The 56,802-nt window shown below is 63.7% G+C and carries 54 protein-coding genes and 1 tRNA gene (1 of these 55 only partly in view); 12 read left to right on the top strand and 43 right to left on the bottom strand.

The annotated features are described in order from the left end of the window. The 27 genes from ABQJ48_RS31435 to ABQJ48_RS31305 all read right to left on the bottom strand — a co-directional run. Positions 1-636 carry the 5' portion of an acyl-CoA dehydrogenase family protein gene (locus tag ABQJ48_RS31435; RefSeq protein WP_367841836.1) on the bottom strand. Its footprint begins 495 nt before the window's first position, so 636 of the gene's 1,131 nt are visible here — the first part of the coding sequence; it begins with the start codon at positions 634-636; its stop codon lies off the left edge, out of view. A 10-nt stretch (positions 637-646) separates the two neighbouring features. Then, positions 647-1,843, bottom strand: a complete 1,197-nt coding sequence (locus tag ABQJ48_RS31430; protein ID WP_367841835.1) for an acyl-CoA dehydrogenase family protein — start codon at positions 1,841-1,843, stop codon at positions 647-649. A 48-nt stretch (positions 1,844-1,891) separates the two neighbouring features. Continuing rightward, a complete protein-coding gene (locus tag ABQJ48_RS31425) occupies positions 1,892-2,317 on the bottom strand; it encodes a DUF1178 family protein (protein ID WP_367841834.1) in 426 nt (141 codons plus the stop codon). Positions 2,318-2,342: 25 nt separating this feature from the next. After that, complete coding sequence (locus tag ABQJ48_RS37920) at positions 2,343-2,735, bottom strand: hypothetical protein (RefSeq protein WP_473094216.1); 393 nt, start codon at positions 2,733-2,735, stop codon at positions 2,343-2,345. A 197-nt stretch (positions 2,736-2,932) separates the two neighbouring features. Continuing rightward, positions 2,933-3,526: an NUDIX domain-containing protein gene (locus tag ABQJ48_RS31415; RefSeq protein WP_367841833.1), complete on the bottom strand. Its 594-nt coding sequence runs from the start codon at positions 3,524-3,526 to the stop codon at positions 2,933-2,935. A 43-nt stretch (positions 3,527-3,569) separates the two neighbouring features. After that, a complete protein-coding gene (locus tag ABQJ48_RS31410; RefSeq protein ID WP_007175603.1) occupies positions 3,570-3,866 on the bottom strand; it encodes a DUF2818 family protein in 297 nt (98 codons plus the stop codon). Next, positions 3,866-5,338 (bottom strand): NADH-quinone oxidoreductase subunit NuoN, encoded by a 1,473-nt coding sequence (gene nuoN / locus ABQJ48_RS31405; RefSeq protein ID WP_367841832.1) that lies wholly within the window; start codon positions 5,336-5,338, stop codon positions 3,866-3,868. The genes ABQJ48_RS31410 and nuoN overlap by 1 nt, the downstream gene beginning before the upstream one ends. Positions 5,339-5,363: 25 nt before the next feature. Further along, the gene (locus ABQJ48_RS31400; RefSeq protein ID WP_367841831.1) at positions 5,364-6,854 is read right to left on the bottom strand and encodes an NADH-quinone oxidoreductase subunit M; all 1,491 of its coding nucleotides are present in this window, start codon (positions 6,852-6,854) and stop codon (positions 5,364-5,366) included. Between the two features lie 14 nt (positions 6,855-6,868). After that, on the bottom strand, positions 6,869-8,941 hold the full coding sequence (gene nuoL, locus ABQJ48_RS31395; RefSeq protein WP_367841829.1) for an NADH-quinone oxidoreductase subunit L: 2,073 nt from the start codon (positions 8,939-8,941) through the stop codon (positions 6,869-6,871). Positions 8,942-8,958: 17 nt separating this feature from the next. Next, positions 8,959-9,264 carry an NADH-quinone oxidoreductase subunit NuoK gene (gene nuoK, locus ABQJ48_RS31390; protein WP_149673722.1) on the bottom strand — a complete coding sequence of 102 codons (306 nt, stop codon included), beginning with the start codon at positions 9,262-9,264 and terminating at the stop codon, positions 8,959-8,961. 20 nt (positions 9,265-9,284) lie between these two features. Then, complete coding sequence (locus ABQJ48_RS31385) at positions 9,285-9,971, bottom strand: NADH-quinone oxidoreductase subunit J (protein ID WP_367841828.1); 687 nt, start codon at positions 9,969-9,971, stop codon at positions 9,285-9,287. Positions 9,972-10,176: 205 nt separating this feature from the next. Beyond that, entirely contained in the window at positions 10,177-10,665 is a 489-nt protein-coding gene (gene nuoI / locus ABQJ48_RS31380) for an NADH-quinone oxidoreductase subunit NuoI (RefSeq protein ID WP_102634482.1), read from the bottom strand. Positions 10,666-10,680: 15 nt separating this feature from the next. Further along, a complete protein-coding gene (nuoH, locus tag ABQJ48_RS31375) occupies positions 10,681-11,745 on the bottom strand; it encodes an NADH-quinone oxidoreductase subunit NuoH (protein ID WP_367841827.1) in 1,065 nt (354 codons plus the stop codon). Then, complete coding sequence (gene nuoG, locus ABQJ48_RS31370; protein ID WP_367841826.1) at positions 11,746-14,079, bottom strand: NADH-quinone oxidoreductase subunit NuoG; 2,334 nt, start codon at positions 14,077-14,079, stop codon at positions 11,746-11,748. It lies immediately after the preceding gene. A 124-nt stretch (positions 14,080-14,203) separates the two neighbouring features. Next, positions 14,204-15,532, bottom strand: a complete 1,329-nt coding sequence (gene nuoF / locus ABQJ48_RS31365; protein ID WP_367841825.1) for an NADH-quinone oxidoreductase subunit NuoF — start codon at positions 15,530-15,532, stop codon at positions 14,204-14,206. Continuing rightward, on the bottom strand, positions 15,529-16,014 hold the full coding sequence (gene nuoE, locus ABQJ48_RS31360; protein WP_367841824.1) for an NADH-quinone oxidoreductase subunit NuoE: 486 nt from the start codon (positions 16,012-16,014) through the stop codon (positions 15,529-15,531). Before nuoE ends, nuoF begins: the two co-directional genes overlap by 4 nt. Positions 16,015-16,145: 131 nt before the next feature. Beyond that, entirely contained in the window at positions 16,146-17,399 is a 1,254-nt protein-coding gene (locus tag ABQJ48_RS31355; RefSeq protein ID WP_367841823.1) for an NADH-quinone oxidoreductase subunit D, read from the bottom strand. Positions 17,400-17,408: 9 nt separating this feature from the next. Then, the gene (locus tag ABQJ48_RS31350) at positions 17,409-18,011 is read right to left on the bottom strand and encodes an NADH-quinone oxidoreductase subunit C (RefSeq protein ID WP_367841822.1); all 603 of its coding nucleotides are present in this window, start codon (positions 18,009-18,011) and stop codon (positions 17,409-17,411) included. A 23-nt stretch (positions 18,012-18,034) separates the two neighbouring features. Beyond that, positions 18,035-18,514, bottom strand: a complete 480-nt coding sequence (locus ABQJ48_RS31345) for a NuoB/complex I 20 kDa subunit family protein (RefSeq protein WP_006052903.1) — start codon at positions 18,512-18,514, stop codon at positions 18,035-18,037. Between the two features lie 63 nt (positions 18,515-18,577). Then, positions 18,578-18,937, bottom strand: coding sequence for an NADH-quinone oxidoreductase subunit A (locus ABQJ48_RS31340; RefSeq protein ID WP_013339872.1), 360 nt, complete (start codon positions 18,935-18,937; stop codon positions 18,578-18,580). 162 nt (positions 18,938-19,099) lie between these two features. Further along, a tRNA-Leu gene (locus ABQJ48_RS31335) sits at positions 19,100-19,184 on the bottom strand. Positions 19,185-19,296: 112 nt separating this feature from the next. After that, complete coding sequence (gene secG, locus ABQJ48_RS31330; protein ID WP_367841821.1) at positions 19,297-19,683, bottom strand: preprotein translocase subunit SecG; 387 nt, start codon at positions 19,681-19,683, stop codon at positions 19,297-19,299. Positions 19,684-19,765: 82 nt separating this feature from the next. Further along, positions 19,766-20,548, bottom strand: a complete 783-nt coding sequence (gene tpiA, locus ABQJ48_RS31325) for a triose-phosphate isomerase (protein ID WP_367841820.1) — start codon at positions 20,546-20,548, stop codon at positions 19,766-19,768. Between the two features lie 149 nt (positions 20,549-20,697). Next, positions 20,698-21,726, bottom strand: coding sequence for an NAD(P)H-quinone oxidoreductase (locus ABQJ48_RS31320; protein ID WP_367841818.1), 1,029 nt, complete (start codon positions 21,724-21,726; stop codon positions 20,698-20,700). A gap of 205 nt (positions 21,727-21,931) precedes the next feature. Further along, entirely contained in the window at positions 21,932-24,073 is a 2,142-nt protein-coding gene (gene pnp / locus ABQJ48_RS31315; protein ID WP_367841856.1) for a polyribonucleotide nucleotidyltransferase, read from the bottom strand. A gap of 395 nt (positions 24,074-24,468) precedes the next feature. Continuing rightward, on the bottom strand, positions 24,469-24,741 hold the full coding sequence (rpsO, locus tag ABQJ48_RS31310) for a 30S ribosomal protein S15 (protein WP_149673734.1): 273 nt from the start codon (positions 24,739-24,741) through the stop codon (positions 24,469-24,471). A gap of 228 nt (positions 24,742-24,969) precedes the next feature. Then, entirely contained in the window at positions 24,970-26,373 is a 1,404-nt protein-coding gene (locus tag ABQJ48_RS31305) for a branched-chain amino acid ABC transporter substrate-binding protein (RefSeq protein WP_473094217.1), read from the bottom strand. A gap of 188 nt (positions 26,374-26,561) precedes the next feature. Between ABQJ48_RS31305 and ABQJ48_RS31300 the strand changes: the two genes are divergently transcribed. Next, entirely contained in the window at positions 26,562-27,113 is a 552-nt protein-coding gene (locus tag ABQJ48_RS31300; RefSeq protein ID WP_367841816.1) for a hypothetical protein, read from the top strand. 161 nt (positions 27,114-27,274) lie between these two features. Here ABQJ48_RS31300 and ABQJ48_RS31295 read toward each other — a convergent pair whose 3' ends face one another. From ABQJ48_RS31295 to ABQJ48_RS31270, 6 genes are all read right to left on the bottom strand, one after another. After that, positions 27,275-28,822 carry a 2-isopropylmalate synthase gene (locus tag ABQJ48_RS31295; RefSeq protein ID WP_367841815.1) on the bottom strand — a complete coding sequence of 516 codons (1,548 nt, stop codon included), beginning with the start codon at positions 28,820-28,822 and terminating at the stop codon, positions 27,275-27,277. 369 nt (positions 28,823-29,191) lie between these two features. After that, the gene (gene pssA / locus ABQJ48_RS31290; protein WP_367841814.1) at positions 29,192-30,061 is read right to left on the bottom strand and encodes a CDP-diacylglycerol--serine O-phosphatidyltransferase; all 870 of its coding nucleotides are present in this window, start codon (positions 30,059-30,061) and stop codon (positions 29,192-29,194) included. Positions 30,062-30,084: 23 nt separating this feature from the next. Then, a complete protein-coding gene (locus ABQJ48_RS31285) occupies positions 30,085-30,723 on the bottom strand; it encodes a phosphatidylserine decarboxylase (RefSeq protein ID WP_367841813.1) in 639 nt (212 codons plus the stop codon). A 153-nt stretch (positions 30,724-30,876) separates the two neighbouring features. Beyond that, entirely contained in the window at positions 30,877-31,893 is a 1,017-nt protein-coding gene (gene ilvC, locus ABQJ48_RS31280; protein WP_149673740.1) for a ketol-acid reductoisomerase, read from the bottom strand. 141 nt (positions 31,894-32,034) lie between these two features. Next, positions 32,035-32,526, bottom strand: a complete 492-nt coding sequence (gene ilvN, locus ABQJ48_RS31275; protein ID WP_367841812.1) for an acetolactate synthase small subunit — start codon at positions 32,524-32,526, stop codon at positions 32,035-32,037. A 134-nt stretch (positions 32,527-32,660) separates the two neighbouring features. Continuing rightward, positions 32,661-34,424, bottom strand: coding sequence for an acetolactate synthase 3 catalytic subunit (locus ABQJ48_RS31270; RefSeq protein ID WP_367841811.1), 1,764 nt, complete (start codon positions 34,422-34,424; stop codon positions 32,661-32,663). Between the two features lie 360 nt (positions 34,425-34,784). Here ABQJ48_RS31270 and ABQJ48_RS31265 point away from each other — a divergent pair, with 360 nt between their 5' ends. The 11 genes from ABQJ48_RS31265 (at position 34,785) to ABQJ48_RS31215 (ending at position 44,945) form a co-directional block, all read left to right on the top strand. After that, entirely contained in the window at positions 34,785-35,348 is a 564-nt protein-coding gene (locus ABQJ48_RS31265; protein ID WP_367841810.1) for an RNA polymerase sigma factor, read from the top strand. After that, positions 35,345-35,767: a DUF3619 family protein gene (locus ABQJ48_RS31260; RefSeq protein WP_367841809.1), complete on the top strand. Its 423-nt coding sequence runs from the start codon at positions 35,345-35,347 to the stop codon at positions 35,765-35,767. Before ABQJ48_RS31265 ends, ABQJ48_RS31260 begins: the two co-directional genes overlap by 4 nt. A 16-nt stretch (positions 35,768-35,783) precedes the next feature. Then, positions 35,784-36,551: a DUF3106 domain-containing protein gene (locus ABQJ48_RS31255; RefSeq protein ID WP_367841808.1), complete on the top strand. Its 768-nt coding sequence runs from the start codon at positions 35,784-35,786 to the stop codon at positions 36,549-36,551. A gap of 12 nt (positions 36,552-36,563) precedes the next feature. After that, on the top strand, positions 36,564-37,085 hold the full coding sequence (locus ABQJ48_RS31250; RefSeq protein WP_367841807.1) for an RDD family protein: 522 nt from the start codon (positions 36,564-36,566) through the stop codon (positions 37,083-37,085). A 382-nt stretch (positions 37,086-37,467) separates the two neighbouring features. Beyond that, a complete protein-coding gene (locus ABQJ48_RS31245; RefSeq protein ID WP_367841806.1) occupies positions 37,468-38,409 on the top strand; it encodes a UDP-2,3-diacylglucosamine diphosphatase in 942 nt (313 codons plus the stop codon). A gap of 41 nt (positions 38,410-38,450) precedes the next feature. Continuing rightward, positions 38,451-39,482, top strand: coding sequence for a glycosyltransferase family 4 protein (locus ABQJ48_RS31240; RefSeq protein WP_367841805.1), 1,032 nt, complete (start codon positions 38,451-38,453; stop codon positions 39,480-39,482). Between the two features lie 21 nt (positions 39,483-39,503). After that, on the top strand, positions 39,504-40,136 hold the full coding sequence (locus tag ABQJ48_RS31235) for a diacylglycerol kinase (protein WP_367841804.1): 633 nt from the start codon (positions 39,504-39,506) through the stop codon (positions 40,134-40,136). A 288-nt stretch (positions 40,137-40,424) separates the two neighbouring features. Next, the gene (locus tag ABQJ48_RS31230; RefSeq protein ID WP_367841803.1) at positions 40,425-41,150 is read left to right on the top strand and encodes a TetR/AcrR family transcriptional regulator; all 726 of its coding nucleotides are present in this window, start codon (positions 40,425-40,427) and stop codon (positions 41,148-41,150) included. A gap of 2 nt (positions 41,151-41,152) precedes the next feature. Beyond that, positions 41,153-41,737 (top strand): LOG family protein, encoded by a 585-nt coding sequence (locus ABQJ48_RS31225; protein WP_367841802.1) that lies wholly within the window; start codon positions 41,153-41,155, stop codon positions 41,735-41,737. 148 nt (positions 41,738-41,885) lie between these two features. Next, positions 41,886-42,632, top strand: coding sequence for an SDR family oxidoreductase (locus ABQJ48_RS31220; RefSeq protein ID WP_367841801.1), 747 nt, complete (start codon positions 41,886-41,888; stop codon positions 42,630-42,632). A gap of 249 nt (positions 42,633-42,881) precedes the next feature. Continuing rightward, positions 42,882-44,945: an ArnT family glycosyltransferase gene (locus ABQJ48_RS31215; protein ID WP_367841800.1), complete on the top strand. Its 2,064-nt coding sequence runs from the start codon at positions 42,882-42,884 to the stop codon at positions 44,943-44,945. A gap of 39 nt (positions 44,946-44,984) precedes the next feature. Here ABQJ48_RS31215 and ABQJ48_RS31210 read toward each other — a convergent pair whose 3' ends face one another. The 10 genes from ABQJ48_RS31210 to ABQJ48_RS31165 form a co-directional block, all read right to left on the bottom strand. Beyond that, entirely contained in the window at positions 44,985-45,668 is a 684-nt protein-coding gene (locus ABQJ48_RS31210) for a DUF924 family protein (RefSeq protein ID WP_367841799.1), read from the bottom strand. Beyond that, positions 45,661-46,077 carry a group II truncated hemoglobin gene (locus ABQJ48_RS31205; RefSeq protein WP_367841798.1) on the bottom strand — a complete coding sequence of 139 codons (417 nt, stop codon included), beginning with the start codon at positions 46,075-46,077 and terminating at the stop codon, positions 45,661-45,663. Before ABQJ48_RS31205 ends, ABQJ48_RS31210 begins: the two co-directional genes overlap by 8 nt. Before the next feature lie 27 nt (positions 46,078-46,104). After that, the gene (locus tag ABQJ48_RS31200; RefSeq protein ID WP_473094215.1) at positions 46,105-48,687 is read right to left on the bottom strand and encodes an ABC transporter permease; all 2,583 of its coding nucleotides are present in this window, start codon (positions 48,685-48,687) and stop codon (positions 46,105-46,107) included. Continuing rightward, complete coding sequence (locus ABQJ48_RS31195) at positions 48,684-49,295, bottom strand: DUF4126 domain-containing protein (protein ID WP_367841797.1); 612 nt, start codon at positions 49,293-49,295, stop codon at positions 48,684-48,686. Before ABQJ48_RS31195 ends, ABQJ48_RS31200 begins: the two co-directional genes overlap by 4 nt. Before the next feature lie 295 nt (positions 49,296-49,590). After that, positions 49,591-49,911: a quaternary ammonium compound efflux SMR transporter SugE gene (sugE, locus tag ABQJ48_RS31190; RefSeq protein ID WP_367841796.1), complete on the bottom strand. Its 321-nt coding sequence runs from the start codon at positions 49,909-49,911 to the stop codon at positions 49,591-49,593. A 102-nt stretch (positions 49,912-50,013) separates the two neighbouring features. Beyond that, positions 50,014-50,712 carry a two-component system response regulator KdpE gene (gene kdpE / locus ABQJ48_RS31185; RefSeq protein WP_367841795.1) on the bottom strand — a complete coding sequence of 233 codons (699 nt, stop codon included), beginning with the start codon at positions 50,710-50,712 and terminating at the stop codon, positions 50,014-50,016. Further along, on the bottom strand, positions 50,705-53,677 hold the full coding sequence (locus ABQJ48_RS31180; RefSeq protein ID WP_367841794.1) for a DUF4118 domain-containing protein: 2,973 nt from the start codon (positions 53,675-53,677) through the stop codon (positions 50,705-50,707). Before ABQJ48_RS31180 ends, kdpE begins: the two co-directional genes overlap by 8 nt. 216 nt (positions 53,678-53,893) lie before the next feature. Next, positions 53,894-54,472, bottom strand: coding sequence for a potassium-transporting ATPase subunit KdpC (gene kdpC / locus ABQJ48_RS31175; RefSeq protein WP_367841793.1), 579 nt, complete (start codon positions 54,470-54,472; stop codon positions 53,894-53,896). Between the two features lie 40 nt (positions 54,473-54,512). Further along, positions 54,513-56,624: a potassium-transporting ATPase subunit KdpB gene (kdpB, locus tag ABQJ48_RS31170; RefSeq protein WP_367841792.1), complete on the bottom strand. Its 2,112-nt coding sequence runs from the start codon at positions 56,622-56,624 to the stop codon at positions 54,513-54,515. A 55-nt stretch (positions 56,625-56,679) separates the two neighbouring features. Next, positions 56,680-56,802, bottom strand: a 123-nt coding sequence (locus tag ABQJ48_RS31165; protein ID WP_367841853.1) for a potassium-transporting ATPase subunit KdpA, incomplete at its 5' end; no start/stop codon positions are given.

Genomic DNA, 56,802 nt, shown 5'->3' with positions numbered 1-56,802 from the left:
CGCAGGCGTGCCGTCGAATTCAAGGGTGGCGGCCCGTTGACCGTCGATCGTGCGATAGTCGGTGACCTTGACGCCGGCCGCGTCGCGCGCGACGACAAACAGTGCGATGTCGCCGTTCAACCGCGCCGGCACGATCCACGCGTGCGCTTGTGCGCCGTGCAGCACGACCGATTTCACGCCGTGCAAAGTCTGCTGCTCGCCGCCGTCGTCGCGCGCGGTCGTGGCGATGTCGAACAGGTCGTAGCGCGCGTGCGGCTCATGAAATGCGACGGCCAACTTGAGCTCGCCCTGCGCGGCGCGTTCAAGCAGTGACGCGTCCTGGCCTTCGCCGCTGCCCGCGAGACGCAGTGCCTCGATGCCGACCGCGGTCGCCCAATACGGCTCCACGACCAGTGCGCGGCCCAGCTCCTGCATGACCACCAGCATATCGATCGGACCGCCGCTGAAACCGCCTTGCGCGTGCGGTACGGGCAACGCAGTCAAGCCCAACTCCGTAAAAGCCGCCCAATGCGTGTCCGACACACCGGCCTGCGAGCGCACGATCGCCTGACGGGCTTCGAAGCCGTAGTTCTTGTTCAGATAGCGGCGCAGCGCGTCGGCGAATTGCTGCTGTTCGTCGTTGAAAGTGAAGTCCATGCGCCGCTCCTCAAAGTCCAAGCATCATCTGAGCGATGATGTTTTTCTGAATTTCGTTCGAGCCGCCGTAAATCGAGGTCTTGCGGTAGTTGAAGTAGTACGCGGCGAGCGGCGCGGCATCGTCGTCGCCGGCCACGCTATGCTCGCTTTCGCCTGCCAGGAACCCGGGATCGAACGGCGCGGCGAGCGGGCCGATCGCTTCGACCATCAGTTCGGTGAGCGCCTGCTGCACTTCGGTGCCTTTGATTTTCAGCATCGACGCTTCCGATCCCGGCCCTCGGCCGCCCGCCTCATTGGCGACCACCCGTTGCACGGTGACTTCAAGTGCCATCAACTCGATTTCGAGGTTCGCGACTTTGGCGGCGAATACCGGATCCTGAAGCAACGGTTTGCCGTTCTTCTTTTGATCGAGCGCGACGCGCTTCAGGAATACGAGTTCGCGCTTGGACTGCCCGACGCGGGCAATGCCGGTTCGCTCGTGGCCGAGCAGGTACTTTGCATAAGTCCAGCCGCGATTTTCTTCACCCACCAGGTTTTCGACCGGCACCTTCACGTCTTCGAAGAACACCTCATTGACTTCGTGGTCTTCGTCGAGCGTGATGATGGGTCGTACGGTGATGCCCGGCGTTTTCATGTCGATCAGCAGGAACGAGATGCCCTCCTGCTTCTTGGCACTGCTGTCGGTGCGCACGAGGCAGAACATCATGTCTGCATATTGGCCCAGCGTCGTCCAGGTTTTCTGACCGTTGACCACGTAATGGTCACCGACGCGCTCCGCGCGCGTGCGCAGCGACGCCAGATCGGAACCGGAGCCCGGCTCGGAATAGCCTTGGCACCACCAGTGCGTGCCGTCGAGAATGCGCGGCAAATAGTGGCGCTTCTGTGCGTCATTGCCGTATTTCATCAGCACCGGCGCCACCATCGAAACGCCGAAAGGCAGCACGGATGGCGCGCCGATACGCGCGCACTCTTCGTCCCAGATATGCCGTTGGGTTGCGTCCCAGCCGGGGCCGCCGTATTCTCGCGGCCAGGCAATCGCTGACCAGCCGCGCGTGCCGAGCAGCCTGTGCCAGCTTGCGAAGTCTTCGCGCGAAAGACGCTTGTGATTGAGTACCTTGTCGCTCAGCTCGCGAGGCAGACTCGCTTCGAGCCAGGCACGGATGTCCGCGCGGAACGCGTTTTCAGCGGGCGAATAGTCCAGATTCATGCGTAGTGTCTCCTGGCCGCGACCAACCGCCGCCGCAGAGCCACTGCGCTATTGCAGCGGTTCCTTCAAAGCAGCCGGGACCGGTAGCGGCATCACTTCGATGCCTTCTTCGACCAAGGCACGCGCATCTTCGGGTGTCGTAACACCGCGAATATTGCGTGCGGGCGCTTCGTTGTAGTGCATGCGCCGCGCTTCCTCGGCAAAGCGCTCGCCCACGTTCTCGGTCTTCTCCAGCACCTCGCGCAACGCGCGCATGACGCGCGCCTGCATTTCACCTGCGCCCGCCGGCTGTTTTGTGTCGGCCGCACCCGATAGATTCAGACGCGGTGCCGACGGCAAACGGCTCACCTCGTTCGCACCGCAGATCGGACAGTCGACCAGCTTGCGGGACTGCTGCGATTCGAAGTCATCAGCCGAAGCGAACCAGCCTTCGAACCGATGGCCATGCGCACACTGTAAATCGAGGACCTTCATGTGGAATCAGGGCTTGCGTGCCAGTTTAGCGCAAAATCAAATTTTGTGAACGGTCGTTCGCAAAAACGCTGCGGACGTCGGGCCAACGCCGGACATGGTTATCGAAGCGAACGTGGTGGGCGATTTTAACGCTTTGCGCCGGCAGCTGCCGATCGCGCAGAGCTTGCTGCCGTCGCATCTGCCGCCATCGGCTCGCGACGCGACCAGGCTTGCCAGTTGACGGCCTAACCGCAGTTCGCGTCCGCGCACTTTTGGCAACGTTGATCTGCTTCGTCGCTTTAGCGATATCCGCAACGTGTGTGTGGATATCATACCCGCCGCGCTCGCCCAGCCATTCAAGAACGTTCGACAGATGCAAAACCGATGCACTGCCCTCGAGTGCCTGGCATGATTGCCCGGATTGTTCGGCTAATTCCACACGCTGGATAGCAGCAGACCTGACGTTATGATGGCCGCCCGGCGAGATTGCCGGATGGCATCGGAAGCCGACCCGGTTCTTCAGACGTCGCGCAGGCACTCGCTCGAAACCGCTTCCCCCATGACAAAGCCCCTGCCGGTCATGGACCGACAGGGGCTTTCATTCGTACGTTGGAAGCGGCTGCGCGCCGCCGCGGGCTATTGCGGCGCAGCCATCGGCCACGTGCCCGACAACACCTTCTCCAGCCAGAACGTGCCGATGATGGTCTTCACGTCGGTGATCTTGCCGGTTCTTACCCACTCGGACACTTGCGGCACTGTCGCCGTGAAGAGTTCGAGAAACTCGCCGTCGTCGAGCTTGCGCTCTCCTGCCGTCAGACCGCGCGCAATGTAGATATCGATGAATTCGGTGGAGTAGGAAATGATCGGGTGAACGCGCGTCAGGTACACGTATTCACGCGCCGTATAGCCGGTTTCCTCGCGCAGCTCGCGGATCGCACAGGTCAGCGCGCTCTCGTTCGGGTCGAGCTTGCCGGCCGGATACTCGACCATGACCTTGCCCATCGGATAACGGTACTGGCTTTCTAGTAGCACGCGGCCGTCGTCGAACAACGGAATCACCATCACGGCGCCCGGATGCTGCACGTATTCGCGAGTTGCGTGCTTGCCGTCCGGCAAGCGCACGGTATCGCACTTGAGCGTCAAAAACGGGCCTTGATGAACCGTCTTGCTGTCGACACAGGTCTCGGTAAGCGCAGCGTCATGATTGGGGAGCTCGGGAAAAGCAGCCATATGCGGACCTCAGGACAGCCTGGCGCGCGACGGCGAGACGCCGTCAGCGTCGTTTGACGAGATATTGGAAGGTAAAGCCGGGAAACGCGAACACGACGAACAGTGCAAACGTGATCGCATAGAACTGCCAGCCCTGTTCAAAGCGGTTGCCCGCGCGTGCTTCGAGCAGAAAACCGAGTGCGCCGACCACGAAATACAGCACGATCAATTCGGCAATCCGGATCCACGCGCTCTTCTTCGCGGCTTTCAACGGCACGGCGGCAAAGAGGCGCTGGTTCAGGAAAGGGAGGTTGGCGCCGACCAGCGCCAACAACACGATAAACCAGCCCGCTGCCGACATCAGAGCAGCAGCGTGTGCTGGATAGCTTGCAGGCAAGCCTTCAGCAGCGGATCGGGCACGATACCGAGCACCAGCACGGCGACACCGTTGAGCGCAAGCAAAGCACGGGTGCTGCTGTCGGCCACGATGGGCGACTTGTCTTGCGGCTCGTCGAAATACATCAGCTTGACGATACGCAGGTAGTAGAACGCGCCGAACAGCGACGTGATCACGGCCAGCACGGTAAGCCAGGTCAGACCGGCGTTCATGGTCGCCTCCAGCACGGCGAGCTTCGCGTAGAAGCCGACCGCGGGCGGAATGCCGGCGAGCGAGAACATCATGATCATCATCACGAACGCGAACACAGGGCTGCGCTGATTCAGGCCCTTGAAGTCTTCCAGCGTATCCGCTTCGAAATCGCGGCGCGCCAGCAGCATGACGATGCCGAACGTGCCGAGCGTCGTGATCAGATAGACGATGCTGTAGAACATTGCCGAGCCGTACGCGTTGGCGGCACCCGCCGTCTTCTGGTCCACCACGCCGGCCAGCAGCCCGAGCAACACGAAGCCCATGTTCGAGATGGCCGAATACGCAAGCATCCGCTTGACGTTACGCTGCACGATACCGGTGATGTTGCCGACGATCAGCGACAGCGCCGCCAGAATCACCAGCATTTGCTGCCATTCGACCGCGAGCGGCAGCAAGCCCATCACGAGGAAACGCAGGCCCCACGCGAACGCCGCGACCTTCGGGCCACCGCCGACGATCAGCGTCATCGCCGTCGGAGCGCCCTGATACACATCGGGCACCCACATGTGGAACGGCACCGCGCCCATCTTGAACGCCACGCCGGCAACGATGAAGATCACACCGAACAGCAGCACGCTTGGATCGTAGTGACTGGTGCCGATAGCCTTGAACACTTCGTTCAGGTCCAGCGAGCCGGTCGCGCCGTACAGCATCGAGATGCCGTACAGCAGGAACCCGGAAGCCAGCGCGCCGAGCACGTAGTACTTCATCGCAGCTTCGTTCGACTGCGCCACTTCGCGGCGCAGCGCGATGACCGCATACAGCGACAACGACATCAGTTCGAGACCGAGATACAGCGTCAGGAAGTTGTTGCCCGAGATCATCACGAGCTGCCCAAGCAGCGAGAACATTCCCAACAGGAAGAAATCGCCGCGGAACAGACCACGATCTTCGAGGTAGCGGCGCGAATACACGATCGACACCGCGTAGCCGAGCGACACCACCGCCTTCATACCGCTGGCGAACGAGTCCACTACGTACATGTGGCCGAAAAAGTAGCGCACCTGGGGGTCGAACGCGTTCACCGCAAACCAGATCCCGGCGACCAGCGTCGAGAAGACTGCGATGAAATACGTGGTACGGCGACCGTCCTGGCCGACGAACGTGTCGTTGAGCCACGCGACGACAACGGCAAGCATCACCAGTGCGTCGGGCAACAGAGCAGTCATAGGGGCGTTTTGCATGGTCTTTTAATTCCTCCGCTCGGCGTTACTGAGGCAACGGCAGCTTCGACTGCGCAACGTGGGAGAGGAGATTTTCCACGGATACGTGCATCACATCGGTAAAGGGCTTCGGATACAGGCCCATGAACAGCGTCAGTGCAGCGAGCACTGCCAGCATGAAAAACTCGCGGCGGCCGATGTCCAGCATGCTCTTCACGTGATCGTTGGCGACCGCGCCAAAGTACACGCGCTTGTACATCCACAGCGTGTAGGCCGCGCCGAGAATCAGCGTCACCGCCGCACCGCCCGCGATCCAGAAGTTGTACTGGACGGCAGCCAGAATCACCATGAATTCGCCGACGAAACCGGAGGTGCCCGGCAAGCCGCAATTGGCCATCGCGAACAGCATCACGAACGCAGCGAACTTCGGCATGACGTTGACGACGCCGCCGTAATCGGCGATTTGACGCGAGTGCATGCGGTCGTACAGCACGCCGATGCTCAGGAACATCGCGCCCGACACGAAACCGTGCGAGATCATCTGCACGATCGCGCCTTCCGCACCGAGCTGGTTGAAGATGAAGAAACCGAGCGTGACGAAGCCCATGTGCGCGATCGACGAATACGCGACCAGCTTCTTCATGTCGGCTTGCACCATCGCGACGAGGCCGATGTAGATCACCGCGATCAGCGACAGCGTGATGACCACCGGCGCGAGAAAGTGGCTTGCGTCCGGCGTGACCGGCAGCGAGAAGCGCAGGAAACCGTATGCGCCGAGCTTCAGCATGATCGCGGCCAGCACGACCGAGCCGCCGGTCGGTGCTTCCACGTGGGCGTCCGGCAACCACGTGTGCACCGGCCACATCGGCACCTTCACCGCGAACGCCAGGAAAAACGCTATGAATAGCAGCACCTGTGGCGTCATCGCGATCTGCGCATGCTGCCAGGTGGCGAGATCGAACGTGCCGGTCTCGATGTACAGGTACAGCAACGCGACCAGCATCAGCAGCGAGCCCATCAGCGTGTACAGGAAGAACTTGAACGCAGCATACACGCGGTTCGCCCCGCCCCAGACGCCGATGATGATGTACATCGGAATCAGCGTCGCTTCGAAGAACACGTAGAACAGCATGCCGTCGGCTGCGCTGAACACGCCGACCATGATGCCCGACAGGATCAGGAACGCGGCCAGGTACTGCGCGACGTTCTTCGTGATGACTTCCCACGCGGAGATGACGACGATCACCGTGATCAATGCGGTCAGCACCACGAACCACATCGAGATGCCGTCGACACCCAGGTGGTACGCGATGTGAAAGCGTTCGATCCAGGGGACCTGTTCGACGAACTGCAGATCGGCCGTGCTCGGGTCGAAACTGGTGATCAGCGGGATGGTCACGAGGAAGCTGGCGACCGAGCCGATTAGCGCAAGCCAGCGCGCGGGCGCCGGGTTCGCGTCGGAACCGATGGCAAGGACCAGCAGACCGACCAGGATCGGCAACCAGATCGCAATGCTGAGAATCGGATAAGCGTGCATGAGTGTCCCTCGCCTTATTTGCCGCCGAGCGTTACAAACAGGGTCAGGAGCCCCAGCATGCCGATAATCATGGCGAACGCGTAGTGGTAGATGTAACCGGATTGGAGGAAGCGGATCACGCCGGCAAACCAGCCGATAAAGCGCGCGCTGCCGTTGACGATGCCGTCGATCACGACGACGTCGCCTTCCTTCCAGAGACCACGGCCGATTGCCACTGCCCCCCGCGCAAACACGACTTCATTGATCTTGTCCATGTAGTACTTATTGTCGAGCAACGTGTAGATCGGGCCGAATGTGCGCTTGATGACAGCGGGAAGGTCCGGACGAACCAGGTACAGGAACCACGCGACCACCACGCCCGCGAGCGCGAGCCAAACCGGCAGACCCGCAACCGAGTGCAAGCCCATCGACGCCCAGCCCTGGAATTCTTCGGCCATCTCATGCAGCGCAGGATGATTTGCGCCGATGTAGATCACCTTGTCGAACGCCACGCCATGCTGGAAGAAGTCGCCGAACAGCATGGGGCCGACAGCAATCGCGCCGATCACCACGGACGGGATCGCCAGCAGCACGAGCGGCAGCCACACCACCCACGGCGTCTCGTGCGGCTCGTGAGCGTGGTCGTCGTGACCGTGACCGTGGCCGTGTGCGTCATGGCCGTGCGCTGCATGTGCATGCGCCGCGGCTTCCGCGCCCATCGGCGATTCCAGATGCTTCGGATCGCGGAAGCGCTCCTTGCCGTGGAACACCATGAAGTACATACGGAACGAATACAGCGCCGTGACGAACACGCTCGCCACCACCGCGAAGTACGCGAACCCCGAGCCGGGCAGATGCGACAGCTTCACCGCGTCGATGATCGAGTCTTTCGAATAGAAGCCGGAGAAGAACGGCGTGCCGATCAGCGCGAGCGAACCGATCAGCGAAGTGATCCACGTGATCGGCATGTACTTGCGCAGACCGCCCATGTTGCGCATGTCCTGATCGTGGTGCATGCCGATGATCACGGAGCCCGCACCGAGGAACAGCAGCGCCTTGAAGAACGCATGCGTCATCAGATGGAACACGGCGACCGGGTAAGCCGACACGCCGAGCGCGACCGTCATGTAACCGAGTTGCGACAGCGTGGAATAAGCCACCACACGCTTGATGTCGTTCTGGACGATCCCGAGGAAGCCCATGAACAGCGCGGTAATCGCGCCGATGACCGTGACGAACGACAGCGCCGTATCCGACAGTTCGAACAGCGGCGACATGCGCGTGACCATGAAGATACCGGCCGTCACCATGGTTGCGGCGTGAATCAGCGCGGAAATCGGCGTCGGGCCTTCCATTGAGTCCGGCAGCCAGACGTGCAGCGGGAACTGCGCCGACTTACCCATGGCGCCGATGAAGAGGCAAATGCACGCCACCGTCAGCAGACCCCAATCCGTGCCCGGGAAGCTCAACGCGGCGAGCTCGGTGCGCTTCGCGAAGACGTCGCCGTAGTTCATCGAGCCGGCGAACGCGAACAGCAGGCCGATGCCCAGCAGAAAGCCGAAGTCGCCGACGCGGTTCACGATGAACGCCTTCATGTTCGCGTAGATCGCGCTCGGACGCGTGAAGTAGAAACCGATCAGCAGGTACGACACCAGGCCCACCGCTTCCCAGCCGAAGAACAGCTGCAGGAAGTTGTTGCTCATGACGAGCATCAACATGGAGAACGTGAACAGCGAGATGTACGAAAAGAAGCGCTGGTAGCCGTCCTCGTCAGCCATGTAGCCGATCGTGTAGATGTGCACCATCAGCGACACGAAGGTCACCACGCACATCATCATCGCTGTCAGCGAGTCGACCAGGAAGCCGATTTCGAATTGCGTCTTGCCGATCGTCATCCATTGATAAACGGTCGCGTTAAAGCTTGCGCCATCCATCACCTGGAAGAACACGATGGCCGACAGGATGAACGAGATCGCGACGCCGAGGATCGTCACCGAATGCGCGCCCGCTCGCCCTACCGCCTTGCCGAACAGCCCCGCGACCAGGCAACCGGCGAGCGGTGCCAGCGGGATTGCCAACAGCAGGTTTTCATTGAGTATCGTGGACATAACCGCTTTCCCTGAAATTAACCTTTGAGCTGATCGAGATCCTCGACATTGATCGTGTCGAGACTACGGAACAGGGTCACCAGAATTGCGAGGCCGATCGCCGCTTCCGCCGCTGCAACCGTCAGCACGAAGAAGACGAAGATCTGGCCATGCACGTCGCCGAGGTAATGCGAGAAAGCGACGAAATTGGTGTTCACCGCGAGCAGCATCAGTTCGATCGCCATCAGGATGATGATGACGTTGCGGCGGTTCAGGAAAATGCCGACGACGCTGATAGCAAACATGATTGCGCCGAGGACGAGGTAATGAGCAAGGGTCAACATGATTTCTTTCTCCTGTCCGCTCAGCCGTTCTTGGCAGGGGTCGACTCGGCCGCTGCCGCCGCTGCTGCGGCTTCTTCTGCCGCGACGGTTGCCGCGGTTTTCTCCGACGCCATCTTGACGATGCGTACGCGGTCCTGCGCACGCACCTTGACCTGCGCGCTCACGTTCTGACGCTTGCTGTCCTTCTTGTGGCTCGTGGTCAGCGCGATTGCCGCGATGATCGCTACCAGCAGCACGAGCCCGGCGATTTCGAACGCGAAGATGTAGTCGGTGTAGATCACCTTGCCGATCAGGCGCGTGTTCGACCAGTCGCCCATGCCGTTCGCGGCCGCGGTGGTGTCGCGCAGCGCCGTGCCGGTCGCCCCGTAGCCGTGCCACAAAATGAGCGCGGTTTCCAGCACGATGATCGCGCCGACCACCGTGGCCATCGGCACGAAACGTCTGAAGTCCTTGCGCAGCACGTCGAGATTGATGTCCAGCATCATCACGACGAACAGGAACAGCACCATCACCGCGCCGACGTAGACCAGCACCAGCAGGATCGCAAGGAACTCGGCCTCGAGCAGCATCCAGATCGCAGCTGCGTTGAAGAACGCCAGCACCAGAAACAGTGCGGACGACACCGGGTTGCGCGAGGTGATCACCTTCAGCCCCGAGACAACCAGGAGCAGCGCGAAGATGTAGAACAGTACGGTCGTGAATTCCATGATTACCGGTTCATCGTTAGGCCATCGTCAGGCATTGTTCTGTGGCACGCGTACTTGGCAAAAGCGGCTGAAACCGCCAGAACTGCCGCACAGGTGCGCCGTGCCGCGGCGTTCAGGCCGCGGCGCTCGGCCCGACAACAGGCCGTGTTAACTGCTTTTACTGCTGCGCTTATCGCGGCCTCTGCCGCGTTCACGGAGAAGCGCTTCAACGATACGGTGCGTCGGCTGCCTTGTTCGCAGCGATTTCCGCTTCGTAGCGATCGCCGACGGCCAGCAGCATGTCTTTCGTGAAGTACAGGTCGCCGCGCTTCTCGCCGTGATACTCGAGAATGTGTGTCTCGACGATCGAATCGACCGGGCAGCTTTCTTCGCAGAAGCCGCAGAAAATGCACTTGGTCAGGTCGATGTCGTAGCGCGTGGTGCGGCGCGTGTTGTCTTCGCGCGTTTCCGACTCGATCGTGATGGCGAGCGCCGGGCACACCGCTTCGCACAGCTTGCAGGCGATGCAACGCTCTTCGCCGTTTTCATAGCGGCGCAGCGCATGCAGGCCGCGAAAACGCGGCGAGATCGGCGTCTTCTCTTCGGGGAACTGCACCGTCACCTTGCGCTGGAACGTATAACGTCCGGTCAGCGCGAGTCCCTTGAGCAGTTCCGTCAGGAAGAAGGTCTTGAAAAAGTTTTGGATTGCGGTCATGGGTTCATCCGCCCTTTATTTCCAGATGTTCAACGGCGACATGATCCAGAAGCCGACTACCACCAGCCACACCACGCAGACCGGAATGAAAATCTTCCAACCCAGACGCATGATCTGGTCGTAGCGGTAGCGCGGAAACGTGGCGCGCGCCCAGATGAACACCGACAACAGCAAGAAGACCTTGACGACGAGCCATACGATGCCCGGAACAAACGACAGGAAGCCGAACGGTGCGCTCCAGCCGCCGAGGAACATGGTTGCAGCCAACGCCGAGATCACGATCATGTTGATGTACTCGGCGAGGAAGAACAGCGCGAACGCCATCCCCGAGTAGTCGATCATGTGGCCCGCGACGATCTCCGACTCGCCTTCCACCACGTCGAACGGGTGACGGTTCGTTTCGGCGATACCCGAGATGAAGTACACGACGAACATCGGCAGCAGAGGCAGCCAGTTCCACGACAGGAAGTTCAGGCCGTGCGACGCGAAGAAGCCGTGCTCCTGCGAACCGACGATGCCCGACAGGTTCAGCGTGCCGGCCGTCATCAACACCACGACGAGCGCGAAGCCCATCGAGATTTCATACGAGACCATTTGCGCGGCGGCGCGCATGGCGCCGAGGAACGCGTACTTCGAGTTCGACGCCCAGCCGGCCAGAATCACGCCGTACACGCCGATCGACGAAATCGCCATCGCGTACAGCAGACCCGCATTGATGTCGCCGAGCACAGCGCCGGCCTGGAACGGAATCACCGCCCACACAGCGAAGGCCGGCACGACCACCATGATCGGCGAGATCAGGTAAATCCAGCGGCTCGCCTGCGCGGGCTGAATGACTTCCTTGAGCAGCAGCTTGAGCACGTCGGCGATAGGCTGCAGCAGACCCGCGGGGCCGACGCGGTTGGGACCGAGACGCACGTGCATCCAGCCGATCAGCTTGCGCTCCCAAAGAATCAGGTAAGCCACGCACAGCAGGATCACGACGGCCACCACCAGGATGCGCACCAGTGCCCATACCGTAGGCCATGCCACACCGAGAAGCTGGGTGCCGCCCGAGTTGATCGTATCGAACAAGCTCATTTACGCCTTCTCCACCAGCAGTTCACCGAACAGGCTGCCCAGCGCTGCACCGGCAGGCGTGGCCGCCGATACGCGGACGACCGTCTGCGCAAGATTCGCGTCGCGCACGGCCGGCAACTGCACCGATTGCTCGCCTTGGCGCACGCGCACGGCGTCGCCTTCCTTCAAACCGAGTTTGTCGAACAGCGCGGCCGGCAATCCGACCGTGTGCGCCGCACGTGCCGCCGCCGTCAGATGCAGCGATTCTGCGCGGCGCACGAGCGGGTCGGCATGATAGATCGGCACGTCGGCGATCCGCTCGAACTTGCCGTCTACCGCCTTCGCCGACTTGCCGCGTGCAACCGCGACGCCGGTCCTGTTCGACAGGCGCGGGCTCAGATCGCCGTCGCCCAGCGCGGCATCGCGCACTTCTTCCGCTGTGTCGAATTCGAAACCCGGCGCGCCCAGCAGGCTGCCCAGCACGCGCAGCACCTTCCATGCCGGACGCGTGTCGCCGAGCCCACGCACGACGCCGTTGAAGGTCTGCACCGTACCTTCCGCGTTGACGAACGTGCCGGCCGTTTCGGTGAACGGCGCGACCGGCAGCAGCACGTCGGCGTATTCAGCGCCGGTCTGGAACGGCGACATCACCACGACCATTTCGGCCTGCTTCAGCGCGGCCAAAGCCTGCGCCGGATTGGCCGTGTCGAATTCCGGCTCGACGTTGAGCAGCACATAACCCTTGCGCGGCTGCTCGAACGCTTCGCGAGCGTTCAGGCCACCGTTGCCCGGCAGCGCGTTCACGAGATGCGCACCGACCGTGTTGGCCGCTTCCGTCAGGAAGCCCAGCGTTGCGCCGGTCGCGTCGGCAATCCACTGCGCGGCCGCCTGAATCACCGCGAAATCCGGGTGACGGACCGCGCCGTTGCCCAGCAGCACGAGGCGGCGCTCACCCGTGGCGAGCGATTTCGCGACCTGCTTGTCGGCCTCGGTGGGCTGCGTGCCGGCGAAGGCTTCGGGCAGCGCCGCGCCGTTGGCTTCCGACAGTGCGCTGGCAATGCCAGCCAGCGCGTCGAGCCATGCCGACGGCGCTGCGACCACGCGTTGTGCTTGCGGAATCAGTGCGTCGTCGTTAGTGGACTGTACGAGTACCAGCTTTGCGCCGCCCTTTGCCGCCTGGCGCAGACGCGCTGCGAACAGCGGATGGTCGCGGCGCAGGTCTGAGCCGATCACCAGCGCCGCGTCGACGCTCGAGAGTTCGGCGATGCTGGTGCCAAGCCACGGCGCAGCACCGACGGGCGCGGAGAAGTCGGACTGACGCAGACGGAAGTCGATGTTCGGCGTGCCGACCGCTTGCGCGAGCTGCTTGAGCAGGAACAGTTCTTCGACCGTGCTGTGCGGACTGCCGAGTGCGGCAAGCGCGTTCGCGCCGTGGTCCGCCTTGATGCCTTTCAGGCCCTTGACCACATACTCGAGCGCAGTTTGCCAGTCGGTTTCGACCCACTGACCACCTTGCTTGAGCATCGGATGCGTCAGACGCTCCGGGCTGTTCAGGCCTTCGTACGAGAAACGGTCCTTGTCCGAGATCCAGCATTCGTTGATGGATTCGTTTTCGAACGGCAGAACACGCATCACACGATTGTTCTTGACTTGCACCACGAGGTTCGCGCCGACGGAATCGTGCGGGCTGACCGACTTGCGGCGCGACAGCTCCCACGTGCGGGCGCTGTAACGGAACGGCTTGCTGGTCAGCGCGCCGACCGGGCACAGGTCGATCATGTTGCCCGACAGTTCCGAGTCGACCGTCTTGCCGACGAAGGACGTGATTTCCGAATGCTCGCCGCGGCCCAGCATGCCGAGTTCCATCACACCGGCGATTTCCTGGCCGAAGCGCACACAGCGCGTGCAGTGGATGCAACGCGACATTTCTTCCATGGAGATCAGCGGGCCGACGTTCTTGTGGAACACCACGCGCTTCTCTTCGCTGTAGCGCGATGCCGACTTGCCGTAACCCACGGCCAGATCCTGCAGCTGGCATTCGCCGCCCTGGTCGCAGATCGGGCAATCGAGCGGGTGGTTGATCAGCAGGAATTCCATCACGGCTTGCTGGCCCTTCACCGCCTTGTCCGACTGGGTGCGCACGACCATGCCCGCCGACACCGGCGTCGCGCATGCAGGCACGGCCTTCGGCATCTTCTCGACATCGACCAGACACATCCGGCAGTTGGCCGCGATCGACAGCTTCTTGTGATAGCAGAAGTGCGGAATGTACGTGTCGACCTTATGCGCAGCCTGGATCACCATGCTGCCTTCGGGCACTTCTACCTTCTTGCCGTCTATTTCAAGTTCAACCATGATGGTCAATCTTCCTTAACCTGTTACCGCTCAATCGTTCCTGTTCATCGCCCGTTTCGGACGATGAATCCCGCGGTTGACGTGTTCGTCTGTAGGTAACTAGTGAACCATTCAGCTAGTCAACTCAGGCCGCTACTGTTTCCGACGCCGCCGCCGCGCCGGCATGACCGCCGACGAGGCAATGTTTGTGGGCGACGTGGTATTCGAATTCGTCCCAGTAGTGCTTGAGCATGCCGCGAACCGGCATGGCCGCCGCATCGCCGAGCGCGCAAATCGTGCGGCCCATGATGTTTTCCGCGACCGAGTTCAGCAAATCCAGATCTTCCGGACGGCCGAGCCCATGCTCGATACGATGCACGACGCGGTACAGCCAGCCTGTGCCTTCGCGGCAAGGCGTGCATTGACCACACGACTCTTCGTAATAAAAGTACGACAGCCGCAACAGCGAGCGCACCATGCAGCGCGTCTCGTCCATCACGATGACCGCGCCCGAACCGAGCATCGAGCCAGCCTTGGCGATCGAGTCGTAGTCCATGTCGGTCTGCATCATCATCTCGCCCGGAACCACCGGCGCCGACGATCCGCCAGGAATCACGGCCTTGATCTTCTTGCCGCCGCGCATGCCGCCGGCGAGTTCCATCAGCGTCGCGAACGGCGTGCCGAGCGGAACTTCGTAATTGCCCGGACGCTCGACGTCGCCAGCGACCGAGAAAATCTTCGTGCCGCCGTTGTTCGGCTTGCCGATTTCGAGGTAATTCTGCGGACCGATTGCAAGCAGAAACGGCACTGCGGCGAACGTTTCCGTGTTGTTGATCGTGGTCGGCTTGCCGTACACGCCGAAGCTCGCCGGGAACGGTGGCTTGAAGCGCGGCTGGCCTTTCTTGCCTTCCAGCGATTCGAGCAGCGCGGTCTCTTCGCCGCAGATATAGGCGCCGTAACCGTGATGCGCATGCAGTTCGAACGAGAAGTTCGAACCCATGATGTTGTTGCCGAGGAACCCAGCACGGCGCGCTTCGTCCAATGCCTGTTCAAAGAGCTTGTAGACTTCCCAGATTTCGCCGTGAATGTAGTTGTAGCCGACCGTGATGCCCATCGCGTACGCGCCGATGGCCATGCCTTCGATCAGCGAATGCGGATTGAAGCGCAAGATGTCGCGGTCTTTGAACGTACCCGGTTCGCCTTCGTCCGAATTGCAGACGAGATACTTCTGGCCCGGGAACTGACGCGGCATGAAGCTCCACTTCAGACCGGTCGGAAAGCCGGCGCCGCCACGTCCGCGCAGACCCGACGCCTTGACGTCGGCGATCACCTGCTCGGGCGGAATCTTTTCTTCCAGAATACGGCGCAGCTGGGCGTAACCGCCGCGCGCCACATAGTCTTCGAGATGCCAGTTGTCGCCGTTCAGGCCGGCGAGAATCAGCGGTTTGATGTGACGATCGTGTAAAGACGTCATTTGGAAAGTTCCTCGAGCAGCTGGTCGATCTTCGCTCGGCTCATGAAGCTGCACATGCGATGGTTGTTCACCAGCATCACCGGCGCGTCGCCGCACGAACCCATGCACTCACCTTCTTTCAGGGTGAATTTGCCGTCGGATGTCGTCTCGCCGAAGTCGATGCCGAGCTTCTGCTTCAGATATTCCGCGGCGCTGTCGGAACCGCCGTCCGGACCGAGCTGGCAAGGCAGGTTGGTGCAGAGCGTGATCTTGTATTTGCCGACCGGCGAGGTCTCGTACATCGTGTAGAAAGTAGCCACTTCCTGCACGGCGACTGCCGGCATGCCAAGGTAGTCCGCGACGAACTGCATGAGCTCGGGCGACAGCCAGCCATGCTCTTCCTGAGCAGTGGTCAGCGCCGACATCACGGCGGACTGTTTCTGATCGGCGGGATACTTCGCGATCGCACGATCGATTTCTTTCAGGCCTTCAGCTGAGATCATTTTCAGACACGACTCTTTCAATTCCTACCGAACGAAAACCCGTCGCTCACGTCATGCTGCGACAGACCCGGCGTTCCTTTGCTTGACGCGCGCTTCGGTACTGCCTGAAGCCGCGCGCCGATGAATATGTCCTAGCGATCCACTTCGCCGAACACGATGTCCTGCGTGCCGATGATCGTCACGGCGTCGGCGATCATGTGACCGCGCGCCATTTCGTCCAGCGTGGACAGGTGCGCATAGCCCGGTGCGCGGATTTTCAGGCGATACGGCTTGTTCGCGCCGTCGGAGATCAGGTAGATGCCGAACTCGCCCTTCGGATGTTCGACAGCGGCGTACGCCTCGCCTTCCGGAACGTGGAAGCCCTCCGTGAACAGCTTGAAGTGGTGGATCAGTTCTTCCATGTTCGACTTCATGCCCACGCGCGACGGCGGCGCAATTTTGTGATTGTCGATCATCACAGGGCCCGGATTCTTGCGCAGCCATTCAATGCACTGTTTCGCGATCCGCGTCGACTGCCGCATTTCTTCGACCCGAACCAGATAGCGGTCATAGCAGTCGCCGTTCACGCCGACCGGAATGTCGAAATCGAGCTTGTCGTAGACTTCATACGGCTGCTTCTTGCGCAGATCCCACTCGATGCCCGAGCCGCGCAGCATTGCACCGGTCATGCCGAGTTGCAGCGCGCGTTCCGGGCTGACCACGCCGATGCCGACGAGGCGCTGCTTCCAGATCCGGTTGTCGGTGAGCAGCGTTTCATACTCGTCGACGCACTTCGGAAAGCGCGTGAAGAAGTCGTCGATGAAGTCGAGCAGCGAGCCCTGGCGGTTCTCGTTCATCTTCGACAATGCCTTCGCATTGCGGATTTTCGAAGCCTTGTACTGCGGCATGGCGTCCGGCAGATCGCGATACACACCGCCCGGACGATAGTACGCCGCGTGCATCCGTGCGCCGGACACCGCTTCGTACACGTCCATCAGGTCTTCGCGTTCACGGAACGCATACAGGAACACCGCCATCGCGCCGACGTCGAGCGCGTGGGCGCCGATCCACATCAGGTGATTCAGCACGCGCGTGACTTCGTCGAACAACACGCGGATGTATTTGGCGCGCACCGGCACGTCGATGCCGAGCAGCTTTTCGATCGCCATCACGTAGCCGTGTTCGTTGACCATCATCGACACGTAGTCGAGACGGTCCATGTACGGCACGGACTGGATGAACGTTTTGGTTTCTGCGAGCTTTTCAGTGGCGCGATGCAGCAGACCGATGTGCGGATCGGCGCGCTGGATGACCTCGCCGTCGAGTTCCAGCACGAGGCGCAACACACCGTGTGCCGCCGGATGCTGGGGACCGAAATTGAGCGTGTAGTTCTTGATCTCTGCCATGGCGTTCTCTTAGTGTTTCAGACCGCCATAGCGATCCTCGCGGATCACGCGCGGCGTGATTTCCCGCGGCTCGATCGTCACAGGCTGATAGACGACGCGCTTCTCTTCCGGGTCGTAACGCATTTCGACGTAGCCGGACACAGGGAAATCTTTACGGAACGGGTGACCGATGAATCCGTAGTCGGTGAGGATGCGGCGCAGGTCCGGGTGGCCTTCGAAGACGATGCCGTACAGGTCGAATGCTTCGCGCTCGTACCAGTTCACCGAATTCCAGACGTCGACGACTGACGGCAGGATCGGCACTTCGTCGTCCGGTGCGAACACGCGCAAACGCAAACGCCAGTTGTTCTGCACCGACAACAAATGCAGAACGGCCGCGAAACGCGGACCGTCGTACGCGCCGTCGCCATAGGTTTGATAGTCGACGCCGCACAGATCCATGCACTGCTCAAAACCGAGCGAGCGGTCGTCGCGCAGACGCGTTGCCACGCTGACGTAGTCGCTTGCCTTCACGACGATCGTCAACTCACCGATTGCCTCGGTGGTGCTCAACAGGAGGCCGCCAAAGGCCGCCTCGAGGTTCGCTTTCAAGGTCTGGAGTTTGCTTGCCATATTGTGGGGAAGAGGCGTTGGCCTTATTGACGGGCGATGGTGTTGGTACGGCGAATCTTGGCCTGCAACTGGATCACGCCGTACACCAGCGCTTCTGCGGTGGGCGGGCAACCCGGCACGTAGACGTCGACCGGCACGATCCGGTCACAGCCGCGCACCACCGAATAGGAGTAGTGGTAATAGCCGCCGCCGTTCGCGCACGAGCCCATCGAAATCACCCAGCGGGGCTCGGCCATCTGGTCGTAGACCTTGCGCAGAGCGGGCGCCATCTTGTTGCACAGCGTGCCGGCCACGATCATCACGTCCGATTGACGCGGACTCGGGCGAAACACCACGCCGAAGCGGTCGAGGTCATAACGGGCAGCGCCCGCATGCATCATCTCGACAGCGCAACAAGCAAGACCGAACGTCATCGGCCACAACGAGCCGGTGCGCGTCCAGTTGATCAGTTTGTCTGCCGTAGTGGTGACAAACCCTTCCTTCAAGACCCCTTCGATACTCATTTGCTTTCCACTCCATACGGGGCGGCAAGCGTTGGCCACCCACGCAAACCGGCGATTAATCCATCATTCCCAGTCGAGACCGCCTTTCTTCCAGATATAGGCGAAGCCCAGCAGGAATTCGAGCAGGAAAATCATCATTGCCATGAAGCCGGGCCAGCCGATATCGCGCAGGGCCACGCCCCACGGAAACAGGAACGCGGTTTCAAGGTCAAAAATGATGAAGAGAATGGCGACGAGGTAATAGCGCACGTCGAACTTCATGCGCGCATCTTCGAATGCTTCGAAGCCGCACTCGTACGGTGCGTTTTTCTCGGTATCGGGCTTGTTGGGACCAAGAATCTTGCCGATACTGACCAGCGCTACGCCTAAACCGGTGCCTACAACGAGGAACAACAAGACGGGGAAATAGGCTGCGAGGTTCAAGACTATCCTCAATCGGTTGGTTCTGAGTGCCGTCAGGAGCATAGCACTCCTGACGCGGAATCACTTCCGAAACGCACGCGCCGCAAGCCCACCGCAAGCCGTGCGCTGAAAGTGAAAATGCCAGCCGAAGCGAAGCAAGCGGCTGGCATTTAGATAACATTTTGGTGCCGACGGCGAGACTCGAACTCGCACAGCTTTCGCCACTACCCCCTCAAGATAGCGTGTCTACCAATTTCACCACGTCGGCACTGCATGCAATCCGGGAAAACAACTTATAAAACCCGCGAATCGCTTCAAGACTCAAATTATAACGTGCCTAAACAGTTTGTTCAACGCATGAAACGCACTCTGAACGAAAATTATTTCGGCACGTCAGTTGCCGGAACGGACGCGGCCGATGCCGGCGATGCCGCCAAAGCGGCGGAGCCAGCGGCCGGTGCCGAAGCAGCGGATGTAGCAGCCGGCGCGGTCACGGCCGCGCCGAGGACGCCTGCAGAAGGCTTCGCCCGATACGCGCCGAGATAAGTGAGCGCCAGCGTCGTAACGAAGAACACCGCCGCGAGCACTGCCGTGGTACGCGACAAAAAGTTCGCCGAGCCGGTGGCGCCGAACAGGCTACCCGATGCGCCACTGCCGAAAGCGGCACCCATATCGGCGCCTTTGCCGTGCTGTAGCAACACGAGACCGATGACCCCGAGTGCGGACAACAGCTGAACGACGATAATCAATGTTTTCAAATACAGCATCACACTCACCTGGGTCTTTATTTAACCGCGCCACACAGAGCGTGTTTCGCGGGATGGGTCGTCCTCGCCGAGACGCCCTGCCTTAACCGGCGACGCTGGTTGCGGCCGCCGCCTTGCAGATCGCCAGGAAATCCTGGTCCTTCAACGACGCGCCGCCGATCAGGCCGCCGTCGATATCCGGTTGACGGAACAATTCTTCCGCATTTTCCGGCTTCACGCTGCCGCCGTACAGCAGCGGCACCTCCGCCACCGCGTCGCCCTTTGCCGCCAGGCGCGAACGCAAATACGCATGAACTGCCTGCGCCTGATCGGCGCTCGCGCTCTTGCCGGTGCCGATCGCCCAGACCGGCTCGTAGGCGACGACCAGACGGGTCGCTTCCTGTACAGACAGTTTCGCCAGCACTTCGTCGAGTTGCGTGCCGACCACCTGCTCGGTCGAGCCGGCTTCACGCTCTTCGAGCGTTTCGCCCACGCAAACGATAGGCACCAGACCTGCTTCCAGCGCGCGCTGCGTCTTCACCGCAACCAGTTCGGCGCTTTCCCGGTGATAGGCTCGGCGCTCCGAGTGTCCGACGATCGCCAACGTGGCGCCGAAATCCGTCACCATTGGCGCAGCCACTTCGCCCGTATAGGCGCCGTGCGTGAACGCGGACACGTCTTGCACGCCCCACGCGACGGGACTGCCTTGCAGCAACGACTGAGCCTGCGCGAGATAGAGGCTCGGCACGCACACGCCAACGCGCACGTCGGCCGGCAGTTCGCCCGCGCCTCGTGCCACGGCCTGGAGGAGCGTGACATTCGCGGCGAGACGCCCATGCATCTTCCAGTTACCGACTACCAGTTTGGCTCGTTGTCGTTTCGACATCGTCTCGTCATGTTCCGTCTTTTGCTTCACTTCGCTTCACTTCATTCGCGCTGACAGTCCGCCTTTCGGAATCATTCTGCGTGCGCAAAACGTGCAATTTTACTGCGTGGGGTGGACCGGGTCAAACACACCCTGTCAAACAGACCGCGTCAACCCGCCATGTCAGCGTCCTGATCCCAGGCCAGCACGATCTTGCCGACATGCGTGCTGCTTTCCATCAACGCGTGTGCATCGGCCGCCTGCGCGGCCGGGAACACGCGATGCACCACCGGCTTGATGCGCCCCGCTTCCAGATGCGGCCACACCTGCTCTTTCAGTTGCGCGGCAATCCTCGCTTTGAATTCGACCGGACGCGGACGCAACGTCGAGCCAGTCACGGTCAAGCGCCGGCGCAACACCTCGTTCAGATTGAGCTCCGCTTTGGCGCCGCCCAGCAAGGCGATCACGACGATGCGGCCGCCCTCGGCCAAAGCCGTGAGTTCGCGCGGCACGTAGCTGCCCGCCACCATGTCGAGGACCACGTCGACGCCGCGGTCGTTGGTGAGCGACTTGATCACCTCGACGAAATCTTCCGTCTTGTAGTTGATTGCACGCTCAGCGCCCAACGCCTCGCACGCACGGCACTTTTCATCCGAACCGGCCGTTGCGAACACGCGAAAACCGAGCGCGTGCGCAATCTGGATCGCTGTCACGCCGATGCCGCTCGAGCCGCCCTGCACGAGCAGCGTTTCGTTCGGCGCGCCTTCGCCCTTGCCGAGCTGCGCTCGGTCGAACACGTTGCTCCATACGGTGAAGAACGTCTCGGGCAACGAAGCCGCTTCCACATCCGACAACCCCGCCGGCACCGGCAGACACTGCAGCAGCGGCGCGGCCGCATACTCGGCGTAGCCGCCGCCGGCCAGCAATGCGCACACGCGATCGCCGATTTTCAGCCCGAACGGGTTGTTCTTTTCGTCGATCGTTCCGCCGACGATCTCGCCCGCCACTTCCAGCCCCGGCAGGTCGGATGCGCCCGGCGGCGGCGCGTAGCCGCCCTTGCGCTGGAACACATCCGGACGATTGATGCCCGATGCCGCCACCTTGATCAGCACCTCGCCCGCTTTGGGCTGCGGCGTGGGGCGCTCGGCCAGCTTGAGGACGTCCGGCGCACCGAACTCGGTGATTTCGATCGCTTTCATCTGTGTCAACTCCAGGATTGGATTGCGTTGCATACCCTTGCTCGCCGCCAGAGCCGCGAATCGTCTGACCTGCGGCGCAGCGCCCATCCGAATAGAGTACCCGCTTGTGCGCGTACGCATATGTGCGCAATGCAATCCACCCTGCACCCTGCATGAAAAACGGCCGGCGCGCATTCACGCTGCCGGCCGTCGCCCTGCTACCGCATTACTGCGGCGTCGGTTCTCCGTGCGGCGCGCCGTTCGCGGTCTCGTTCAGCAACGCCTTGGCCGACAAACGCACGCGGCCCTTCTCGTCCGTCTGGATGACCTTGACCTTCACCTGCTGGCCGTCCTTCAGATAGTCGTTGATGTCCTTGATACGCTCGTTGGCAATTTCGGAGATGTGCAGCAGACCGTCCTTGCCCGGCAGGATGTTCACGATCGCGCCGAAATCGAGCAGTTTGAGCACGGTGCCTTCGTACACCTGGCCCACTTCGACCTCGAGCGTGATGTTCTCGATACGCTTCTTCGCTTCGGCCATCCCTTCGCTGCTCGTGCTCGCGATGGTGACCACGCCGTCGTCCGAAATGTCGATCGTCGTGCCGGTTTCCTCAGTCAGCGCGCGGATCACCGAACCGCCCTTGCCGATCACGTCGCGGATCTTTTCCGGGTTGATCTTGATGGTGATCATGCGCGGTGCGAACTCCGACAACTGCGTGTTCGCGCCCGACACCGCCGAGGTCATCTTGCCGAGGATGTGCATACGGCCTTCCTTCGCTTGCGCGAGAGCGACCTGCATGATTTCCTTGGTGATGCCCTGAATCTTGATGTCCATCTGCAGCGCGGTCACGCCTTGCTCGGTACCCGCCACCTTGAAGTCCATGTCGCCGAGGTGGTCTTCGTCGCCGAGGATGTCGGTCAGCACCGCGAAACGATTGCCTTCGAGGATCAGGCCCATCGCGATGCCAGCAACGTGCGCCTTCATCGGGACACCGGCGTCCATCAGCGCGAGGCAGCCGCCGCACACCGAAGCCATCGACGACGAACCGTTCGATTCGGTGATTTCCGAGACGACGCGGATCGAGTAGCCGAATTCATCCGCGCTCGGCAGACACGCGGCCAGCGCACGCTTGGCGAGGCGGCCGTGACCAATTTCACGGCGCTTGGGCGAACCGACGCGGCCGGTTTCCCCAGTCGCGAACGGCGGCATGTTGTAGTGAAGCATGAAGCGTTCACGGTACTCGCCTTCGAGCGCGTCGATGTTCTGCTCGTCGCCCTTCGTGCCCAGCGTGGCAATAACCAGCGCTTGTGTTTCGCCGCGGGTGAAAAGCGCCGAACCGTGGGTACGGGGCAACACGCCGGTACGGATTTCGATCGGGCGCACGGTGCGCGTGTCGCGGCCGTCGATACGCGGCTCGCCGTTCAGGATCTGGGTACGGACGATCTTCGCTTCGATGTCAAACAGCACGTTGCCGACCGTGGCCTTGTCGGCCGCCACGGTGCCCGCTGCCGCGGCTTCTTCCTCGAGCTTGGCCGAGGTGGCGGCGTAGACTTCCTTGAGCCTGGCCGAGCGCGCCTGTTTGTCGCGCAGCTGGTAAGCGGCGAGCAGATTGGCTTGCGCCAGTTCGGTCACGCGCGCAATCAGCTGCTCGTTCTTCGCCGCCGGTTGCCAGTCCCATTCCGGCTTGCCGCCTTCGCGGACCAGATCGTGGATCGCGTCGATCGCGATCTGCATCTGCTCATGGCCGAACACCACGCCACCGAGCATCACTTCTTCGCTCAGTTGCTGCGCTTCCGATTCCACCATCAGCACCGCGCGTTCCGTACCGGCGACGATCAGGTCGAGCGCCGATTCCTTCATTTGCGCACGCGTCGGGTTCAACACATATTCGTTGTTGATGTAGGCCACGCGCGCTGCGCCGACCGGGCCGTTGAACGGCAGACCGGACACCGCGAGTGCTGCCGACGCGCCGATCAGCGCGGGAATGTCGGCGGGAATGTCCGGGTTCAGCGACAGCACGTGGATCACGACCTGGACTTCGTTGTAGAAGCCTTCCGGGAAGAGCGGGCGCAGCGGACGGTCGATCAGGCGCGACACCAGCGTCTCGCCCTCCGACGGACGGCCTTCGCGACGGAAAAAGCCACCCGGAATCTTGCCGGCGGCATAGGTCTTTTCGAGGTAGTCGACGGTCAGCGGGAAGAAATCCTGACCCGGCTTGGCCGTCTTGGCGCCGACCACGGTGGCCAGCACGACGGTGTCCTCGACGTCCACGATCACCGCGCCGCCCGCCTGGCGAGCGACTTCACCGGTTTCGAGGCGAACGTTATGTTGTCCCCACTTGAACTCTTTGACGACCTTATTGAACATAGTCATTGCTTTTCCTCATCGTAATGCCGCGCGGACCAGAAGCGGCGCGGCAACGCCAGACCGGCGCCGCATGAGAGGAGTAGTGTTATGCCATTCCAGAGAACCGCGCCCAAACGAAAGTACGCGCGCGAACCGCTGGAATGACACAAAGCTCCGCCCTGAGGCCCGGCCGTGTTTCTTTTTTTGCTGCCTGCTCTACTGCCTGATTGACTACCTGTTACTGCCTGGGCCACTGCCCTGGTTACTGCAAGTCCTGCGCTTTCCGGCAACCGCCGAATGAACCGGCGCGCCACTGCAGAGCACAAGCGATGCGCACCACATGGAGCACACCGTGAAAAAACAAAATGCCTGCATCAGTGGAACTGACACAGGCATCTTGCTGAACGACTGGCCGATTACTTACGCAGACCCAGCTTCTCGATCAGGCTGCGGTAACGATCCGCGTCCTTGCCCTTCAGATAGTCGAGCAGCTTACGACGGCGGCTCACCATGCGCAGCAGACCGCGGCGGCTGTGGTGATCTTTCGCGTGCGCCTTGAAGTGAACGGTCAGTTCGTTGATGCGGGTCGTGAGCAGCGCGACCTGAACTTCGGGGGAGCCGGTGTCGTTGGCTGCGCGTGCGAATTGCGCAACGACTTCGGACTTCTTGCTTGTTTCAACTGCGGACATGTCGATTTCCTTGAGAACTAGACAGGCGGTCACGGAAGAAAGGCCGTGCCGTGAAATACCCCGCGTGGCGAACAACCAAGACAGGTTGCTTCCCAACGGGACGCGTATTGTAGCACAGCAGAGCTTAGCCGCGAACGGGGCGGCCCCGGCCCAGATCGCGCGAGGCGCGGCCCGCGCCGCGCCCTGCCGGGCCCTGTACTGCGGCCGCGTGCACCGCCTGGCCGCCCATCAGGGCCGCTGCATCTTGCAGACGGTCGGCAGCACGGTGCGTTCGGGCGGCAAGGCCAGCACCGTGCGGAAGCCGTAGCCCGAGCCTTCGTTGTCGAAGCGCACGCCCGGCTGGCCGGCTTTGTCCATCTGCATCACGTACAGCGGCTGGATCAGTTGATGGTCGTCGGCGCGCATGTACGATGCATGGAAGCCGTTGTCGAACCGGATGCCTTCCAGCGCGCGGGCGACCACCGCCGGGTCCGCGCTGCGGGCGCGGTTCATCGCCGCGGCCAGGGTTTCGACCATCAACGGCATGCGCAGCACCGGGTAATCGTCCTGCGCCGCGGGGAAACGGGTCCGGAATGCGGCGTACCACGCGTCGGAAGCGGCGCCGCCCGCGTTCGGATGCCAGTCGGCGACCGCGATGACGCGGCCGACACCGGCGTCGCCCAGCGCGGCGGGGGCGCCCAGGCTGTTGCCGTAGAACGTGTAGAACCTGGTGTCGAGCCCCTGCTCGCGCGCGGCCTTGACGAGCAGCGTCAGGTCGTTGCCCCAGTTGCCCGTGATGACCGCGTCCGCGCCGCTCGCACGGATCTTCGCGATGTAGGGTGCAAAGTCTTTCACGCGGCCGATAGGATGAAACTCGTCGCCGACCACCGCGATATCGGGGCGCTTCACCGCAAGCGCCGAACGCGCCAGGCTGCTCACATCGTGGCCGAAGCTGTAGTCCTGGTTGAGCAGATACACTTTCTTCACGGCACGGTCGCGCTGTATGACGTCGGCCAGCGCATCCATGCGCATGCCCGCGTGAGCGTCGAAGCGGAAGTGCCAGAAGCTGCATTCGGCGTTGGTCAGCGCGGGGTCGTCGGCGGAATAGTTGAGCAACAGCGCGCGGTTGTCCGGCTCGCGGCGGTTCTGCTTGTCGATCGCGCCGATCAGCGCTGCGGCGACCGCCGAACTGTTGCCCTGCATGATGTAGCCGATATGGCGGTCGGCGGCCGCACGCAGTTGCGTGAGCGCCTCTTCGGCACTGCCTTGGCTATCCAGCACGACCAGTTCGAACGGATGCGCGCCGTCGGCCAGCTTCACGCCGCCGTGCGCGTTCACCTGCTCGATGCCGAAGCGCAGATTTCGCTCGACCGCCGCGCCCGCGTTCGCGAACGGGCCAGACATGCCCTCGATCAGCGCAAGCCGGATCGGCGTGCCGCGGGAGGTTCCGGTCGGCGAGCCGGACGGGTTTGCGGCCGAGGTCGGCACCGCATTCGCTGCGGCGGTCAGCACCGGTGTCGCCGTAGCGTGCGGCACCGGCTTCGGCACCGGATCGGCCGCCGCGTCTGCCACCGACACCCCCGCCGCATAAGCCCCCGCGGCCATCCAACATGTTGCCAGCGCCGCTGCCGCCGCCCGTTGCCACATCGCCATCGTGATCGCCCCGCCTGAATCGTCGAAGCGCGGATCATAGGACGCAGCGCACGGAATAAGCAAGCCAGCCTGCCCGTTCCGGTACGAGGCGCCCAAGCCTGCAGAAGGCGCGGATCTTTTACCGCGGCGCGTGTCAAAATGCTGCGTGTCGATGACAAAAACGCTACTAAACGCCATCGGAGGAATCCATGTCGACCCCTTATCACTCCGCGGCGGCCCTTATCGGCAAGCCAGCGGCAGCACGCCTGCGCCGCGCGGCGCTCGCCTGTCTGAGCGCGCTGGCACTGACCGGCTGCGTGCAGCCCTGGCAGCAATACAGCGCCGGCGCGGATGAATCGACCATCATCGCGCGCCTCGGGCCGCCGCGCGAAAGTTACGACCTGCCCAACGGCGGCAAGCGCCTGATGTGGCCGACCCAGCCGATGGGGGAAACCACCACCGCCGCCGACATCGACGCTGCCGGCAAGATCGTCGACGTGCGCCAGGTGCTGCAAGTCAACGAGTTCTATCGAGCCGAAATCGGCAAGTGGACCAAGAGCGACGTGCTGGTGAACTTCGGGCGCCCGGTCGAAACCGCCTACTTCCCGCTGATGAAGCGCGAGGTCTGGACCTATCGCTACCAGGAAGACAACGTCTGGTACATGATGTACAGCTTCTACTTCGACCCGCAGGGCATCTTGCGTCTCACGCAGAAAACGCCCGACCCGCTGCATGATCCGGATCGCCGCTCGTTGTTCTGAGCTGTCTTCCGAACTCGATCTGCGCCGCGCGAGGCCGATGCGTTGGTCGCGTGCGCGAAGCGCGGCAAAATAAAGCCCCGTGCCTGTCACGGCACGGGGCTTTTCCAATCGATTCCGTCAAACGCTTAGCGCTTGCGCCAGCCGCGCGCACCGCATCCATCTCACTCCGAGCGTTGCGGGTTCACCTTGTCCGCATTCGAATACAGCTTGTTGAGCGCCGAAATATACGCTTTCGCCGAAGCCGCGACGATATCCGGATCGGTGCCCACGCCATTGACGATGCGCCCGCTCTTCGACAGCCGCACGGTCACTTCGCCTTGCGCCTGCGTGCCGGTGGTGATCGCGTTGACCGAGTAGAGCAGCAGTTCGGACCCGCTGCCCACTTCCGTTTCGATTGCGTTGAGCGTCGCGTCGACGGGACCGTTGCCGCGCGCTTCACCGGTGATTTCCTTGCCCTCCACCGAGAACACGACCTTCGCGTGGGGTTGCTCGCCGGTCTCCGAATGCTGCGACAGCGCCACGAATTTGTAATGCTCGCGTTCCTGCGCTTCAGCCGATTCTTCGGTGACGATCGCAATGATGTCCTCGTCGAAGATCTCGGACTTGCGATCGGCCAGTTCCTTGAACCGCGCGAACGCGGTGTTCAATTCCGCTTCGCTGTCGAGCCCAATGCCGAGTTCCTGCAAGCGCTGCTTGAATGCATTGCGGCCCGACAACTTGCCGAGCACGATCTTGTTCGCGCTCCAGCCCACGTCTTCCGCGCGCATGATTTCGTAGGTGTCGCGCGCTTTGAGCACGCCGTCCTGGTGGATGCCGGACGCATGCGCGAACGCGTTCGCGCCGACCACCGCCTTGTTCGGCTGCACGACGAAACCGGTGATCTGCGAGACCAGCTTGGACGCCGGCACGATCTGCGTCGTATCGAGACCCAGTTCGAGGCCGAAGTAGTCCTTGCGGGTCTTGACCGCCATCACGATTTCTTCGAGCGACGTGTTGCCCGCGCGCTCGCCCAGGCCATTGATCGTGCACTCGACCTGGCGCGCGCCGCCGATCTGCACACCCGCCAGCGAATTCGCCACAGCCATACCGAGGTCGTTATGGCAATGCACCGAGAACACCGCCTTGTGCGAGTTCGGAATACGTTCGCGCAACGTCTTGACCAGCTGGCCGTAGAGTTCCGGCACGCCATAGCCGACCGTGTCGGCGATGTTGATGGTGGTCGCGCCCTCCGCGATCACCGCCTCGAGCACGCGGCACAGGAAGTCCATGTCGGACCGGCTGCCGTCTTCCGGGGAGAACTCGACGTCGTCCGTGAACTTGCGCGCGAAACGCACCGCCAGCTTCGCCTGCTCGAACACCTGGTCCGGCGTCATGCGCAGCTTCTTTTCCATGTGCAGCGGCGAGGTCGCGATGAACGTGTGAATGCGGAACTGATCGGCTGGCTTGAGGGCGTCCGCCGCGCGCTGGATGTCCTTGTCGTTCGCGCGGGCGAGCGAGCAGATCGTGCTGTCCTTGATCAGCCCCGCGATGGTGTGAATCGAATCGAAGTCGCCGTTCGAACTCGCCGCGAAACCGGCTTCGATTACGTCCACTTTCATCCGTTCGAGTTGCTTCGCGATCCGGATTTTTTCCTCTTTCGTCATCGACGCGCCGGGCGATTGCTCGCCGTCACGCAAGGTCGTGTCGAATATGATCAGTTTGTCGGACATGTCGGTCTCCTGGGGAGTCGTTCGGATGGGGGATCGGGTATTGGAGTTGGGGTGTTCGCGCCACCGCTGGCAGCGCTCAACCGCAGACGAGACAGGCCCGGGGCAAAACGACTAGCGGTGCACCGCACGGCAGCCGCGCCAAAGTCGCCGCCGGCACGCCGGGCGGTGCGCCGGCTCGTCGAGCCTCGCACGGCCGCTCAAAAGCGCACGCGAACAAAGTCATCCGACGACTATAGCGGCATTCCGGCCGCCACGCAATTAGCGTCAGGCTCGCGCTGCAAGCGCCACCTGGCGGGGTTGTCAAAAGAAAAAGCGGCAGTCCGAAGGATGCCGCTTGTTCGCGTCAATACCGGTTGCCGACGCGCTCCCCTACCTGTCGTGCGCCACCGAACGGGCTGGATTCGCCCTGCCGCGCAGCGCCTGATAGCCCCAGAACACGTAACCGGACAAGCCGTACAGCACGAACAGGCCGAACAGCATCAGCGGCGGATCGGACGACACCAGCACGAACGCGACCACCACCAGCAGAATGACACCGAACGGCACGCGATGCCGCACGTCCAGCGCTTTGCCGCTGTAGAACGGCGCATTCGACACCATCGTCACGCCGGCGTAGATGGTCAGCACAAATGCAACCCATGGCAGCCAGACCAGCTTGAGCGGCACGCGGTTGTCGGTGGCGAGCCATACGAAACCGGCGATCAATGCCGCCGCGGCCGGGCTCGGCATACCCTGGAAAAAACGCTTGTCGACGACGCCGATGTTCGTATTGAAGCGGGCGAGCCGCAAAGCCGCGCCCGAGCAATAGACGAACGCCGCGAGCCAGCCCCAGCGGCCGAGATCCTTGAGAATCCACTCGTACATCACGAGCGCCGGCGCGACGCCGAACGAGACCATGTCCGACAGGCTGTCGAACTGCTCGCCGAACGCGCTTTGCGTATGCGTCATACGCGCGACGCGCCCGTCCATGCCGTCGAGCACCATCGCCACGAAGATCGCGATGGCCGCGATCTCGAAGCGCACGTTCATTGCCTGGACGACGGCGAAGAAGCCGCAGAACAGCGCCGCCGTGGTGAACGCGTTCGGCAGCAGATAAATGCCGCGCTTTCTCAGGAACTGCTGACGCTGCGCGCGCCGGCTTTCCACGGCCGGCGACTCCGCCACGATCGGCTTGTTGCGGCGGAAAGGACGCGGCAGCGGTCCACTGTTGCGGGGTCGACGCGGTTTGAATGCGGCCATTCGGAAACCTCCTGTTTGCCGCTTCAGAGTTCAGCGAGGATGGTGGACGACGCGGACACCTTTTCGCCGATCGACACACGCGGACGGCTGCCCACCGGCAGATACACGTCGACACGCGAGCCGAAGCGGATGAATCCGTAGCGCTGACCGCGGGTCAGCGGTTCGCCCGGACGCACGTAGCAGAGAATCCGCCGCGCGATCAGCCCGGCAATCTGGACCGACGTGACCATCTGGCCGCCGGCCGTTTGGATGACCACCGCATTGCGCTCGTTTTCGAGCGATGCCTTGTCGACCGCCGCATTCAGATAGGCGCCCGGGAAGTATTCGACCTTGGAGATCGCGCCGTCCACCGGCGAGCGCTGCGAGTGGACGTTGAACACGTTCATGAACACGCTGATCTTCAGCGCTTCACGGTTCGCGTACGGATCGTACGTCGTTTCGACCGCGACGATGCGCCCGTCAGCCGGACACAGCACGGCGTTGGCCTGGGTCGGAATCGGCCGGGCCGGGTCGCGGAAGAACTGCACGATGAAGATCAGGATCAGCCAGAAGAGCCATGCAATGCCGAACCCCGCGAAGGCTTGAACCAGTAATGCAACGACGGCCGCGATGGCGATGAACGGCCAGCCTTCTCGCGCGATGATCGGATGAGGGTAATTCATGGATGGCTTCTGTTTTTTTGTAAAACCGTAGGATAGCAAAAGCCGCCCAGGGTTCAGCACCCTTGGACGGCTTTTTGATTTGTCCGGTCGCCGCGCGAATGCGCCCGACCTGACTTCAGCGGTGACTCGCCTGGCATCTAGCCGGGCGAACGATTAGTTCTTCGATTGGTCGACCAGCTTGTTCTTCGCGATCCACGGCATCATTGCGCGGAGCTTGGAACCGACCTGCTCGATCTGGTGCTCGGCCGTCAGACGGCGACGCGATTGCAGCGTCGGTGCGCCAGCCTTGTTTTCGATAATGAAGCTCTTTGCGTACTCGCCCGTCTGGATGTCGGTCAGCACGGCCTTCATCGCCTTCTTCGTTTCGGCCGTCACGATGCGCGGACCCGTCACGTACTCGCCATATTCGGCGTTGTTCGAGATCGAGTAGTTCATGTTCGCGATGCCGCCTTCGTAGATCAGGTCGACGATCAGCTTCAGTTCGTGCAGGCATTCGAAGTACGCCATTTCCGGCGCGTAGCCCGCTTCGACCAGCGTTTCGAAGCCAGCCTTGATCAGGTCGACCGTACCGCCGCACAGCACGGCCTGTTCGCCGAACAGGTCCGTTTCCGTTTCTTCGCGGAAGTTGGTTTCGATGATGCCGGCACGCCCGCCGCCGTTCGCCGCAGCGTACGACAGTGCGATGTCACGTGCTGCGCCCGACTTGTCTTGCGCGACCGCGATCAGGTGCGGCACGCCGCCACCTTGCGAGTAGGTGCCGCGAACCGTGTGGCCCGGCGCCTTCGGCGCGATCATGATGACGTCCAGATCGGCACGCGGAATCACTTGACCGTAGTGCACGTTGAAGCCGTGCGCGAAGGCGAGCGCCGCGCCTTGCTTGATGTTCGCGTGCACTTCTTTCGCGTACACGTCGGCGATCTGCTCGTCCGGCAGCAGCATCATGACGACGTCCGCGCCCTTGACGGCCTCGGCCACTTCCTTCACTTGCAGGCCAGCGTTCTCAGCCTTGCTCCACGATGCGCCGCCCTTGCGCAGACCGACCGTGATCTTTACGCCGCTTTCGCTCAGGTTCAGCGCGTGCGCATGGCCTTGCGAGCCATAGCCGATGATGGTGACCTGCTTGCCCTTGATGAGGGAGAGATCGGCGTCCTTGTCGTAGAAAACTTTCATGTCGGTTCCTTGGCTAGATTCGATGAATCAGTAAGATACAAATGTTGCGAATAGTGTCTTGCCGGCCGGGCGCGTCGGTCACTCATCGGGCGGGCCCGGCCGTTCTGTCGAGACGTTGCGTTGCGGCTGCCGCGCCGCGCGTCAAACCTTCAGAATGCGCTCGCCGCGACCGATGCCCGAACTGCCCGTGCGGACCGTTTCGAGAATCGCCGTGGAGTCGAGCCCTTCGATGAAGGCGTCGAGCTTGTCGGCCGCCCCCGTCAGTTCGATCGTGTAGGTCTTTTCGGTGACGTCGATGATGCGGCCGCGGAAAATATCCGACATCCGCTTCATCTCTTCACGCTCCTTGCCGACCGCCCTCACCTTGATCAGCATCAGCTCGCGCTCGATGTGGGCGCCCTCGGTAAGGTCGACCACTTTCACCACCTCGATCAGGCGGTTGAGATGCTTCGTGATCTGTTCGATCACGTCGTCCGAGCCAACGGAGACGATGGTCATGCGCGACAGCGAACGATCTTCGGTCGGCGCCACCGTCAAGGTTTCAATGTTATAGCCGCGTGCCGAAAAGAGACCCACCACGCGTGATAACGCGCCCGGTTCGTTTTCCAGCAGGACGGAAATGATATGTCTCATGATTCGCTTGTTCCAGATGTTTGTCGATGTCTGCGAGCGGTGCGGCGCCGCTTCGTCCGCCCGCGCCTTTTTTGAAGGCGTGCATGACGAAACCGGCGCTGGGATGCGCGCTAACGCACCCCAACGCGCCGTCGTTATAGATCTTCCGAACCCATGAGCATCTCGGTGATGCCCTTGCCGGCCTGAACCATCGGCCAGACGTTTTCCGTCGGATCGGTCTGGAAATCGAGAAACACCGTGCGATCTTTCAGCCGCAGCGCTTCCTTGAGCGCCGGCTCGACGTCAGCCGAGCGTTCGATCCGCATGCCGACGTGGCCGTAGGCTTCGGCGAGCTTCACGAAATCCGGCAGCGCGTCCATATACGAATGCGAATAGCGCTTGCTGTATTCGATCTGCTGCCACTGGCGAACCATGCCGAGATAACGGTTGTTCAGCGAGATGATTTTCACCGGTGTCTCGTACTGCTTGCAGGTCGAGAGTTCCTGGATGCACATCTGGATCGAACCTTCGCCCGTGATGCAGAGCACGTCGTCGTCCGGGTGCGCCATCTTCACGCCCATCGCCGCCGGCAGGCCGAAGCCCATCGTGCCGAGCCCCCCGGAGTTGATCCAGCGGCGCGGCTTGTTAAACCTGTAGAACTGCGCCGCCCACATCTGGTGCTGGCCGACGTCGGAACACACGAAGGCATTGCCGTCAGTCAGTTCCCACGCTTTTTCCACCACGTACTGCGGCTTGATGATGTCGCTCTTGCGGTCGAACTTCAGGCAGTCTTTCGCGCGCCAGGCTTCGATGTCCTTCCACCAGTCGGCGAGCGCCGCGGTGTCCGGGCCATGCTCGGCCGTCTGCAACTGCTCGATCAGTTCTTTCAGCACTTCCCGGACGTCGCCGACGATCGGAATGTCGACCTTGACGCGCTTGGAAATGGAAGAAGGATCGATGTCGATATGGATGATCTTTCGCGGACGCGACGCGAAGTGCGCCGGGTCGCCGATCACGCGGTCGTCAAAGCGCGCACCGATTGCGATCAGCACGTCGCAGTGCTGCATCGCCATGTTTGCTTCGTACGTGCCGTGCATGCCGAGCATGCCGAGGAATTTTTTGTCGCTCGCGCGGTAGCCGCCCAAGCCCATCAACGTGTTGGTCACCGGATAGCCGAGCAGGTCGGCGAACTGGTTCAGCTCACGCGAGGCATCCGCGAGAATGATGCCGCCGCCGGTGTAGATGTACGGACGCCTCGCCGACAGCAACAGCGAAACGGCCTTGCGGATCTGGCCCGAGTGCCCCTTCGTGACCGGGTTGTACGAGCGCAGCGATACGTTCCTGACCGGTTCGTACGGACAAGCCGCCTTCGAAACGTCTTTCGGGATGTCGATCAGCACCGGACCGGGACGGCCGGTACGGGCGATATAGAAGGCCTTCTTGACCGTGGCGGCGAGCTCGCGCACGTCCTTCACGAGGAAGTTGTGCTTCACGCACGGACGCGTGATGCCGACCGTGTCGCACTCCTGGAACGCATCCTGGCCGATTGCGGCCGTCGGCACCTGGCCGCTGATCACCACCAGCGGGATCGAATCCATGTACGCAGTGGCGATGCCCGTCACCGCATTCGTGACGCCGGGGCCGGAGGTCACGAGGCACACACCGACCTTGCCGGTGGAGCGCGCATACGCGTCGGCAGCGTGGACCGCGGCCTGCTCGTGGCGCACGAGGACGTGCTGGAATTTGTCCTGCTTGTAGAGCTCGTCGTAAATGTAGAGTACCGAGCCGCCGGGATAGCCCCAGATGAACTCGACGTCTTCGTCGGCCAGTGCTTTCATGAGCACGGTGGCGCCGATAGAGTCGGCTTCGTGAGGAGGGGTCGTATCCGACGTGGAGAATTCCGCGCTGGGCATATTCATTTATTCACCTTTCGAATTTTCGGCAAAAAATTGATCGGGTGCTCTCTGCCGGGCTTGTGGCTCGGGTTCAAGCGGCGCGTCCAGTTGACAGGTGAGCTTCTTGGGCCACACCTCAAATGAGACAAGTCACTTATGTTGCGAACCAGCGAAGATATCCGCTGGCGTTCATACGGTCAAGAAATTATTGCCTTTCGTCTGCGCGTCGATTCCGATATTGGCCGCAATCGGGCCAAATGCCGTTATCTAACTGCAAGGTAGGCCGCGTTTCCCCCAGATCGCGCAAAAGTTTGTTAGCATCCGCGAGCTTTACGACATTTTTTTACCAATACGCGCACGCTCGCTGCGCCGACCCCCAAACGGATGGCATCAGACAAGGAACTCGCCGATTTTCTGGCGGGCGTCGAAAGGCGCGCATTCAAGCAGACGGTCTACGCCGTGCGGGACGACGACGCCTCGCTCGATATCGTGCAGGACGCGATGATCAAGCTCGCCGAAAACTACGGCGACCGTCCGGCGGCCGAGTTGCCGTTGCTGTTTCAGCGTATTCTGCAGAATGCGATGCACGACTATTTCCGTCGTGCCAAAGTACGCAATACGTGGGTCAGTCTGTTTTCGTCGCTGGGCAATGCCGACGACGACGAGTTCGATCCGCTCGAAACATTCGAGGCGCAGCAGGGTTCCGCCGGCGCGGAGAGCAACGAGCAGAAACTCGAACGCGAACAGGTGTTGCAGTCGATCGACGACGAGATCCAAAAATTACCGGCACGTCAACGGGAGGCGTTTCTCATGCGTTATTGGGAAGATATGGATGTCGCCGAGACTGCCGCCGCGATGGGCTGCTCCGAGGGCAGTGTGAAAACGCACTGCTCGCGAGCCACCCACACGCTGGCGCAAGCGCTCAAGGCCAAAGGAATCACGCTATGAGCTCCCTCGAAACAAAAGAACTCGAGTTCGCGCGCCAGGTGCGCCGTGCGCTCGACGAAAACGCCGCCGGTCTTGCCCCCGCCACCGTCGATCGACTCGCCGCCGCACGCCGTGCCGCGCTCGCCCGCAAGAAGCCCGAAACCGTCAGCGCGCCGGTGTTCGCGCCGGCTTTCGCCGGCATGCCGGCCGCCCTGCCGCAAGTCGAAACCCCGCGGCGGCGCCGTTCGCCGCTGCGCCGCTTCGCGCTGGCGTGGCCGCTCGCCGCGCTCGTCGTGAGTCTCGTCGGCATTGCGTACTGGGAGGACCAGCAGCGCACCGCCGAACTCGCCGACATCGACGCCGCCATGCTCAGCGACGATCTGCCGCTCAATGCCTATCTCGACCACGGTTTCAACGCGTATCTTTCACGCGCCCATTGAGCGGGAGATTTTTCGGGTGAATTACAAGCGCGGGCTGGCGGTTGTTTTCGGATGTGCGATCGCGGCTTTGGTGTCGTTCGCCGCGACGTATCCGCGCTTTCATCCGAGCGCCCCGCCGAGCGGCGCGCCTGCGCCCGCCGGCAACGCCACCACGAAAGCGCCGGCCCCGGCGCTCGCCGTCGAATTGCCGCACTTGCCCGGCAGCAACAGCCCGATGGCATGGTCGCGCCTGAGCGCGGCCCAGCACGTCGCCCTCGCGCCGTTCGAATCGCAGTGGGATTCGTTCAGCGACGAGCGTAAGCGCAAGTGGCTCAAGATCGCATTGCGCTACCCTAAGATGTCGACCGACGCGCAAAAGCGCCTGCACGAGCGCATGACCGAATGGGTGCGCATGACGCCCGACCAGCGGCGCGTCGCCCGCGAAAACTACCAGGTGTCGAAGGAATTGCCGCGCGAGACTCGTCAGAACGCGTGGAAGGCCTACCAGCAGTTGCCCGAGGAACAGAAGGAGCGCCTTGCCGCCAGCGAGCGCAAGCGGCGGCCGAGCGTCGTCAGCGCCCCGCCGCTTGCGCACCGGGAGATCAAGGGACTCGACCGCCTCGTCAACGCGCGCGAGCACGGCGCCGGCGAACTCGCGGCCGCGAGCGCCGCGGCAGGCGCAGCGTTGCCGAGTCCGGCGGCCACCCCGGCCGCCCCGGCCATTGCGCCCGCGGGGAGTTTCGTGCCCGCCACGCCGGTGCCGGTATCGCCGGCCGAAGCGCCGTCGATTTTCAACGGCTCCTGATCGGCGTCGCCTGTGTCCGAGTCGCTCGCCCCCTCGTCCTTGGCTGTCAACGCACCCGGCACCGCCCCGACCGTTCGCCGGCGCCTTGCGGCGCTGCTCTACGAAGCGCTGATCCTGTTCGGCGTCGTGTTCATCGCCGGCTATCTGTTCAGCACGCTGACCCAACAACGCAACGGGCTGACTCATCACAACCTGCTCGCCGCGTGGATCGGCCTCGTGGTCGGCCTGTATTTCGTGTGGTTCTGGACCCACGGCGGCCAGACCCTGCCGATGAAAACCTGGCGCCTGCGCGTCGTCGCGGCCGACGGCTCGCCGCTGTCCGCGGGCCGGGCGATCGCCCGCTACCTGCTCGCGTGGCTGTGGTTCCTGCCGCCGCTCGCGCTGCATCCGCTGCTCGGGTTGCGCTTGCCGCAGACCCTGGCGATCACCGGCATCTGGTTCGTGCTGTGGGCCGCAACCGGTTTTTTCGGCACGCAGCGTCGATTCCTACACGACCGGCTCGCGGGCACGCGGGTGATTGCCGTGGCGCGATGACTTGCCCGCGGGGTGACTGCACGGGCGGAGCGTGCCACGCAGTTCGGCGGGTAGGTCGTGCGGCAAAGTTCATGACGCGGTTCATGCCCGGGTCGACAGCAACTCCGATTACGCAGTTTTCCTTACACTGTTCTCGCTACCTGGTTCTCCTTATGTCTACGCAGTTTTCGCTGCGTGGTTCTCCCTACGCAGCCCATCACCCCGCCGCTCGCATGTCCCCGACCGCTGCGCGCCCCGCTTGAACCGCTGCCCGGCGCAAACCAGACTAGCGTCCCCGCCTGCCCCCGCGATCCCCCTGCAGTAATAAGAACTTCTCATGACTGTCACGGCACCGTCACGCGCGCCGGGCCCAATACGCACACCGCCACTCGACGCGTGAGCCATGGACCCCAAACCGTCCGCGACTTCCCTGTTCCGCCAGACCGCCCCGAGCGTCGACCCTGTCGCGTTCCGCCCGGACCCGAGCCCGGCTCGCCACGGGGTGCCGCTGCCGGTGACGTCGCCGCCTGACGACCATGCCGCTCATCCCGACGACGAGCACGCCGCCTGCCATCGCTACCGCACCATCTGGCTGTCCGACATCCATCTCGGCTCGAGCGGCTGCCAGGCGCCCTATCTGCTCGACTTCCTGCGTCACAACGAGTCCGATTACCTGTATCTGGTCGGCGACATCATCGACGGCTGGCAACTCAAGAAAGGCTGGTACTGGCCGCAGGCGCATAACGACGTCGTACAGAAAGTGCTGCGCAAGGCGCGCAAAGGCACCCGGGTGATCTACGTGCCCGGCAATCACGACGAAGCCGCGCGCCAGTTCTGCGACCTCGCGTTCGGCGACATCCACGTGCGCGGCGAAGCGTTTCACACCACGCTCGCCGGGAAGCGTCTGTGGATCGTCCACGGCGATCTGTTCGATGGCGTGATCCAGCACGCCAAGTGGCTCGCCTATCTCGGCGACACGCTCTACACGATGATCCTCGTCCTGAACCGCTGGTTCAACCGCATCCGCAGCAAGCTCGGCTTTCCGTACTGGTCGCTGTCGCAGTACCTCAAGCACCAGGTGAAAAACGCGGTGAACTTCATCTCGTCGTTCGAGCGCGTGATGACCGACGAAGCGCGCCGACGTGGCTGCGACGGCGTGGTGTGCGGACACATTCACAAAGCCGAGATGCGCGACATCGACGGTGTGCTGTACTGCAACGACGGCGACTGGGTCGAGAGTCTGTCGGCGCTCGTCGAGACCCGTGAAGGCGAACTCAAGGTGATCTACTGGACCGCGCTGCACGCTGAGCAAGCCGGCGCGCAGAAAGCCGAGGCGAGCGCTTAGTTATCCTGATCTACATTGCACCCGAACCGAGGAACAAGCCGATGAAAATCATGATCGTCACCGACGCATGGGAACCGCAGGTCAACGGCGTGGTGCGTACGCTGAAAAACACCATGCGTGAACTGACCGCGCTCGGTCATCGCGTGGATCTGCTGACACCGCTCGAATTCAGAACGATCGCCTGTCCGACGTATCCGGAGATTCGCCTGTCGCTGCTGCCGCGCCGCAAGCTGGGTGCGCGCATCGCCGCCTTCGCGCCCGATGCGCTGCACATCGCCACCGAAGGCCCGCTCGGCATGGCCGCACGCGCCTACGCATTGCGCCACAAGCTGCCGTTTACGACCGCCTATCACACGCGCTTTCCGGAATACGTGCAGGCGCGTTTCGGCGTTCCGTTGGCCGCGACGTACAAATTCCTGCACTGGTTTCATAAGCCGTCGCTGGCCGTGATGGCGCCCACGCCGGTCGTCAAGCAGGACCTCGAGAAGTTCGGCTTCACGAACGTCGTGCTGTGGACCCGCGGTGTCGATCTGAAAATTTTCCACCCAATGGACTCGAAGGTGCTCAACTCCGCGCGGCCGATCTTTCTGTACGTCGGACGCGTGGCCGTCGAGAAGAACGTCGAGGCGTTTTTGCAGCTCGATCTGCCCGGCTCGAAGTGGGTCGCGGGCGAAGGCCCGGCGCTCGCCGAACTGAAGTCGCGCTATCCGCAAGCGAACTATCTGGGCGTGCTCACACAAGCGGAACTCGCGAAGGTGTACGCGGCGGCCGACGTGTTCGTGTTCCCGAGCCGCACGGATACCTTCGGCCTCGTGCTGCTCGAAGCGCTCGCGTGCGGCACGCCGGTCGCGGCCTATCCTGTCACGGGTCCGATCGACGTGCTGGGCGACGGCGGCGCGGGTGCGATGCACGAAGACCTGCGCGAGGCCTGTCTGGAAGCGCTGAAGATCGATCGCCATGAGGCGCGTGCGTGGGCGGAACGCTTCTCGTGGGCGGCCGCGTCCGCGCAGTTCGCGTCGCACCTCAAGCCGCTGCCGCACGCGTCGTATCGCGAGGAAAGCGCCGCCGCGTGACGCGGCGCGCAAAGGCCGTCCATGCGATTTAGCCGATCCGACCGATCAACCATCGAGCGCGCGCCGAACGGCGCACTGCACGCGATCGAGGCCGAGCGCGATCACGCTGGCTGCGATCCCTTCGAAGACGTCGGCGAGCCCGCCACACCGGATGACGTCGACGATGCACACGGTGGGCGCACGAACCACGCCGTGAGCCGCGCCGACCCCGCACCGCACGAACCGCTCAGCCCCGACGATCCGCTCGCGCCGCTGCCCTTCAACCCGTACAAAGGCAATCGGGGACTCACGCGCGCCTGGCACGCGATGAAGAATTCGCTGGCCGGCTTTCGCGTCGCGATTCGCGAGGAGAGCGCGTTTCGTCAGGAACTCACGCTCGCCGCAATCCTGATTCCGTGTGGACTGGTGGTGCCGGTCGAGCCGGTCTCGCGCGTGTTGCTGCTTGGCTCCGTGCTGCTGGTGCTGATCGTCGAGCTGCTCAATTCGAGCGTGGAAGCGGCGATCGACCGGATTTCGCTCGAGCGCCACGAACTGTCGCGCCGCGCAAAAGACCTGGGCAGCGCGGCCGTGATGGTCGCGCTCGGCATGTGCGTGATGACATGGGGCGTGATCGTCGGACCGCTCGTGGTGCGCTGGCTTGGCGCACTGTCGTGACTCGTGTCATGGCGCCGCATGCGCCGCATCATGCCCATGCAGACTCGCGTGCGTCGAGCCGCAAAAGCGTCAAAACCCTTGCGATCGGCTTGGTATAAGAACGGTCGGTTTATAATCGTTAGACAGTCCCACAGGAAACGGGCCGCCCCCGGTTTCCTGGCCCTTTCGGGGGACCTGCCGCGCAGCGCCGGGTTCAGGGCGCCATAACATACCAACCGCATCCGGGTGGAAAACGCAGCAGCGGCACGCCGCCGCGCGCCCAGCCCGGCGTAACCAGGGCCGGACGAAATGGAACCCAAACCTCCCCGCCGCACGCGCGAACGGATTCTCGAACTGTCGTTGAAGCTGTTCAACGAAATCGGTGAGCCGAACGTCACGACGACGACCATCGCCGAGGAAATGGAAATCAGTCCAGGCAATCTGTACTACCACTTCCGCAATAAAGACGACATCATCAACAGCATCTTCGGCCAGTTCGAGCAGGAGATCGAAAAGCGTTTGCGCTTCCCCGACGACCACCGCGCGACCATCGACGAAATGTGGTCGTATCTGCAGTACATGGTCGATTTCATGTGGCGCTACCGTTTCCTGTATCGCGACCTGAACGACCTGCTCGCGCGCAACCGCACACTCGAAACACACTTCAAGCAGATCATCAGCCACAAAGTGCGCTTTGCGAGCCAGTTCTGCGAGCAGCTCGTCGCGGACGGCGAAATGGTCGCCACGCCGCAGGAAATCCAGGTGATCGCCACCAACGTCGGCGTGATCGGCACCTACTGGCTGTCGTATCAGTTCGTGATGAACCCGCGCAAATACAACGAGCAGGAAACGATACGCACGGAACTGCATCAGGTGAGCGTGCAGATCGTGTCGATGATGGCGCCTTACCTGCGCGGCCGCGCGCGGCAGATTTTCGACGACCTCGTATCCGGCAAGCTGCCCAGGCGCGAGTTCTACGACTATCTGCCGCCGAGGGAAGGCGCGGCGCCCCGCAACGAATCGAAGGACAGCTGAGCATGAAGTCGGTGTGTGTCTATTGCGGCTCCGCGAACGGGGCCAAACCGTTGTATGCGGACGCCGCCCGCGCCTTTGGCCGCGCGCTGGTGCAGGCGGGTCTCGCGCTGATCTACGGCGGCGGCAAGGTCGGGCTGATGGGCGTGATCGCGGACACGGTGATGGCCGAAGGCGGCCGCGCAATCGGCGTGATTCCCGAGCTGCTGGTCAACAAGGAAGTGGCCCATCACGGGCTGACCGAGTTGCACGTGGTGCCCGACATGCATCACCGCAAGAAGATGATGGCCGACCTGTCCGACGCGTTCGTCGCGATGCCAGGCGGGGTGGGCACCCTCGAGGAGCTGTTCGAAGTCTATACGTGGGCGCAACTCGGCTACCATGGCAAGCCGGTGGCGTTGCTCGATATCGGCGGGTTCTACGATCCGTTGATGCGCATGCTGCGGCATACGGTGGATGAGGGTTTCATGCGGCAGAGTTTTCTGGACATCCTGCAAATGGATGCCGATCCGGTCGCGCTGATCGGCAAGCTACGACGCTATCGACCGCCCAGCCGCGACAAATGGGCGATCAAACGCGACTCGGTCTGACGCACCTGGTCTGACGCCATTGCGCTCGACGGGCCTCGTTTGAGCGCGCGCGACGCGGCGCGTACTGCCCTGCTTGCGCTGCACGCCGTTCAGGCGCGTGCAATATCGGCCGCACCTGGCGCGGCCCTCACCGAACCATGAGGTTGCGATGACGAAAGCCGTTCTGATCACGGGTGGCAGCCGCGGCATCGGCCGAGCGAGCGCGCGTTTGCTTGGCGCGCGGGGCTGGTCCGTCGGCGTGAACTATGCGCGCGATGTTGCCGCGGCCCAGGAAGCCGTCGCCGAAGTCGAGCGCGGCGGCGGCCGCGCGGTGGCGATAGAAGGCGATGTCGCCAACGAAGCCGATGTGATCGCGATGTTCGACGCAGTCGAACAAACCTTCGGCCGGCTCGATGCGCTCGTCAATAACGCCGGAATCGTCGCGCCGTCGAGTCAGCTCGCCGACATGGACCTGGCGCGTCTGAAACGGATCTTCGACGTCAACGTGCTCGGTGCGTATCTGTGCGCGCGCGAAGCCGCGCGGCGCATGTCGACCGATCGCGGCGGCGCTGGCGGCGTGATCGTCAACGTTTCGTCGGCGGCGTCGCGCCTCGGCTCACCGAACGAATACGTCGACTATGCAGGCTCGAAAGGCGCCGTCGATACGATGACGCTCGGCCTCGCCAAAGAACTCGGCCCGCAGGGCGTGCGGGTCAACGCCGTGCGCCCCGGCCTGATCGATACGGAAATCCATGCGAGCGGCGGCAAGCCCGGGCGCGCCGCGCAGCTGGGTGCGAGTACGCCGCTCGGCCGCCCCGGCAGCGCCGAGGAAGTGGCCGAATCCATCGTCTGGTTGCTGAGCGACGCCGCGTCGTACGTGACCGGCGCGCTGCTGGACGTATCCGGCGGACGCTAACCCAGCTGGCTGCAAGGCCGGGTCCCCGGCGACGGCTCGCCCTGCGCTTCCCATCCCGCCGGTCACGAAGTCCGGTCATCCGTGCGGGAACGCTTGTTGCAGGCAAATACCGCCAACCGCCCGACCTTTCTGTAATCGAAAGTAATAAACACCGGCTACAATCGCGGCGCGATTCGTGCAAATGCGCGCGAGCACTGCCTTCCATCAGTAACCGGCCCATGCCGCCGCAGACGGCAAACAGAGACTGTCATGCAAGAGAAATTAGCCGCGCGCCGGCGCGCGGATCATGTCGCAACGACGACATCCGAGCCCGCCGTGACCGCAGGCCGGCTCCAGGAGCCGCCCCTTTCAGGGCCGTCGGGCGCTCCGCTGCCTGGCCCGGCGCATGGCCGGGTGCAGCGCCCGCTGCATGACGCGCTAGACAGCCCGCTGCATGCCAGCGCCGACGGCGCACACGTGGCCGGGCCCCGCACGCTGGCAACTGAAGCAAGAGGCTTCCCGGAAGCCACCGCCCCCACCGACGCCAGTGATCGCGCGACCGTCGGCATCCGCCGCTGGCGCGCGCTCGCCGCCATCCGTCCGCTGCTGTGGCTGGTCGCGCTGGCGATCCTGTGCGCATGGCTGCTGCCGGGCACGCTCGGCCATGAGCCGTGGAAGCAGGACGAGACCTATACGTTCGGCATCGTTCAGCACATGCTGGACACCGGCGATCTGGTCGTGCCGACCAACGCCGGCCAACCGTTCGTCGAAAAGCCGCCCATTTACGACTGGGTCGCCGCCGGCCTCGCATGGATGTTCGGCCGCTATCTGCCGCTGCACGATGCCGCGCGTCTTGCGAGCGCGCTATTCGCCGGACTGACGGTCTACTACACGGCACGCATCGCGCGCCGCGCGGCGGGCGCGTCGAGCTGGTTCGACCTGCATGTGATCGGCACCCTCGCGCTGTTTGCGGGCACGCTGGTCGTCGTCAAGCACGTGCACGACCTGATGACCGACGTCGCGCTGATGGCCGGCGCCGCGCTCGGCTTCTGCGGGCTGTTCGAGCTGGTGCTGGCCCACTTGCGCGACGACGCGCGCGAGCAACCGGTCGACGGGCGCGCGCAGCGCCGGGCCATCTCTAGCGGTGCCGCGATGTTCGGGGCCGGCGTCGGCGTGACGCTGCTGGCCAAGGGCCTGTTCGTGCCGCTCGTGTTCGGCGCGACCACCGTCGCGGTGCTGGCGCTGTATCCCGCTTGCCGCAGCCGCAGTTTCGCCCGCGCGCTCGGCGTCGCCGCGCTGGTGTGCGCGCCGTTGGCGCTGATCTGGCCCATCTGCTTCTACCTGCGCTCGGAAGCGCTCTTCAAGGTCTGGCTATGGGACAACAACGTCGGACGCTTCTTCGGATTTTCGGTGCCCGAACTCGGCTCTGAAAACGAGAGCCGCCTCTTCGTGCTGCGCACGGTGCTGAGCGTAGGCTTCCCGGTGGTACCGCTGGCGCTGGCCGCGCTTGCCGGCGGCGCGTGGCGGCGCTGGCGCGATCCGCGCGTGGCATTGCCGGTGATCTTCGCAGGCACCGGCTTCGCCGTGCTACAAAGTTCCGCGACCGTGCGCGAGTTGTACATCCTGCCGTTCATCCCGCCACTCGCGGTGCTCGCGATGCAGGGTGTCCAAACGCTTCCGCGCCGGCTGCACGCGGTCTGGGACATATGCAGCCGCGTGCTGTTCGGCAGCGCGGCAGCGCTCGTGTGGATCGTCTGGTCGATCATGACCAGCCCGCAGAGCACGCATGGGCAACTGCACCTGCTTGGCCGCTGGTTGCCGCTCGACTGGGTGTTGCCGGTCAAACCGCTGCTGGTCGCCGCCGCATTGGTCATGACGTTCGGCTGGTTATGGCTGTTGCCGGTGTTCAGACACAGCGGCAAGTGGCGCGGCGCATTGAGCTGGTGCGCGGGCGCGACGCTCGTGTGGGGGCTGGTCAGCACGCTGCTGCTGCCCTGGCTCGACTGTGCGAAGAGCTACCGCTCGGTGTTCGAAGATCTGGCCGCGAAGATGAATCTGGCGTGGAACGAGGGCGATTGCATGGCCAGCGCGGGCCTCGGCGAGTCCGAAGCGCCGATGCTCTACTACTACACCGGCATCGAGCATCATCCCGTCGCCGACACGCGCGACACCGCGTGCACGTGGCTGATCCAGGAAAGCCGCCGCGACAGCGCGCGGACGCCGCAGGGCGAATGGCGACTGTTCTGGTCGGGCGCGCGTCCCGGAGATACCGATGAGCTGTTGCGGGTGTTCGTGCGTACGCCGGCTATCGCGCCGGCTGCGCGAGGCAACTAGCGCGGCCGCGCCCGCGCGCGTCGCCGTAGTTTCCATTGCCTAGAACGACGAACCGGGTTGGCGCAGAAATTCGGTTTCCTCAGCGCTCGATGCACGGCCAAGCACCGCATTGCGATGCGGAAAGCGCCCAAAGCGCTCGATCACCTCGGCGTGGCGAACCGCGGACCGGTAGTAAGACTCGCCGCCCGGCTCCGCGCGTAGCTGCTCGAACAGCCGCAGCGACTCGCGCTGGCTGGCGAGCGTTTCGTCGTGTTCGAACGGCAGATAGGCGAACGCGCGATGATGCACGCTCGGCAGCAGCCGATCGGCGCCGCTTGCGATGATCCGCTGCGCAAGACGCAATGCCTGTTGATCCGCGGCAAACGCCCGGGGCGTGTTGCGATGACAGTTGCGCGAGAACTGATCCAGCACGATGACAAGCGCCAGCGCACCGAGCGGAGTGGTCTGCCAGTCGTCGAGGGCAGCGCCGCATCTCGTGCAGCCGGTTGCGTCATTAGTCCCGCCATCAGCCACGTCACTGGCCGCGTCGATCAGCGCACCGAAGCGCTCCCGCAGCATCGCGTCGAATGCGGGGTCGCGCGAAAACCAGCGCTTGTGCTCCTTGCCAAAGGCGGCCGAATCCGGCGCACCGAACCAACAGTCCAGCACCTCGCGCGCCTGCGGCGCGAGCGCCTCGTAATCCGCGAGCATCGAGTACGGCGCCTCCAGCGACCCGTCAGCCATTGCGGTTGCGCATCCAGTCGGCGGTTTCGAAGAACGAACCGAGCAGACGTTCGCGCAGCGGCTGCGCGAGGCCCACGTCCTCCATCGCCCACGCCATGCATCTGAGCCACTGATCCCGTTCGCTCGACGCGATCGCAAACGGCAAATGCCGCGCGCGCAGGCGCGGATGGCCGAACCGGCTGATGTAGTGGTCCGGACCGCCCATCCAGCCGCACAGAAACCAGAAAAACTTGTCGCGAGAGCCATCGAGCGACTGCGGATGCAAAGCCCGAATCCCGGCGAAATCCGCTTCCAGATCCATCAGGTCGTAAAAGCGGTCGACCAGTTCGCGCACGCGCGTTTCGCCGCCCACCAGTTCGAAGGCCGTCGGCTGCGCCGTGGCCAGTTCGTCGTCGTTCGAATCGCTCATCACCTGCTCACTGAACCGAAGTAAAAATCACGCGTCCCGCAGCGACTGCAGTGCGGGCCGTGCCAGCACATGCCGCAGGCTCAGCCAGCCGCCGACGCCGGCACACGCGACGCCGGCGGCAACCCCCGCGGGCAGCAGCCACGGATCGAAGCTGAGATAAAAGTCGAATACGCGCGTGGCCAGGACCCAGCCGATCACCTGCGCGCCGATGGCCGCCATCAGGCCGGCCAACGCGCCCACCGCGACGAACTCCGCGAACTGCACCGTGCGCACCTGCCGATGCGACGCGCCGAGCGCCCGCAGGAGCGCGGATTCTCGCATACGCTCGTCGCGCGTGCCGGCGAGCGCGGCGTACAGCACGAGCACGCCCGCCGCGAGCGTGAACGCGAACAGGAACTGCACGGCGCCGATCACCTGCTCCAGCACGCGCTGAATCTGCGCGAGGATCGGACCGGTGTCGATCGCGGTCAGGTTCGGATAGGTACCGATCAGACCGTCGATGACCGACTGTCGGTCCTGCGGCAGATGAAAGCTCGTGATGAAGGTCGCGGGGAAATCCTGCAACGCGGCGGGCGGCATCAGCACGAAGAAATTGACCTTGAACGAGCCCCAGTCGAGCTTGCGCACGCTGGTTACCGGCGCGTCGATCTGCAGACCGGTCACGTCGAAGCGCAGCACGTCGCCAGGCTTCACGTTGATCAGCTTGGCGAGCCCCTGCTCGATCGAAATCTGCGGCGTCTTCGTGTCGCCGTACCACGTGCCGGCGGCGATCCGGTTGTCGTCGGGCAGCTCGCTCGTGTAGGACAGGTTGAATTCGCGGTCCACCAGGCGCTTGGCGTCGTCGCCCTTGAACGAGTCCGGATTGACCGGCTTGCCGTTGATCGCCGTGAGCCGCCCGCGCACCATCGGCGAGAGGGCCGTGCCGGGCACGCCGTGCGCGTCGAGATAGTGCGTGACGGCGTCGCGCTGATCGGGCTGAATGTCGATGATGAATTCGTTCGGCGCGTCGGGCGGCGTCGATTTGCGCCAGCCCTGGACCAGGTCGTTGCGCGTCATCGCGATCAGCAATAGACACATCAGGCCGATGCCGAGCGCGGTGATCTGCAACGCGCTCGCACTGCTGCGCCGCTCGAGCGACGCCAGCGCATACCGCCAGCCGATGCCCGCGTTCATGCGCTCGCTGCGCACCGCACACGCGGCGCCCCACAAAGCCAGCCGGGCGATGCACGCGAACACCAGCAACCCGCCCGCGAAGCCGCCCGCGACGATCCCGCCGAGCTTCAACTCACCCGCCGCGACGATCAGCAGCGCGGCGAACAGCGCGATGCCGAGCGCATAGGCCGCCCACGCCGTGCGCCCCGCTTCGCCCCATTCGCGGCGCAGCACGCGCACCGGCGGCACGCGCGTGAGCGGCAACAGCGGCGGCAGCGCGAAACCCAGCAACAGCACGAGGCCGGCCGCGATGCCTTCGAGCGCGGGCCATGCGCTCGGGTACGGCAGCGCGACGTCGATCAGACTGCCGAGCCACGTCAGCAACGCGAGATGCCCGAGATAACCGAGCGCGATGCCCAGCGCGCCGCCGACCAGACCCAGCCCGACGAACTCCAGCGTAAACAGCGCGCGCAGTGCCGCCTGACTGACGCCGAGGCAACGCATCGCCGCGCAGCCGTCCAGATGCCGGCGCATGTACCGGTGCGCCGCCATGGCAATCGCCACCGCGGCGAGCAACGCGGTGAGCAGCGACACCAGCGTGAGGAAATGGCCCGCGCGATCGAGCGTCTGGCGCACTTGCGGCTGGCCGTCTCGCAACGATTCCAGCGCGACCCCGCGCATCTTGCCGCCGTCCGCCCGGTTATGGGCGAACTGCGCGAACTTCGCCACCGCTGCATCCGCGCCCGCCACCAGCAGCCGGTACGTCACGCGGCTGCCGTAGGTGATGAGGCCGGTCGATGCGACTTCGTCGGCACGCATCATCAGGCGCGGCGAGAAGTTGACGAACGAGAAGCCGCGGTCCAGTTCGCGGGTGATCAGCGCGCCGATCGTAAAGCTGCGATCGCCGACCTTGACGGTGTCGCCTACGTGCAGCTTCAACGCGTCGAGTAGCGCCTGGTCGACCCACACGGTGCCCGGCGCCGGGATCGACTGCGCGGGATGGTCCGGCGCGTGAGGCGCTGGCGCGATCCGCAACGCGCCGCGCAGCGGATAGCCGGGCGACACCGCCTTGATGGCGGCGAGGCGCGAGACCGGCTGCGCGCCGGTCGAACTGAGCATGCTGGGGAAGATCGCCGTAGTGGCGGTATTCAATCCGAGCACTCTGGCCTGCGCGGCGAATTGCGGGTCGACGGGATGATCGGCGCGCACGATGAAATCGGCAGCGATCATGCGCCGCGCGTCGCGCTCCAGGCCCTGATGCAGGCGGTCAGCGAGAAAGCCGACGCTCGACAATGCCGCGACGGCCAGCACCAGCGCCAGCAGCAGCATCGTCAATTCGCCCGCGCGCCAGTCCCGCGCTGTCATGCGGATCGCCTGGCGCAGCAGATGCCTGCCGGCGAGCCGGCGCGCCTGCGTTGGCCTGGCGCGCGCCGTGGAACCCCGTACTGTATCGCTCAATCGTGCCGGCTCCTGGCAAAACGCGACACCATGTGCGTGGCCATGCCGCGAAACCCGCCCTGCACACCGCGCCAGAGCCGGGGCAACGCCCAACTGGCGAGCATCAGGAACGCCACCATCAACACCAGAAACAGCAGCGGCACGAACAGCGCGAGCAACATGCCGCCGAACACGAGACCGTCTTCCGCGGTCGAGGTGATGACGTTCGACACCGGTTCCGGCGACAGGTTGATCAGCGCGCGCGTACCCGCCTTCGCCAGATGCGCGGTGCCTGCCAGCGTGCCGCCCGCGAGCGCGGCGACGGTCAGCAGGGCCGGATCGGCATGGCCGAATGCGCCCGCCGCCAGCACCGCGCCGGCCGGAATGCGGATGAAGGTATGGATCGCGTCCCATAACGAATCGAACGCGGGGATCTTGTCGGCGAGGAATTCGGCGACCGTCAGCAGGGCTGCCGCCCCGATCACCCAGGGCGACGATAGCGCGGACAGCGTATCGGGAAGATGGACGAACCCCAGGCGCTCGAAAACGCCGACCAGCAGCACCGTCAGATAGAGGCGCAGGCCGCTGCCCCACGAAAGGCCAGCAGCAAGCGCAAGTGATTCAAGCATGGCCGCCTCCAGGCGCGCTGTGCGTGCCGGGCGCTTCGGCGGCCGATCGAGCCCGGAGAAGCCCCCACCAAAGTCGTCAGACCCGCGCCAAGCCGGCCGCGCCATATAGGCCGCGGGCAACGTCAGGTTGGATTCGGTTTCATTATAGCCACGATAATTCGCAGAACGCAGAGCGGCGAACAATCGGTTGCCGGAATGAAACGCGGGGCAGGGTCGCTTTGCTGTGCCGGTGGCTGAAATCAGGCGGGCTTGCAGACCCACGTCGGGCCTGCAACGCAATGCGCAATGCGTCACTTCAATGCCCGGACGACAGCTTCAGCCCGATCAAGCCGACCACGATCAGCGCCGCGCTGGCGACCCGCGCGACGCTGAACGCCTCGCCCATCATCACGATACCGAAGATGAACGCGCCGAGCGCGCCGATCCCCGTCCAGACCGCGTAGGCCGTACCGAGCGGCAACTGGCGCATCGCCGCGGCGAGCAGCGCGAAGCTGCCGAGCGCGGTGACGATCGTGAACACGGACGGCCACAGGCGGGTGAAACCTTCGGAGGACTTGAGGCCGGCCGCCCACGCCACTTCGAGCAAACCGGCAATCAATAGAAGAAACCAGGACATGAGACCGTTCCCTGATGAAATGGGGCCGTCCCCGTTCATGGCAAAAGCGTAAGGTCGTCCTTACGAAGCGCAATTGTATCGAAGCGACCGGTTCGTTGCGCCTCAGGTCGCGCCCACGAGGCGATAGCCGACACCGGTCTCCGTGATGATGTGCTCGGGCTGCGCCGGATCGCGCTCCAGCTTGCCGCGCAGATGCGCCATGTAGATGCGCAGATAGTGGTGGCTTTCCACATGCGACGGCCCCCACACGTCGCGCAGCAACTGCCGGTGCGTCAGCACGCGACCGGCATGGCGCACCAGCGTCGCGAGCAGCCGGTATTCGATAGGCGTCAGATGGATGACGGCGGCGTCGCGCGTGACCTGGCGCAACGCCAGGTCGACCATGACCGAGCCGAAGCGCACCTGCGGCGACTCGTTCGCGCCGCCGTGATTGCGCCGCCGCATCTGCGCGCGGATACGCGCGAGCAATTCCGATACGCCGAAAGGCTTGGTCAGATAGTCGTCGGCGCCGGCGTCGAGCGCGGCCACTTTTTCGCTCTCCTGGGTGCGCGCCGACAGCACGATCACCGGCAGCTCGCTCCAGCCGCGCAGTTCGCGGATCACGTCGAGGCCGTCGGTGTCGGGCAGGCCGAGATCGACGATCACCAGGTCGGGCTTGCGCGTCGCGGCTTCGACGAGACCCTGCTTGCCGGTCTCGGCGTCGTGCACCACGATGCCCTCGCCTTCCAGCGCGGTTCGCACGAAGCGGCGAATCTGCTTTTCGTCTTCGATCAGGACGACGGTGGTGCTCGGCTCACTCATGGGGTTTGGGCAGCGCGTTGAGGGTGGCGGGTGCGGCTTGGGCGGCGAGATCGGCGGAACCGCCCGCATACCGCGCCGCGTCGAACGCGGCATGCGCCAGCGGATCGGCACCGTCGTCTTCCAGACCATCCGGCGCGTCCGGCGGCGTCTCCACCGGCAGCATGAACCAGAAACGCGCGCCTTCGACACATCCATCCGCCGACACGCGGTTCAGCGCGCCGATTGTACCGCCATGCGCCTCGACGATCGCCCGGCAGATCGCCAGGCCAAGGCCGATGCCCGGCTTGGCCGATTCCTTTTCGCCGCGCGTGAACTTCTCGAACACGCGTGCCTCCATGCCGGCCGGCAGACCGGGGCCGTCGTCATCGACGGTGACGCGCACGAACGGCCTGTCGTTTGCGTCGATGCGTTGGGCGCCGATCGTCAACGGCGTGTCCGGCGCGGTGTACTTGGCCGCGTTCTCGAACAGGTTCGAGAAGAGCCGCTCCATCAGCACGGCATCCAGTTGCAGCAGCGGCAGATCGGCGGGCAGCGCCACCCGCACCGGATGATTCGCCAGCACGCGCCGGCACGCCCGCAGCGCGGCGCCCACCGTTTCTTCCAGCAGCGTCCACTGCCGGTTCAGTTGCAGACTGCCCGCCTGCAGGCGCGCCATGTCGAGCAGATTGGTGACGATGCCGGTCATGCGCAGCGCCTCTTCGTGGATCGCATCGACCAGGTCGCCGTCTGATTGGGGTTGCTTATGGGCGTTGGCGCTCGCTTTGGGTTGCGCCTGTTTGTCCACGCCTTCCTGCGCTTCTTCCTGTGCTTCTTGCTGCGCTTCTTCCTGCGCCTTGCGCGTCTGCGCCAGCATCGACGAAAACCCGACGATCGTCGTCAGCGGCGTGCGCAGGTCGTGCGAGATGGCCGACAGCAACGAGTTGCGCAAGCGCTCCGACTCCATGTTGACGAGCGCATCGCGCGCGATGTCGACGTAATGCACGCGTTCCAGCGCCAGCGCGATCTGCGCGGCGAACGCGTCGAGCATGCGTTGCTGCTCGGGCACGTGCAACTCGCGCTCGTCGCGCAGCACCACCGCGAGCACGCCGCGCGTGCGCATCGGCGCCTTGAGCGGCAGATACAGCGCGGCGGCGGCCGGCAAAGTGTCGGTGCCATGGCCCGCCGGCTTCTGCTGATCGTAGACCCACTGGCCGACGTCGAGGTCGAGCAGTTCGCCTTCGAGCGTGAGCGCCGCGTCGGCGTCCTCGATCTTCTGCTTGACGTGGTCGGCGCTGTCCGGCAGCAGGATCGCAACGCGAGCGCCGAACACCTCGCTCACGTGCCGGCTGCCGATCCCGACGATCTGCTCGGTGGTCAGGGCCGCCGCGAGTTCGCGCGCCATCGCGTACATGGCGCCGGTGCGTTGCTCGCGACGCCGCGCAACGCTTGCCTCGCGGCGCAGACTCGAGGTGAGGTGGCTGATCACCAGCGACGTCAGCAGCATGCCGAAGAACGTCAGCAGATATTGCGTATCGGACACCGACAGCGACATACGTGGCGGCACGAAGAAGAAATCGAACGCGGCCACGCTCAGAAACGACAGCACCACGCCCGGCCCTCGTCCCAGCTTCACTGCCGTGAAGATCACGCCGAGCAGATACAGCATCACGAGATTGGCCAGATCGATCCGGTCGATCAACTGGCTCGACAGCAGCGTGATGGCCGCGCAGATGGCGAGCGCGATCGCATACGCGTGCGGCGGCGAACGGCGTTCGCGCGCCGCGCTCAGCGCCTCGCGCCATGCATTGGCGGTGGTGCTCAGCAGGCGCCGTTGCGCGCCGCCCGCGTCTTCGGACGATGCGCGAATCAGCGTGAGATCGAGCTCACCCGCGTGCTGCGCGATCCGCTCGCCCAACGGTCGACGCAGCCAGCGCTTGACGCCGCTGCGCGACGACGCGCCGGCCACCAGCTTCGACACGTTGCGGGCCTGCGCATAGCCGATCAGCGCGGTGAGCGCATCGGCGGCGGCGAGCGTCGCGGTTTCGGCGCCGAGTTCGGCGGCGAGCTTCAACGCGTTGAGCGTGCGTTCGCGGCGCGCGTCGGGCAAGCGCTGCAACGCGGGGGTTTCCACATAGACCGCCAGCCAGTCGGCCTTCAGGCTGGCGGCAAGGCGCGCGGCCGCGCGCACCAGCGCCGCGGCTTCGGGGCCCGGGCCCACGCACACCAGCAAACGCTCGCGCGCCTGCCAGATGCGCTGGATCGAACGGTCGGCGCGATATTCCCGCATCTGCGCGTCGACGCGATCCGCGGTGCGGCGCAGCGCCAGCTCGCGCAGCGCGATCAGATTGCCCTTGCGAAAGAAGTTGCGCACCGCGCGCTCCGCCTGCTGCGGCAGATACACCTTGCCGTCGCGCATGCGGTCGAGCAGTTCTTCGGCGGGCAGGTCCACCAGCGTGACTTCGTCGGCGCGATCGAACACGCGATCGGGAACCGTCTCCCACACGCGAATCCCGGTGATCTGGCCGACCACGTCGTTCAGGCTTTCGAGATGCTGGACGTTGACGGTCGTGTACACGTCGATGCCCGCGTCCAGCAGTTCGTGAACGTCCTGCCAGCGCTTCAGATGACGCGCGCCCTGCACGTTCGAATGCGCAAGCTCGTCGACGAGAATCAGTTGCGGCTTGCGAGCCAATGCGGCATCGAGATCGAACTCACCGAGCTTGCGGCCCCGATAGTCGATATGCGCGAGCGGCAGGACTTCGAGGCCTCCGAGCAGCGCGGCGGTCTCGCCGCGGCCATGCGTTTCGGCGATGCCGATCACCACATCCGCGCCTTCGTCGTGGCGGCGGCGGGCGGCCTGCAACATCGCATAGGTCTTGCCCACGCCGGCCGATGCGCCGAAGAAAATCTTCAGCCTGCCGCGCAGACGCTTCTCTTCGTCGCGTTGCAGCTTGTCGAGCAGTTCGTCAGGATCGGGGCGGTTCATGCTGAGTGCTTGTAGGGGTTGTCATCTCGTACGCGCGGCGGTGTCGGCATGGTGGCACGGCCGCGGCCGGCCTGCAAATGGCGGCGCGGCAGGCAGCGACACGGCACGGCGCCGCAGGCAGCGGCAGCGGCAGCGGCACGGCGCGGCGTAGCAAAGGCAAAAGGCGTCGTCTCGCGGACGCCGCCTTTCGCACGCTTCGGCGCGCAGCCGCACTGCCTAGCCGTGCTTCATCTCGTCGAGCGCGAGGTTCAGCTTCAGCACGTTCACGCGCGGCTCACCCAGAATGCCGAACTGGCGCCCGCTCGTATAACGGTCGACCAGCGCCTGCACGTCGTTCGGCGCGAGCTTGCGCGCCTGCGCGACGCGCGCGATCTGATAGGCGGCCGCCGCCGGACTGATCTCCGGGTCGAGCCCGCTGCCCGAGGACGTCACCAGATCGACCGGCACCGGCTTCGACATATCGGTGCCGGCGGCCTTCAGCGCGGCAATGCGCCCGTTGACTTCGTCGAGCAACGCCGGATTGGTCGGCCCGAGGTTGGAGCCGCTCGAACCCTGTGCGTTGTATGGCATCGGACTGGTCGCCGACAGTCGGCCCCAGAAGTACTGCGGCGCATCGAACTGCTGGCCGATGAGCGCCGAGCCGACCAGCTTGCCGTTGTGCTCGAGCAGATTACCGTTGGCCTGGTCGCGAAAAACCGCCTGGCCGAAAGCGGTCATCACGGCGGGGTAAGCTAGGCCCGTGAGCGCGGTGAGCACCGCGAAGATCACGAGCAACGGACGCAACAAATTTTTCATGACGATTGATTTCCTTTAGCCGACGCTTTGGCCGACACTTTCAAACCCAGCCGAACGCGGCCAGCACCATATCGATCAGCTTGATGCCGATGAACGGCACGATAATCCCGCCCAGACCATAAATCAGCAGATTGCGCCGCAACAGGATCGCCGCGCCCAGCGCGCGATAACGCACGCCCTTGAGGGCGAGCGGAATCAACAGCACGATCACGAGCGCGTTGAAGATCACCGCCGACATGATCGCCGACGCGGGCGTCGCCAGATGCATCACGTTCAGCGCATTCAGCGCCGGATAGGTCGTAGCAAACGCAGCCGGGATGATGGCGAAGTACTTGGCGACATCGTTGGCGATCGAGAACGTGGTGAGCGAGCCGCGCGTCATCAGCATCTGCTTGCCGATCTCGACGATCTCGATCAGCTTGGTCGGATTCGAATCGAGGTCGACCATGTTGCCCGCCTCTTTCGCGGCCTGCGTGCCGGTGTTCATCGCGACCGCGACGTCGGCCTGCGCGAGCGCCGGGGCGTCGTTGGTGCCGTCGCCCGTCATCGCCACGAGGCGCCCTTCGGCCTGGTGCGCACGGATGGTGGCGAGCTTCGCTTCCGGCGTCGCTTCGGCGAGAAAGTCGTCGACGCCGGCCTCCGCTGCGATCGCCGCGGCGGTCAAGCGGTTATCGCCCGTCACCATCACCGTCTTGATGCCCATCTTGCGCAATTCGGCGAAGCGCTCCTTGATGCCACCCTTCACTACGTCCTTCAACTCGATCACGCCGAGCACGCGCGCGCCCTGCTCGCCCTTTTCCGCGACCACCAGCGGCGTGCTGCCGCGCCGCGCGATTTCGGCCACCGCGTGGCTGACCTCGCTCGGGAAACGGCCACCGTTGACTTCCACGTACTGCTTCACCGCGTCGGCCGCGCCCTTGCGCACTTCGCGGGCCGGCGCTCCGGAGGACGTTCCCTGGGAGTACAGATCGACGCCGCTCATCCGCGTTTGCGCGGTGAACGCGAGGAATACCGGATGCAGCGACGCCACCTCGCGCTCGCGGATGTTGAAGCGCCGCTTGGCGAGCACGACGATGCTGCGGCCTTCCGGCGTTTCGTCGGCAAGCGACGACAGTTGCGCGGCGTCCGCGAGCGCTTCTTCGCTCAAGCCCGGCGCCGGCACGAATTCGGAGGCCTGACGGTTGCCGAGCGTGATCGTGCCGGTCTTGTCGAGCAGCAGCACGTCGACGTCGCCGGCGGCTTCCACCGCGCGGCCAGAGGTGGCGATCACGTTGGCCTGCATCATCCGGCTCATGCCGGCCACGCCGATCGCCGACAGAAGACCGCCGATGGTGGTCGGAATCAGGCACACGAGCAGCGCGACGAGCGCGGTGATCGTCACCACGTGTCCGGCCTTCGCAGCTTCGACCGAAAACACCGAGAACGGCAGCAGCGTCGCCGTGGCGAGCAGCATCACGATCGTCAACGCGACCAGCAGGATCGTCAGCGCGATTTCATTCGGCGTCTTCTGACGCTTCGCGCCCTCGACCATCGCGATCATGCGATCGAGAAACGCCTCGCCCGGATTCGCCGTAACGCGCACCACGATCCAGTCGGACAGCACGCGCGTGCCGCCCGTCACCGACGAAAAGTCGCCGCCCGACTCGCGGATCACCGGCGCAGATTCACCCGTAATCGCCGACTCGTCCACCGATGCGACGCCGTCGATCACCTCGCCGTCGGCCGGAATCACGTCGCCGGTTTCGACCAGCACGACGTCACCCTTGCGCAGATCGGAAGCCGTCAAGATGCGGATCGGCGACTTCGGATGCGGCTCGTTGAGCTTCTTGGCCATCACGTCTTTCTTCGCGCTGCGCAGCGACGCGGCCTGGGCCTTTGAGCGGCCTTCAGCGAGCGCTTCTGCAAAGTTGGCGAACAGCACCGTGAACCACAGCCACAGCGTGACCGCGAGAATGAAGCCCGCGGGCGCCTCCGCCTGGCCGGCAAGCGCGGCGATCCACAGAATGGTCGTCAGCATGCTGCCGATGTACACGCAGAACATCACCGGATTGCGGAACTGCGTGCGCGGCGTGAGCTTCCTGAAGGAGTCCGCGATCGCCGGGCGCAGCAGCGCCGGGTCGAACATGGACCGGGTTGCATTGTGTTCAGTCATTGAATCCTCGAATATCCCGTTTGCGCTGGTTTGCCGTTGGTTCGCACGGACCCGGTCAATGGGCGCCCATCATCATCAGATGTTCGACGCCAGGGCCGAGCGCGAGTGCAGGCACGTAAGTCAGTGCGCCGACCAGCAGCACGGTGCCAAGCAGCAGCACGACAAACAGCGGGCCGTG

The sequence above is a fragment of the Paraburkholderia suaedae genome, from assembly GCF_040812055.1.
Taxonomy (GTDB): domain Bacteria; phylum Pseudomonadota; class Gammaproteobacteria; order Burkholderiales; family Burkholderiaceae; genus Paraburkholderia.
Note: the sequence above shows the minus strand (reverse complement) of the source record. Positions and strands in the feature narration are given on the sequence as shown.

Excerpts from the sequence above, each read along its gene's own strand:
- ABQJ48_RS31430 (WP_367841835.1), bottom strand. The coding sequence starts at position 1,843 with ATGAATCTGGACTATTCGCCCGCTGAAAACGCGTTCCGCGCGGACATC.
- ABQJ48_RS31425 (WP_367841834.1), bottom strand. The coding sequence starts at position 2,317 with ATGAAGGTCCTCGATTTACAGTGTGCGCATGGCCATCGGTTCGAAGGC.
- ABQJ48_RS31415 (WP_367841833.1), bottom strand. The coding sequence starts at position 3,526 with ATGGCTGCTTTTCCCGAGCTCCCCAATCATGACGCTGCGCTTACCGAG.
- ABQJ48_RS31410 (WP_007175603.1), bottom strand. The coding sequence starts at position 3,866 with ATGTCGGCAGCGGGCTGGTTTATCGTGTTGTTGGCGCTGGTCGGCGCC.
- nuoN (WP_367841832.1), bottom strand. The coding sequence starts at position 5,338 with ATGCAAAACGCCCCTATGACTGCTCTGTTGCCCGACGCACTGGTGATG.
- ABQJ48_RS31400 (WP_367841831.1), bottom strand. The coding sequence starts at position 6,854 with ATGCACGCTTATCCGATTCTCAGCATTGCGATCTGGTTGCCGATCCTG.
- nuoL (WP_367841829.1), bottom strand. The coding sequence starts at position 8,941 with ATGTCCACGATACTCAATGAAAACCTGCTGTTGGCAATCCCGCTGGCA.
- nuoK (WP_149673722.1), bottom strand. The coding sequence starts at position 9,264 with ATGTTGACCCTTGCTCATTACCTCGTCCTCGGCGCAATCATGTTTGCT.
- ABQJ48_RS31385 (WP_367841828.1), bottom strand. The coding sequence starts at position 9,971 with ATGGAATTCACGACCGTACTGTTCTACATCTTCGCGCTGCTCCTGGTT.
- nuoI (WP_102634482.1), bottom strand. The coding sequence starts at position 10,665 with ATGACCGCAATCCAAAACTTTTTCAAGACCTTCTTCCTGACGGAACTG.
- nuoH (WP_367841827.1), bottom strand. The coding sequence starts at position 11,745 with ATGAGCTTGTTCGATACGATCAACTCGGGCGGCACCCAGCTTCTCGGT.
- nuoG (WP_367841826.1), bottom strand. The coding sequence starts at position 14,079 with ATGGTTGAACTTGAAATAGACGGCAAGAAGGTAGAAGTGCCCGAAGGC.
- nuoF (WP_367841825.1), bottom strand. The coding sequence starts at position 15,532 with ATGACGTCTTTACACGATCGTCACATCAAACCGCTGATTCTCGCCGGC.
- nuoE (WP_367841824.1), bottom strand. The coding sequence starts at position 16,014 with ATGATCTCAGCTGAAGGCCTGAAAGAAATCGATCGTGCGATCGCGAAG.
- ABQJ48_RS31355 (WP_367841823.1), bottom strand. The coding sequence starts at position 17,399 with ATGGCAGAGATCAAGAACTACACGCTCAATTTCGGTCCCCAGCATCCG.
- ABQJ48_RS31350 (WP_367841822.1), bottom strand. The coding sequence starts at position 18,011 with ATGGCAAGCAAACTCCAGACCTTGAAAGCGAACCTCGAGGCGGCCTTT.
- ABQJ48_RS31345 (WP_006052903.1), bottom strand. The coding sequence starts at position 18,514 with ATGAGTATCGAAGGGGTCTTGAAGGAAGGGTTTGTCACCACTACGGCA.
- secG (WP_367841821.1), bottom strand. The coding sequence starts at position 19,683 with ATGCTGTATTTGAAAACATTGATTATCGTCGTTCAGCTGTTGTCCGCA.
- tpiA (WP_367841820.1), bottom strand. The coding sequence starts at position 20,548 with ATGTCGAAACGACAACGAGCCAAACTGGTAGTCGGTAACTGGAAGATG.
- ABQJ48_RS31320 (WP_367841818.1), bottom strand. The coding sequence starts at position 21,726 with ATGAAAGCGATCGAAATCACCGAGTTCGGTGCGCCGGACGTCCTCAAG.
- pnp (WP_367841856.1), bottom strand. The coding sequence starts at position 24,073 with ATGTTCAATAAGGTCGTCAAAGAGTTCAAGTGGGGACAACATAACGTT.
- rpsO (WP_149673734.1), bottom strand. The coding sequence starts at position 24,741 with ATGTCCGCAGTTGAAACAAGCAAGAAGTCCGAAGTCGTTGCGCAATTC.
- ABQJ48_RS31305 (WP_473094217.1), bottom strand. The coding sequence starts at position 26,373 with ATGGCGATGTGGCAACGGGCGGCGGCAGCGGCGCTGGCAACATGTTGG.
- ABQJ48_RS31300 (WP_367841816.1), top strand. The coding sequence starts at position 26,562 with ATGTCGACCCCTTATCACTCCGCGGCGGCCCTTATCGGCAAGCCAGCG.
- ABQJ48_RS31295 (WP_367841815.1), bottom strand. The coding sequence starts at position 28,822 with ATGTCCGACAAACTGATCATATTCGACACGACCTTGCGTGACGGCGAG.
- pssA (WP_367841814.1), bottom strand. The coding sequence starts at position 30,061 with ATGGCCGCATTCAAACCGCGTCGACCCCGCAACAGTGGACCGCTGCCG.
- ABQJ48_RS31285 (WP_367841813.1), bottom strand. The coding sequence starts at position 30,723 with ATGAATTACCCTCATCCGATCATCGCGCGAGAAGGCTGGCCGTTCATC.
- ilvC (WP_149673740.1), bottom strand. The coding sequence starts at position 31,893 with ATGAAAGTTTTCTACGACAAGGACGCCGATCTCTCCCTCATCAAGGGC.
- ilvN (WP_367841812.1), bottom strand. The coding sequence starts at position 32,526 with ATGAGACATATCATTTCCGTCCTGCTGGAAAACGAACCGGGCGCGTTA.
- ABQJ48_RS31270 (WP_367841811.1), bottom strand. The coding sequence starts at position 34,424 with ATGAATATGCCCAGCGCGGAATTCTCCACGTCGGATACGACCCCTCCT.
- ABQJ48_RS31265 (WP_367841810.1), top strand. The coding sequence starts at position 34,785 with ATGGCATCAGACAAGGAACTCGCCGATTTTCTGGCGGGCGTCGAAAGG.
- ABQJ48_RS31260 (WP_367841809.1), top strand. The coding sequence starts at position 35,345 with ATGAGCTCCCTCGAAACAAAAGAACTCGAGTTCGCGCGCCAGGTGCGC.
- ABQJ48_RS31245 (WP_367841806.1), top strand. The coding sequence starts at position 37,468 with ATGGACCCCAAACCGTCCGCGACTTCCCTGTTCCGCCAGACCGCCCCG.
- ABQJ48_RS31240 (WP_367841805.1), top strand. The coding sequence starts at position 38,451 with ATGAAAATCATGATCGTCACCGACGCATGGGAACCGCAGGTCAACGGC.
- ABQJ48_RS31235 (WP_367841804.1), top strand. The coding sequence starts at position 39,504 with ATGCGATTTAGCCGATCCGACCGATCAACCATCGAGCGCGCGCCGAAC.
- ABQJ48_RS31230 (WP_367841803.1), top strand. The coding sequence starts at position 40,425 with ATGGAACCCAAACCTCCCCGCCGCACGCGCGAACGGATTCTCGAACTG.
- ABQJ48_RS31225 (WP_367841802.1), top strand. The coding sequence starts at position 41,153 with ATGAAGTCGGTGTGTGTCTATTGCGGCTCCGCGAACGGGGCCAAACCG.
- ABQJ48_RS31220 (WP_367841801.1), top strand. The coding sequence starts at position 41,886 with ATGACGAAAGCCGTTCTGATCACGGGTGGCAGCCGCGGCATCGGCCGA.
- ABQJ48_RS31215 (WP_367841800.1), top strand. The coding sequence starts at position 42,882 with ATGCAAGAGAAATTAGCCGCGCGCCGGCGCGCGGATCATGTCGCAACG.
- ABQJ48_RS31210 (WP_367841799.1), bottom strand. The coding sequence starts at position 45,668 with ATGGCTGACGGGTCGCTGGAGGCGCCGTACTCGATGCTCGCGGATTAC.
- ABQJ48_RS31205 (WP_367841798.1), bottom strand. The coding sequence starts at position 46,077 with ATGAGCGATTCGAACGACGACGAACTGGCCACGGCGCAGCCGACGGCC.
- ABQJ48_RS31195 (WP_367841797.1), bottom strand. The coding sequence starts at position 49,295 with ATGCTTGAATCACTTGCGCTTGCTGCTGGCCTTTCGTGGGGCAGCGGC.
- sugE (WP_367841796.1), bottom strand. The coding sequence starts at position 49,911 with ATGTCCTGGTTTCTTCTATTGATTGCCGGTTTGCTCGAAGTGGCGTGG.
- kdpE (WP_367841795.1), bottom strand. The coding sequence starts at position 50,712 with ATGAGTGAGCCGAGCACCACCGTCGTCCTGATCGAAGACGAAAAGCAG.
- ABQJ48_RS31180 (WP_367841794.1), bottom strand. The coding sequence starts at position 53,677 with ATGAACCGCCCCGATCCTGACGAACTGCTCGACAAGCTGCAACGCGAC.
- kdpC (WP_367841793.1), bottom strand. The coding sequence starts at position 54,472 with ATGAAAAATTTGTTGCGTCCGTTGCTCGTGATCTTCGCGGTGCTCACC.
- kdpB (WP_367841792.1), bottom strand. The coding sequence starts at position 56,624 with ATGACTGAACACAATGCAACCCGGTCCATGTTCGACCCGGCGCTGCTG.